Below are 57,671 nucleotides of genomic sequence, written 5' to 3' on the forward strand. Positions count from 1 at the left end.
ACTGCTGAACCCGAAGGGAGGTTCCCTCCGTTGTAGCAAGTGGCGTGGGATTAAGGGGGGTAAGGATGTACTTCATTTAGATGCAAAATGCTGTAAATAGGGAGTCGGGGTACAGGTATCGGCTACGCCCTGACTCCCTATTTATCTACTGTTTTATTCCTCAATCAACTCAAAATTAACCCGTTCATAAATATCACGCAAGGTAATTTGAAAATCGATAGAATCTAAGACTAAAACTGCCTCTTCACCTTCATATTCCTTAAAAATCCATTGTCCTTCTGCTTGCTTGGCAAATTGTTCCACAGCAAAACTATACTGATCAATCATAATATATTCCTGAAAACCAGGAATTGAACGATAATATTTAAACTTATCTGTTTTGTCATAATTTTTAGTTGAATTTGATAAGACTTCAACAATTAACAAGGGATTAATAATAGTTGTTGTACCTGTTCCCTCATAAATAGGCTTACCTTTGATGACTATAACATCAGGATAAGTATAAAGGCGATAACGAGGTATTGATAATTTAACATCGCCTATATATATGTCATAAGCTTGATCTTGCACTGTCAGGGGAAATTTTCTACAAAAATTAAGTGCAATTTTATTGTGGTTAGTTGTTCCTCCTGTCACAGGTATAATTTCTCCGTCTCTGTATTCATTTTTATATTCAGCCTTCTCTTCTAATTCCAAATATTCTTCTGGGGTGTAGTAGCGCTTTTCTGTTTGTAAAACCATATTAATTAACCTCACAAAATGGGGAAATCAGTATGTTAAGTTAGTTGGCATTTTAATTGCAACATAGTCTCTATTTCCCTTTTTTTTGATTTTCTTATGCCACTTAATGACTAATTCATCCTGATTCAATGGCTTATCTAGTAAATACTTCAACTCATCTACTGATTGAAATAGAGAATGAGCAATGTATTCCTTACATAAATACCAGACTAATTCGATGATGTTGTAATCAGGACTATATGCAGGTACAAATTCTAATACAAAATTAGGAATGCTTCTGTTAATACCTGCTGCTGAGAAACCACTACTGGCAATTACTGTTCTAGTTTTTAATTTTACCAATATTACGTTTTAGAATGCGGATTGGTATCACTCTATAAGTTCGCCCATATTAAAGTCTATTCTTATCCAACCTTTGAGTCTTCGTAAATTGTCGAGAATCAGTAATGGAATCTGCCAATGATGTACTATCAGGAAGGGTAAGGGATCACTCACCTCAAAAATTGCTTCTTTCCCCCGCCTGATGTTTCTTACCCAGGTTTGCAGTTGCTTAAACGATCTAATCTCATTCAGCCGCCAAACTTCGTGGTACAGCCAATAGGTTGGCTTACTATCACCAAGAGGCTGCAAAGATTCAGCTAGAGGCTCTTTACCAAGATAGGCATCCGCTACTCCTGAATGATTGTAAAACATAGTAATGGCGGAGTGAGTGCGGGGGTTACACTCAATCGCGTAAACAGTTCCGTCTTCTGCTTGGATGAAGTCAAAGGAAAGTTGCCCAGTTTTTCCCAGTTCTTTGGTAAAATGACTCGCCCATTGCATAATTTCTAGCTGATCAACGTTTTCGTAGTTGACTTGAAAGGCGGATGACTCACAGCAGCAATACATTCTTGATTCTCCATCTCGCGCGGTAGTGTGAGTGCAGTATTCCTTTCCAGGAATGAATTCCTGCATAATCCAGGGATTCTCCTCACTGATGGGCAGACTATTGACAAATGCTGCTGTTTGTGCATGTGTATCGCAAGGTAGCTTGGTGAGATTTAAGCGACGTATTTGATCGTAGGGGATGCTTTTAAGAATGTATTTGCACTTCTCCTGAGAAAAGTCAAAGTTGATGACTTGTTCGGGATTGGTAATTTTGAAGGATTTGGGGACAGATAAACCGAACGATCGCGCTGTTTCGGCAAAGGCAAACTTGTCATCTAGGAGCTTCGTGACATCAGCATCAAAGTGGAAAAACTCACAAAACTCTGGTAATGGTGGCTTGCCTTGATCGTAGTGGATGACAGAAAAAATGGCTACCGGGATAAAAAAGTCGATCTTTTCTTTTTTGGCGATCGCATGTAGGGTTTTAACGTAACCTTCTAAATCTTTGCTGGGATCGGGAACGGTATAAAAGCCTGCAACAGAGTTGGAATATTTATTACCACTTGACCAGAATTTCTCAATGTCAATTATAATAACTCGATGCCCTGCTGCATGAAACGAACGCGCTAGTTGAAGGGTTTTAGTCATTCTAGCGCCAGCAATCAAGATATTTTTGGAATTGGGGTTAACAACAGTTGACTTACTGAATGGTTGCTTAAGAAAGCTCCACAGTAGCGATGTTAAGACGACGATGCAGTTTAAGGGAAATGCGATCGCTAGTAATACAAGAGTGCCCAAGTTTTGGAACACTACAAAAATATGCTTTCTCATAATTATAATTGTTACATAATAGTGGAATCATTCGCTGGTGGATCAAAAAAGATTAAGGAGACAAGCAGATACGAGCCTGCCCTTGCTTCCATGCTTTCCTCCACTCGCATATATGATGATCGTCAACCCGTCTCGAATTGACACCGAACACTTACACGGGACTGTGAATCATCATTTTTCGATTTTTGGATCGCTCCTGTGAGCGAAAGTCAACTTGCCCTTGAAGCAATGTGTTGTCCACACAGATGAATCCAATAAAAGCTAACCAATTGTCGTTGGCAAGTGTCACCAGATGAATTGGCATAGTCAAAACCAATAAGTAGGCTGACTATTACTTAGGGGTTGTAAAGGTTTTATATTTTACGTCTTCTCCAAACTGGATGAGTTTCCCGATGCAAAAATCAATCCTCACCCAAGTTCTTAAGGAGCGCAAACTATCGAGTAGCAGCAAAGGAATGTACCAATGATGTACCATTAAGAACGGTAGTGGATCGTTAACTTCAAAGATTGCATCTTTTCCTCGTAAAATATTTTTAAACCACTTTTGTAACTGCTTTAACGATCTAATTTCATTAAGTCTCCAAAGTTCGTGATAAAGCCAATAAGTAGGCTTACTATCACTTAGAGGTTGCAGAGGTTCAGCCAGAGGCTCTTGATTAAGATAGGCATCCGCTAAACCGGGATGGTTGTAATACATTGTAATTGCAGAGTGAGCGCGAGCGTTGCACTCAATCGCATAAATTGTTCCATCTTCTGCCTGAATGAAGTCAAAAGAAATTTGTCCAGTTAGTTGTAATTCTTTAACAAAATGACTCACCCACTCTTGAATTTCTGGGTGATCAACGTTTTCGTAATTGACTTGAAAAGCAGATGATTTGCAGCAACAGTGTACCGTTAATTTCCCATTTCTCACTGTACTGTGAGTACAATATTCTGTTCCAGGAATAAACTCTTGCAATATCCAAGGGTTATCTTTACTAATTGGCTTACTTTTAAGATGAAGCGCCATTTTTTCGTAAGACTCCATTGGTAGCTTGGTTAGATCCAAGCGTAAAACAGAGTCATAAACAATACTTTTGAGAATATATTTGTGCTTTTCGTTGGCAAAGTCAAATTTAAGAACTTGTTCCGAATCTGTAATTAGGAAAGTTTTCGGGACAGATAGCGAGAGTGAGGCTGCTTTTTCTGCAAAGGTAAACTTGTTATCGAGCATCTTCATTGTATCAGCATCGAAGTGGAAATTCTCGCAATAGCCTGATAACACTGGCTTGCGCTCAGAGTCAAAGTAGCTGGCTGCAAAAATGCCTACCGGCACAAAAAAGTCTATGTTTTCTTTTTTGGCGATCGCCCGCACGGCTTGAGTATAACCTTCTAAGTCTTCTTGCGAGTCAGGAACTGTGTAAAAGCCAGCCACAGCGTTGGAAAATCGATAACCACTGAACCAGTATTGGCTAAGATCAAATAAAATGACTCGATGCCCAGCAGCGTGAAATGATCGCGCTAGCTGAAGGGTTTTGGTCATTCTACCACCACCGATCAAGATATTTTTCGGATTCTCGTTCAAAACCACTTGCTTGCTGAACAGTCGGCTGAAAAAATTCCACAGCAACGATGCGAGTACGAGGGTGCAGTTAAAGGGAAATGCGATCGCCAGTAATGCAAGAGTGCCCAAGTTTTGGAATATTGCAAAAATCTGCTCTCTCATAGTTGTAATTGTAACAAGTTAGTGATTAAGTGGCGTCGCTAGATAAAAATAAAGGAAATAAGCAATATGTTGCATTAAATGCTTATTAGCTTCTTCCAAGTTAGAAGAAAGCTAATAAGGTGATTTTTTGCACATCAGTTGATGTTCAACGCTTGATTTATCATCGTCATAAATAGCTCATTTAAAGGAATTCCCGCTCTATTCGCCGTACAGGAAATCACCGCTTTGTGGTCAAAAATACAAAACAATCCGGCTTCTAAGAACCAAGGTTGTCCCTGTGGGTCGATCCGGAAGTCAAATAAACTATAATGGCGACAGCCCAAAGCCAAATGACACTTCTTAACTTCCTGCTGAACCTTTTGCGTGATCGGGTCATTAATATCTACAATCCAACCTGGGACATAATTTTTAGCAGTTGAAGCCAAGTCCCCCTCGATGGGTATTTTGAATTTGTCAGTATAGCTGCGGATGGGTCTGTTTTGGGGGTCTATTTGATACTCTTCAAGGGGTAAACCGATTAGCTCTCCATCTTTGACAATGGCACCGCATCTGACTTCTCGACCGGCTTCAATGAATGTTTCTACGATTACCTCATCTGCAAATTCAAATGCTTTCTTCAAGGCAGCCTCATACTCACTCTTTTCTTTAACTAAGGACACCCCTAAAGAGTTGTCGGCATTTGCGGGTTTGATGACTGCTGGAGGTGTAATTGTTGGAACGTCTCCTTGGCGGAGCAGTTCTCCAGAAGGCACTTTCACCCCTGCTGCTGCGACAATTGCTTTGGTTCTGGCTTTATGAGCCGTTAATGCCATAACATCGGCAGTATTGCCTATGTAAGGGATTTTAAGCAGGTCGAATAGTGCCCGGTACTCAGTCATTCCAGGGAGACAAAACATTTGTGGCAACATAACGTCAATGTTTTGCGCTGTTATAAACTGTATGGCATCTAACAGAGAAACCGGTTTGGCGACAGCAATATCTTCAAGACTCAGAGAGGAAGGAAATCGCCACTGACCATCAGGTGTGATGTATGCAATCAGAAATTCATAGAGCGATGAATTTGCTGTAGCAATTATACAGCTTTGGGCGTAATTACGTGACAATTCACAGTAAAAATCATTGGATGGAGACCCAGCTAAATGAAGGATACGAAGTATTGGCATGATTCGTCTTCTAGTTACTGTTATATTTTATATAACAACTGCGATTGTAAAAAATAACTTGATCTGAGAAAATTTTGAAAATAGAATCGGAAACTCTAAAAACAAGAGTAATAGGTAAATCGCATCGCTATTTTACTATATAAATGTACTTTTAAACTGAATAATTATCAGTTTTTACTGGAGTTTGGACTAATCAGGAGTGCGAAACTGCTAAACAAATCAGATATAAAACTTTGTTAATAATCAATAGTTAGCACATACAACTATTGATTATTAATAAAGTTCAGGGAGTATGGAATTTAGTCAAAGAATTTGCGTAGGCGTTCCTTGCGCGTCTCGAAGAGTTGCCCGTCGTAGACATCGCCTTTCCATTGGTGGGAAATTTTAGACTGGTTTCAACGATACAGCAGATTGTAAGTTGGTGAGGTATAAAAATACCCCACCCTAACCCTCCCCGATATATTGGGGAGGGAACTAGATTTATTTTTCCCCCCAATAAACAGGGAGATTAAGGGGGGTAATTCACCGCAGCCACAAGCAAGAGAAGGGTGTACTTCATTTACTTGCAAAGTGCTGTAAAGAAAATCTTTTGCATTGTTGGTGGTTCCGTCAAACGGCTCTAAAAAGCCGAAACCCTATTGTGCCAAGGGTAAGCAAAGACAGCCCAGGCTTTGTTTACCGATTTTTGGGTAAGCAGGCGAAGAATTTCTGTACTTATCTTGAGCGACACCGCCTGAGAATTGCCAACTACTGTTACAGTACGATCTGACTAAAGATAGCGAAAATAAATATTTTTGTTGTAAAAAGACGATTGCAGACAATGTAACAATAGCGATCGCAAATACTTTTAGCCATACCCACCAGTGAACGCCCCTACCAATATCTCTGCACAAACTCAGAATCGCAAAGCCGATCACATTCGGATCTGTATAGAGGAGGATGTTCAGTGTGATCAAATTACCAATGGACTAGAACGCTATCGCTTCACCCATTCTTGCTTACCCGAACTAAACCCCGACGATATTGATATCAGTACAAGTTTTCTGGGGAAACACCTTGGCGCACCCTTGTTAATTTCTTCTATGACTGGCGGAACAGAACAAGCCGCAATCATTAACCAACGTTTGGCCGAAGTCGCGCAATACTACAAAATTGCAATGGGTGTTGGTTCCCAACGGGTAGCGGTGGAAAAACCCCAGGTGGCTGATACTTTTGCTGTCCGCAAGTATGCCCCCGATGTTCTGCTATTTGCGAACTTGGGCGCTGTGCAACTTAACTATAAGTATGGCTTAGATGAATGTTTGCGGGTAGTTGATATCCTAGAGGCTGATGCCCTGATTTTACACATTAACCCTCTACAAGAGTGCATTCAACCCAAAGGTGATACTAATTTTCGGGGTTTGCTTGACAAAATATCTAAATTGTGTGGCAAAATGCCAGTGCCAGTAATTGCGAAGGAAGTTGGTAACGGCATTTCAGCAGCGATCGCCGAGAAACTGATCGCCGCTGGGGTAGCAGCAATTGATGTGGCGGGTGCGGGGGGTACTTCTTGGGCAAAAGTAGAAAGTGAACGGGCAGAAAATCCCTTGCAACGTCGTTTAGGGAGAACTTTTGCCGATTGGGGTTTACCGACGGCAGAGTGCATTACAACTATTAGAGCGATCGCTCCAAATGTGCCCTTAATTGCTTCGGGAGGTTTGCGTCATGGATTGGATGTTGCAGCAGCGATCGCCTTGGGAGCAGATATAGCTGGTTTAGCAATGCCTTTTTTGCAAGCAGCAGCAACATCAGAGGCAGCAGTAGCGGAACTAGCTGAAGTATTAATCGCTGAAATCACCACAGTCTTATTTTGCACTGGCAATGCCACCTTGTATCAGTTAAAGCACTCTAACAGTTTACAGCGCATAGAATAAATTAAGTAGGTCCCCAATGCTCAATGCCCAATAACTAATAACTAATAACTAATGCGTAATTTTATCAAACAAACTTTTGCTAGTTTAATTGGCACCTTACTAGGACTAATTATTTTCGGTGGTCTAGGAACCACTGGACTGTTCTTGCTAATAATGGCTGCTACCTCCTCTAAAGATACTGGGCCAAACGTGAAAAATAAGTCAGTGCTAGTTTTTGACTTGTCAATGAAAATTACTGATAGCGAACCTAGTTCAGGTGAACTGTTTCAAAACACAATATCAGGTGTGGACGACGAAAGGATATCACTCCGCAAAGTTGTAGAAACTTTGGAAAAAGCGCGGCGCGATCCGCGAATTGTCGGAATCTACCTGGATGCAACTAGCACAAGCCAAGTTAATAGTGTCGGCTATGCCTCCCTTAAAGAAATTCGGAAAGCGTTGGAGGAGTTTCGCGCTGCTGGGAAAAAGATTGTGGCCTATGGCAGTGATTGGAGTAAAAAGGAATATTACGTCAGTTCAGTGGCAGATTCCATTGTACTTAATCCTCTGGGAATGATGGAAGTCAACGGTTTGAGTTCACAATCGATGTTTTTAGCAGGAGGATTGCAGAAATATGGCATTGGTGTTCAAGTTGTGCGGGTGGGGAAATTTAAAGGAGCTGTTGAACCGTTTATCCTCACAAAATTGAGTCCAGAAAACCGGGAACAAACTCAGAAATTATTGGATGATGTTTGGGGAGAGTGGCGCACTGCTGTGGGCGCAAGTCGGAAAATTGAACCTAATCAGTTGCAAGCGATCGCAGATAATCAGGCGCTACTGGAAGCCACACAAGCCAAAACTAGCGGTTTAGTTGATCGAGTAGCATACCCCGATGAAGTTGTGACTGATCTCAAAAAGTTGACAGATAGCGATAAAGACGACAAAACATTCCGACAAATTAGCTTGAATAGCTACGCAGAAGTTTCCGGCAAATCTTTCGGTGTAGAACGGAACTCAAAAAATCAAATTGCCGTTGTTTATGCTGAGGGCGAGATTGTCGATGGTAAAGGTGATGATGGGCAAATAGGAGGCGATCGCTTTGCCAAAATCTTCAACAAACTCCGACAAGATAAGGATGTGAAGGCTGTTGTATTACGGATTAATAGTCCTGGTGGTAGTGCTACCGCAGCTGAAGTGATGCAGCGAGAAATCAAATTAACTCGTGAGGCTAAACCAGTTGTAGTCTCAATGGGTGATGTGGCCGCCTCTGGTGGTTATTGGATTGCTAGCGACTCTAACCGCATTTTTGCCGAACCAAATACCATTACAGGCTCAATAGGTGTATTTGGGTTGCTATTCAATGGGCAAAAGCTGGCGAATGATAATGGCATCACTTGGGATTCAGTGAAAACTGCACGCTATGCTGATAGTCAAACAGTTTCGCGTCCGAAATCGCCTCAAGAGTTGGCACTTTATCAGCGCAGTGTTAACCGCATTTATGATATGTTTCTGAATAAAGTTTCTCAAGGTCGCAAACTCCCAGAACAAAAAGTAGCAGAAATTGCCCAAGGAAGAGTTTGGTCAGGTGTGGCAGCTAAGGAAATTGGTTTGGTGGATGAAATTGGCGGTTTGAACACTGCGATCGCATATGCTGCCAAGCAGGCGAAACTAGGAGAAGACTGGGAAGTGCAAGAGTTTCCTCGCACTAACAACTTCGGAGAACGGTTTTTTGGGCGCGCAACTGAAGAGGCGCGGACTGCTTTAGGAATTGAGGGGGCGCAACTCAAATCAGCCAATCCCCTTACTGCTGAATTCCAAAAACTGCAACAGGAAGTAGAGATTCTGCAAAAGATGAACGATCCACAGGGGGTTTACGCCCGCTTGCCTTTCAACTTGAAAATTGAGTAGATGCTTTTTTGAGCATCAGTAAAAAGCAACTCACCGACTACGGTGAGGCGCATGGGTTGCCCTCGTCAACGTCATAATCAGACTTCTCTTTGTGTCTGACAATTCAGGTTATGTGGAAAAGTCCACCAAAAACCTAACCCCCTAACCCCCTTCCCGACGCGGGAAGGGGGAAAATTCAAAGTCTCTCTCCTTTTAGGAGAGAGATTTAGAGAGAGGTTTTCCAGATGCCGTGAAAAGTCAGATAGTTGCTATTGTCCTATTGAGGGTGACGATTTCAAATTTTTTGATTAATACTGCACTAATGACTTGATTAGCAAAGCGAATTTTTGCTTTTTCTAGGCTACCAATGGCACTTAATATAAACCTTGCTTTGATGTATTCCTGTTTGACAAAATTTTTTAAGCTTTATTTTAAATAGTCATGGGGTTTTATTTAATCTGATCGCAAAACTTTTCATTAGTCAATAGTCTTTAATTAATCATTTAGGTAATATCAAGCAACTAAACAGCATTAATTTTCTCAGAAATTTTACTGAGCCATACCCTAATAAATATTATTAATATATACATAAATATTATCAGGATGCTGAATATGTCAGATTTACCGCTTCAGTGCCAAAACTTGAAAGAGCAGGTTAAATCTATATTACAACTTTTACAGCAAGAACCCACGTTACGTTCCCAAGATATTACACCTATACAAACTTCCCTAAGTAAGGCTATTTCTCCAAAGTTTGAGATTGTGTTTGCGGGTGCATTTAGTGCTGGTAAATCAATGCTAATCAATGCACTATTGGAGAGAGAATTACTGTACAGTGCAGAGGGACACGCTACAGGTACAGAATGCAAAATAGAGTATGCAGAAGTAGATCAAGAACGTGTTGTTTTGACGTTTTTAAGTGAAGTAGAGATTCGGGAACAAGCAGTTTATTTGTGTCAACAGCTAGGATTTAAGACAGTAACTAATATTAACCAAGCTGAGGTAATTAAGTTGCTATGTCAAGATTGCGAAGTTATTATTCAGCAGGAAGGTGGTGAGAGTAAATCAGAACGGGCAAAACAGGCGAAGGCGTTAATATTATTGCTAGAGGGATATATAAGCAACCGCGATCGCATCAACACGGTTAATAATGCTACATATTCAATGGAGCAATTTCACTTTGACAACCTCAAACAAGCTGCTGGATATGCGCGTCGTGGTAGTAATAGTGCCGTATTGAAACGGATAGAATATTACTGTAATCATCCTCTACTAGAAGATGGTAATGTAATTATCGACACGCCGGGTATAGATGCACCAGTGGAGAAAGATGCACAATTAACTTATGCTAAAATTCAAGATCCTGATACTTCAGCGGTGGTGTGTGTGCTAAAACCTGCTTCGGCGGGTGATATGACAAAAGAAGAAACAGAACTTTTGGAATTAATGCGGAAGAATGGGGGAGTACGCGATCGCGTTTTCTATATCTTCAACCGCATCGATGAAACTTGGTATAATACCCAACTACGGCAGCGATTAGACGATTTAATTAGTGGACAATTTGGTAATTCAAGCAAGGTTTATAAAACGAGTGGATTATTAGGATTTTACGGCAGTCAGATTAAACAGACAAGCCAACGAGATAGATTTGGTTTAGATTCTGTTTTTGCAGAAAGTATTAAAGGTTTAAATGGTAAAGAAGAAACACCACAATTTGTCTATGCGTTTAACAACTACTGTGTAAATTCAGGAAAGCTGTCTTCCAGTAAATTCCGTGTCTCTGTTAACGGCTTTGAAACCCCAAATCAAAATTATGTGCGGATTCTGGGAGATTGGGGAAATGAGCTGATAGAAAAGCTGATTCAAGATAGTGGAACTGAGGAATTTCGCACAGCTATAACTCGCTATCTTACAGAAGAAAAGCGTCCACAATTATTTAAAAATCTTGCTGATGATTTGGAAGATGTTTGTATTAAGCTGAATAAACATTATCAAAGTGTGCAACGTGATTTAGATAGTCAGCCCCAAGAAATTGAGATGATGAAGGCGCAAGAGTTGCAACGTCTAAATCAGCAATTACAGCAAGTTGGTAGAGAATTTATTGAGCATATCACACAAGAAATCAACCAAATAATTAATAATTCCTGCGATGCTTTTGAAGCAGATTTTAAGCAATTGCAATCACGAATGATTCGCCGTTTGGATGAATTGCTAGATACTTTTTCTGTAGCTTCTGCTTATCGACGTGCAACCATCAGCCATCCTCGCAACGCTACTGCACCTTTAATTGCTATTTTAGTAGAGGCATTTTATTACTTAGCAAATCAATTAGAAGATATTTTGGTTGAATCTTCTCAGCAATTAGCCGCCAATTTTTTCCAACGGTTGATTGAAAAGGTTCGCAAGTCAGAATATTATCGCCAGTTATATCGTTTGTTAGATAATGATGGTGGAATTGAACAAGAGATCAGAATTTTAGAAAAATTAGTTACTCAAGCACTGCTGAGTGCAGCTAGCGTAGAGTGCGATCGCTTCGTGCGCGAAAGTCCGAGGTTTTATGATGAAGGCACTTTTTCTATATATCAATTTCGCCAGACTTTATTACAAACTTCTCAAGGTTACGACGCTGAAAGTATCGTAGAAGCAGAACCAGCAATTAGGCAATTATTGAAGTTAGATTTTGAACCAAAAGTTTCTCAAACTATTCGGAAATCTTTCCGTCAAACCATCAACCAAACGCTCAAAACTCAGTTGTTACCAATGGCAGATCAGCAAGCAGATACAATTTTGCAGCAATACCCCCAGGCGCGTGCTTATTTAGAGAAAACACTGCAACAAGAAGCTGAAGAAAAAATTGCGAATAATCGGCAATTATTGAGTGTTCTTGAAAAAAATATTGCAGGATATAATTCAGCCGCTTCTAGCATCAATAGTTGTTTAAATGCAATGCAATTGTATGATCATATTTTGCCTGTAATTGGTGATTTATTTGATACTGATGGTAAGTTTGCTAACAATGGATTTATGATTTCCAATGTGGTACAAAAGATTTAATTTTAGATATTGTAATCCTATTTGATTTGTGAAAATTCGCGGTATTCAGATCCCCAACTTCTTTTAGAAGTCGGGGATCTAACTTTTTGATGAATGATTTAGGCTTGCTATAAGCCTCTTGCAAGAAACCGAATTTACTCTTGATTAGGTTTGAGTCTCCAGCAAAATTTGTCACTGTTCCTAATCCCCAGTCTCCAACTCAATGGTTATCCTTATCAAACGTCGGCAATTTCTCACAACCTGTGGAATGGCTACCCTAGCCACCCAAATATCACCACTTACCGCCCAAAGTAAGCTACCCCCAAACACCATTCGCAAGCCGCCGTGCCTGCAAGTGGGCGATACCGTAGGATTAATCGCCCCTGCGGGTATCGTTGATGTCAAAGACATCGAAGCAGTGCAGCAATCAATTTCACAGTTAGGGTTAAAAGTCAAGCAGGGGAAACATATTTTAGATCGTTACGGCTATTTAGCGGGGAAAGATGCCGATCGCGCCGATGATGTAAACTTGATGTTTAGCGATCGCTCCATAAAAGCAATTATCCCCATGCGTGGTGGCTGGGGTTGTAATCGCATTTTACCCCTACTAAACTACTCGCTGATCCGCTCCCATCCGAAAATTATCATCGGTTACAGCGATATTACGACGCTGTTGTTAGCAATTAATGCCCGTAGTCAAATGATTACTTTTCATGGGCCAGTTGCTACCTCTACCTGGAATCAATTTACAGTCGATTACTTCAAGCGCATCCTATTTAATGCTGAAGCAGTGACTATGCAAAATCTCAACCCTAGCGAAGTGCGGATGGAGATAATAGCACCGGGAAAGGCGAGGGGTAAACTTGTGGGTGGAAACTTGTCAGTTTTATCAGCAATGGTAGGTTCACCTTACCTACCTTCTTGGAACAAAAGCATTTTGTTTGTGGAAGAAATTGGCGAGGATGTTTATCGTATAGATAGGATGCTGACGCAGTTAAAAATTGCTGGGATCCTGAACCAAATTGCTGGCTTTATCTTTGGGCAATGCACTAAATGTAGTCTTGGGGATGAACCATCATTTACCTTAATGCAAGTATTGCAACAACACATACTTCCTTTAGGTATTCCTGCTTGGTATGGTTCAATGATTGGTCATATTAAAGATAAATTTACCTTGCCAATCGGTGTAGAAGTGGAAATAAATGCTGAACTTGGGACAATACGAATGTTAGAGGCGGCTGTCAGTCTTATTTAACGTGAGTTCGACGGGTTATATCTAGGACTTACGCACACTCTACGATTCTTGGCGTTCTTGGCACGGCAGTTGCTTCAAGTCGGCAGAGCCGCCCAACGCACTGCCTCGTCTTGGCGGTTCGATAAATTAAGCGAAGTTGGCAATTTTTGCGTAAGTCCTAATATCTTATCTATCTAATTAGCCATTATAAAAAGACCTCTAAGAAATTTTACTACCCAAAACCGTCCCTCTCTGAATCGGAACTAGAGTGTACACAAATCTCTTAACCTGCAATGCCAATGTATCGACTGACAATGCCAATGCATCGACTGACAATGCCAATGCATCGACTAACAATGCCAATGCATCGACTGACAATGCCATTGCATCGACTAACAATGCCAATGCATCAACTGACAATGCCAACGCATCGACTAACAATGCCAACGCATCAACTAACAATGCTTTGCATGAGAATAAGGAAAGCCTTGTCAAGCTAAATTTTTAGGACTTGTGTGTACACCGTAGCCGAATCGCAGAGGGACAGACTTGAACTAAAGTTAAAAGCAGAGAGAGGTTTATCGAACTCACGTTTAAGCCCCGAAGGAAATCAGCGATGCCTACAGTCAGCTACGCTAACGCGTCACAGTGATTTTGATTAAGATTTTAATAGACAGTATGAATTTCTCCTCGCTATGTTACGACTAACAGAAGTAAAGCTCCCGCTTGATCATCCTGAAGATGAGATCAAGTCTGCCATCCTCAAAAAGCTGCAAATCACAGCCCAAGAATTGATCAGCTATTCCATCTTTAAGCGTAGCTACGATGCCCGTAAGAAAGGAGAGATCAACCTTGTTTATATTCTGGATGTAGAAACGACTCAGGAAACTCATTTACTCAAGCGCCTGAAAAAAGATCCTCATGTGATTGCCACGCCAGACATGAGTTATCGCCCAGTGGCACAAGCACCGAGCAATTTAGCGATTCGCCCCATCGTGATTGGTACAGGGCCTTGTGGCTTGTTTGCGGGTTTGATGCTCGCGCAAATGGGCTTTTGTCCAATCATTTTAGAACGTGGCAAACAAGTTCGCGATCGCACCGTTGATACCTTTAACTTTTGGAAGAAAAAATCAGACTTCAACCCAGAATCCAATGTCCAGTTTGGCGAAGGTGGTGCGGGTACATTCTCCGATGGCAAACTCTACAGTCAAGTCAAAGATCCTCAACATTATGGGCGCAAGGTACTAACCGAACTCGTGAATGCGGGAGCCTCACCGGAAATTTTATATATCAACAAACCGCACATCGGCACTTTCAAACTGGTGGGAATCGTCCAAAGTATGCGTGCCAAAATCGAATCCCTCGGTGGTGAAATTCGCTTTCAAAGTCGGGTGGAAGATATCAACATCGAAAATGGACAAGTGCGAGGAGTCACCCTCGCCAGTGGGGAATATATCGCTAGCGATCATGTAGTTCTCGCAGTTGGTCATAGCGCCCGCGATACCTTCAAAATGCTATTTGAACGTGGAGTTTACATAGAGCCGAAACCTTTTTCCATCGGCTTTCGGGTGGAACATCCCCAGTCTTTGATCGACCAATGTCGTTTCGGCGCTCAGGCTGGTCATAAGATTTTAGGTGCTGCCGATTATAAACTGGTTCACCACTGTGAAAATGGTCGCTCCGTCTATAGTTTCTGTATGTGTCCAGGGGGCTTAGTGGTTGCAGCCGCATCAGAACCGGGGCGACTTGTCACCAATGGGATGAGCCAATACTCTCGCAATGAGCGCAATGCTAATAGTGCGATCGTTGTGGGCATCACCCCCGCAGATTATCCGGGAAATGCCTTAGCGGGAATTGACTTCCAACGACGCTTGGAAGAACGGGCTTTTGAATTAGGCGGTGGGACTTATGAAGCTCCAGGGCAGTTGGTGGGAGACTTTCTCAACCATCGCCCCTCTACAGCATTGGGCGCAGTTAAACCGTCTTATACACCTGGGGTACATTTGGGTGATTTGAGCCAGAGTTTACCAGATTATGCGATCGCCGCCATCCGTGAAGCACTTCTCGCTTTTGACAAACAAATTAAAGGATTTGCGATGGATGATGCCGTGTTAACTGGGGTGGAAACTCGCACCTCATCACCGATTCGGATTAAACGCCAAGAAGATTATCAAAGTTTAAATACAGTCGGTCTTTATCCGGCTGGTGAAGGCGCGGGATACGCAGGGGGGATTCTCTCGGCGGGTATCGATGGTATCAAGGTTGCAGAGGCGGTGGCTTTAAGTCTTTTGAAAAATTGCGATCGCAAAATCTGAAATAGTGAATGCGATGCCTACGGTGGTAAACTACACAGTCTCAGCATCCGATTTTATGTTGAGAGCGATCGGCTTAAACATACTACAAACCGGAAATCACAAAATCTGATCGATTCTGTATCAATTATAATATCAAGCTCCACTAGATGCTTTCGAGGTAGGGCTTTTGTTTTTATTAGGACTTACGCAAAAAACCTCTCAAACTCTTATTCCTCCGTGTTCTCTGCGTCCTCTGTAGTTCGTTCCATTACCTGTGCGTAAGTCCTGTTTATGTCTTGAGTCGATATGCAATCATGTATCAACATTGCAGTGGAGAATTTATCCGATTGTTAAAGCTGGTTCTTTACAGAAGTTAAATAGGGCTGACTCAGTTTCTGATTCATCTTCAAATACAGCAGAAATGTACCATTCGCAGGGCGAACCATTGGTATATTCAGCCCAAGCAATTGTTGCTGTTTGACCTGATGGAATCCCAGACTCACCCAAGCTAAATGAAGCCCACTCCTGATCATCGACAGATACCCATAACTCTGTAATTGTCAGTTCGGTTTTATTGGTAACGGTAAAGGTAAATAGGTCTGACATAAATAGCCTTTTGGCAATAAATAAATTGCAGATTGTCAGTCACAGATCATACTGGCACTTTTTTAAAGCATTTGTGATCTTAACTGTTAGAATCTATGCTCAGAGAAGGGTTGAAGTTTTTTTAGCTCAACTTAAATTTATGAAACAGGATTGAAAATCTCACTGACTCTATATAAGTTTATTGAGATAGCCAATGCTACACAAGAGCGGATTTAGGTTGCAGTTCTCACAAACCCTGACAATACAGTACATCCCCAATGTCACTAAATTTTGAGGCAATGTATTTTTTACTGAGCAGAAATAGTTGAGAGCGATCGCCTTAAACATACTACAAACTAGAAATCGCAAAATCTGATCGATTCTGTCTTAGTACAGTTTTGCATAAAAGCGTAGCGTTTTTAACGCAGGGGGATGCATTAACAATGCGGCCGACGCATTAACATTGTATTGGGATGCATTAACATTGCGGCCAACGCATTAACATTGTATCAGGATGCATTAACATTGCGGCCGACGCATTAACATTGTATCGGGATACATTGGCATTGCAGAGGAACGCATTAAGATTGTATCGGGATGCATTGGCATTGTAGAGGAACGCATTAAGATTGTATCGGGATGCATTGGCATTGCAAGGTATTACCAAATTTAATTCGCTACGAATTAATCAAATAGGACTTACGCAATAACTCTCTGAAACCTTATTCCTTTGTGTCCTTTGTGTCCTTCTCTACGAGACGCTGCGCGAATGCGGTTCGTTTCTTCATGATTTTGCATAAGTCCTGTCAAATATGAACTGTACTTAATACAACTCATATTTCATTAACTGACAAGGCAGCGTTCCGTTGTACACTGCAATCCGTTGGGATGATTTTAGTCCAATCGATTGAGACAGTTCCTTGTTGCCACTCAGGACAAACGCAGTCCAGCCTTTGAAGCGTTGTTTCAAGACATCGCCCAAAAGTTTGTAAAATGCTCCCAAGTCGCTATCTCGCCCCAGCCGTTCGCCATAGGGTGGATTGCAGAATAAAACCCCACTCTCTGCGGGGGCAACAACATCGGCAAGCTCCATTTGAGAAAACCATACATGGTTATCAACGCCGCAGTTTTGAGCATTGTTAATCGCTTGCTCAATCACGTTCTCATCGCGATCGCTTCCCCAAATAGGCGCAGTCAGGCTATCAAGTTGGCTATCCTTGGCTTCTTGCAGCAGTTTCTCTAAAAGGGACAGATCAAAATCGAGCCAAGTTTCAAATCCAAAGGATTCACGAAACAGCCCTGGTGCTATGTTCAGTGCCTTTAAACTAGCTTCGAGAGGTAAAGTGCCAGACCCACAGAGAGGATCGTAGAACATCTGGTCTGGCTGCCAGCCCGAAAGTTGAATCAGGGCAGCAGCCAGAGATTCCTTGAGAGGGGCTGATCCAACCGCAGGGCGGTAGCCTCGGCGGTGCAAACTATTCCCAGAACTGTCAAGTTTGACGGTACAAAAGTCGCGTTCAATATGAACATTAATCCGTACATCTGGTTCATGAAGCTCTACATTTGAACGCTCACCCAAATTTGACTGCTGCTGGTCAACGATCGCATTTTTGATTTGGAGAGATGTGAAGTGGGAGTGGTTGAGGCGATCGTTTTTACCGGTAGTATTCACCGCCAGCGTCATGTCTGGCGTGAGATAGTTTTGCCAATCGATGCTCTGGACACCGCGATAGAGATCCTTGGCATCAAGGCATGGAAACTCATGGATGTTTACCAAGATTCGGAACGGCAGCCTAGCCCAGAGGTTGACGCGATAAAGTAGGGTGCGATCGCCCTCAAAGGCTACACCGCAAAACCCTGGCTCCACGGAATGGGCACCCAGTTGCTCTAACTCTTGGGCTGCAAGGCTTTCTAATCCGCGAGCAACCGTTGCAAAATACTGATTCATCCTCTAATCCAAAGCATTGTCTTCATTGCTGACCGATTGACGCACTTTAGCTTAACTCATATCTTGTGACATTCTCTGTGAAGTCTGCGACTATAACGTTAAGTCGGGTACAACGAATTAAGTAACTCAGCATCACTTGCCCCAGACATACGGAATCAAGGCTGAGTAGGGACACAACAAATATTTTTTGAAAGAGATTATATTTCTTCAGTTTAAGTACTATCTTAAATCAATCAATCCTGCTAGTATCAGGCTGAAATAGTGTTTTTACACTTTACAATACAACCCATTAATTAAATATAGTCAGAGGAATAAACTATGACTTTAATATCTGATATTGTTCTGCTACAAGACTTAACAGCGTCAGATGATCACGAATTGGTCGAGTTAAAAGCTGAACTTCCGGCAATGGTAAATCAGTTAACCAACCCGCTTTTAGCAAGTATCTTTGGTCGTGACCTGAAATTTGGTATTGCCTCGTTCAAGGATAAGCCAATTCCGCCTTTTGGCGGTTACGCTGACTATGTATATCAAGCAGAAGTCCCTTTGACAAATAATGTAACAACAGTTAAAGACAAAATTTTTGGCTTTGAAGCTTTTGGTGGCAATGATGAACCCGAATCACAATTAGACGCACTCTTGTACGCAGCTTTAGATAGCGGTGGTAGCCTTGGTTACAGAGTAGGTTCATTTCGTATTGTTTTCCTAGCCACTGATAGTGTTTATCACGTTGCCGGCGATCGGGCAGCAGTTAGTCCAAGTAATACTATTGCCAATAATGGAGATGGTGTAATTGATCCTTATGAAGATTATCCAGAGATTGGACAAGTAAAAACTGCGCTAGAAGCAAATAACATTATTCCAATTTTTTTAACTACAAGTAATGTTGCAGCCGATTACGAGAAACTAGTTACTAAGCTTGGTCGAGGTGATGTACTGACTCTTGGTTCTAAAAATCAGAATGTTGCTGATGCCATAAAAGAGGCAATTGCTCGATCCAGAAATGTGATAAGTACTGATGTTGTTACGACAAATGGAGACGATACCCTTAATAAAAGGGATTTTTTGCCTGGTAATAAGGTTATTTTTGCTGAGGGCGGTAATGACAGTATTTCACTTTCTGGTGTTGCTGGAAACCATTACATTGATGGGGGGGCGGGTTCTGACACCCTTTTTGGTGGATCTGGTGCAGACAGAATAGATGGGGGTAGTGATGACGATAAGCTCGTGGGGGGCAACGGTGATGATATTCTCTTTGGCAGTAGTGGAAAAGATACTCTGCTCGGTGGCAAGGGCAACGATTACCTCCAGGGAGATAGTGGGGACGACATCTTAATAGGAGGCGCAGGTTCAGATAAGTTTGCATTTGCAACAGGATCAAAGTTTGATATTAGGGAACTCGGAGTTGATATTATTAATGACTTCACTCCTAATCAAGACAAGATCCTACTATCGAAATATACGTTTACCGCTCTGAGTAACTCGGTTTTGCCAACTGCATTAGATTCCGCAGACTTTGCCACAGTGACGAACGATAGTTTAGCAGCAGTTAGTAGTGCTAAAATTGTTTACAATAGCCTTAATGGTAGTCTCTTTTATAACCCCAATGGTTCAGCGGATGGTTTTGCTGATATTAATTCGGGGGGTAAATTTGCACAATTGGGTACTACCTCGTTTCCGGCTCTAACTACTAATAGTTTTGAGGTAGTTTTGTAATTGATTTAGGTTAATTTTCAAATTCATACAAAGGACTTCCAAGGAATAAAGTACTTAGTCATTGATAATAACATTGGAGAGTGTGATCAGTCAGTGCTGCACCACACGCTCCACACACCCCCGCTATAAGCCAATACGCTTCGGTTAAGGCTATGTAGTCCTAATAACAAAGAAAACAGGAGACTGTGCAAACTAAACGGTGTAGTTTCAATGTGCCTCAAGTCCTTACTCATCACTCTACTTACCTCAATAGCTTACTGTCTGCTTGAGCCACCTTAAAAAGTGAGATCCTCTCAGATAAACTAATTGAACTGAAATTAATCTATATTTTTCTAAAATCAATCATTGTCTGACGATAGGCATCTGGCAATCCTATATCAAAACACTTGCCGTTAACAACATATCCTGTCATTCCTTCTTCCTGACGTAATTTTTCCAGACAGGATGTTAACTGAAATTCACCTCGTTCTCGAAAATTTTGGTTAATGTGTTCTGCTAGAAAGTCAAAAATCTTCGGCGTTAGTAAATATAAGCCAAATATACATAAAAACTCATTTTCTGACATTCCCTTTACACGCAAATGCTGTTTTGCATACTCAATAGTAGGCTTTTCATAGAGTTGTGTAACTTCAAGAATCGAGTTTATATCTTGCCAAACTCCTGTTACACATCCAGCTTTATGAATAATTTCTGCTGGCATTGTAGTTAAGCCAATAATGTTTTGATTAACTTGTTTGTAAACATCTAAAACTTGACTAGTACAAGATTTTTCAGTGTCAGATGCGTAAATGTGGTCGCCCAGCATGAGCAAAAACGGCTCATCTTGCACCCAATCTTTAGCACAAAATACCGCATGTCCATAGCCTAATTGCTCCTCTTGCAATAAGATAGTAATTCTGCTACCTAAATCCTCGATATATCGGCTATATTCTTGATTCTGCGGTGAAAGTTTATCTAAAAGTTCTTTTTTAGGTGGGTTTTTCAATAAATCTTCAAATATTTCTTTGTCATCTGGCTGCACCACGATCGCCACTTCTGCAATTCCAGCACTAATTGCCTCTTCAATAATTGCAATAATCACAGGTTTTGCCCTGCCATCTTGATCAATAATCGGGAAAAGTTCTTTTTTCACAACTTTAGTCGCTGGAAACAACCGAGTGCCAAAACCAGCTACCGGAATCACAGCTTTTCTAACTTGATTTTTCTGCATAAACAGTTCGTCACCCCAACTTATCAAACAAGTGTGCCAACACCACATTAGAAAACAAAAATCCTTGGGGATCAATCAAACGCAACCTTCCGTCTGCAACTTCCACCCAACCTTTCTCAAAATACGATCGCAAACACTTGCAAATCTCTTCTACCTTCTCTTCCCCAAAGGCCTGTGCCAACGCCACCAAACTCAAACCCTCCGCCAAACGCAACCCCAACATTAACGTCTCTAACAATACTTCCTTTGGGGGAGTCAGATCACAATCAATCACACCGCCAGCTTGCACCCACTGGTAATACTCCTTAGTCTTGCGCGGACGAGTGAAGCGCTTCCCCTGAACATAACTCGCCGCACCCATCCCAAAGCCGTAGTAAGGGCGGTTTTCCCAATAGACTCGATTATGCCGACACTGATGACCAGGTTGGGCATAATTGGAAATTTCATAATGCTCATAACCTGAACTAGTCAAAACCTGCTGCCCCATCTGATACATTTTGACCGTGGCTTCATCCGTAGGCATTGGAGTATCACCAGGTTTGTAATAACGACCAAAGGCTGTACCTGGTTCAATGGTAAGATCATAGATGGAAATGTGAGTGGGTACAAGCCCGATCGCTTTTGTTAGAGAATCCTGCCATTGATCCAAAGACTGATGCGGCAACCCGGAAATTAAATCTAAACTAAATTCGGGAATCTCGACTTGGTGGATTAATTCCACAGCTGCAAAAATATCTTCAACTGAGTGCGATCGCCCCGCCCTTTGCAATAATTCTTCTTGAAAGGCTTGTACACCTAGACTTACTCGGTTCACGCCCACATTGCGATAGCCTGCTATATGTGCTAAATCAAAGGTAGCTGGGTCTATTTCCATAGAAATTTCTGCCCCAGATGCAATACCAAAACGCTTCTCTAGCTCTGTCACTATCCGTTGTAACTGCTCTATTGATAGCAGCGAAGGAGTACCACCACCGAAGAAAATTGTCTTTAGGGGTTGACCCAATGGTGGTGTAATGGCAATTTCTTGACATAGCACCTCAACATATTGGGAGATAGTACCAGATGTTTCGCCTCGCAAGCGATCGCCCACAACAGATACCGGGAAATCACAATAAAAACACCGCCGTCTGCAAAAGGGAATATGCACATAAGCAGAACTCGCAATTTCAGAAACACTAAATTTTTGACTCATTTTGAGAAAAGTTTTAAGTTAATCCAACTGCGAATTAGAGACAATGAAAATAAGTGATTTTTTACAAGTTTTTGTCGTTTTACAACGAAACAATGAAAAATATTAAGATAAAAGCCTTTCGTTATAATAATTGCAGATATTGTCCTACTAAACCTTTAGTGTAAGTCAATATTGATTAGTTTACCTTACCGATGAAATAAAAAATACTTAAGTTTGTCGGTTAACACAGTTGCAGAAAAACGACACAACCATGCTTGACGCAATTATTGTTTTCTCATTTATCCTGGCAGCGTCGGGAATAGGGTTCTACAGCATTGAACTACTACCCAATGGCACACTAGATCAGGTAACAAATCTTGAAGCTTTACGCTTAATTGTTGCCGTCTTTGCCGCTATTATTGGTGGTGCGATCGGGCTGAGTTTCCAGACGACATATCGTCGCCTAGAATCACAAGTCAAAGAAATGCCACTGGAAGTGATTTTAACTCGTGCGATCGGCTTAGTGATTGGGCTATTACTAGCTAACCTGATGCTAGCCCCACTATTTTTACTACCTATACCGGCGGATTTTGGATTTATTAAGCCACTGGTGGCAGTTGTCGGCAGTATTATCCTCTCTGTCACTGGCATGAATTTGGCAGATACCCACGGGCGAGGCTTATTGCGGTTCATTAATCCCAACACTGTCGAATCGATGGTTGTGGAAGGAACGCTAAAACCAGCCAATACCAAAGTTTTAGACACCAGTTGCATTATCGATGGTCGCATTGAAGCGTTACTAGAAACAGGGTTTCTGGAAGGACAAATTCTCGTGCCACAGTTTGTCTTGCAAGAACTCCAACAAGTAGCGGATGCTAGCAAAGACCAAAAACGGGTGCGCGGAAGGCGAGGACTAGAAATTCTCAACCGCATTAAGGAAGATTACCCCGATCGCATCCTGATTAATGCAGTTGACTATGAAGATATTCCCACAGTGGATGCGAAGTTAGTCCGCTTCGCCCAAGAAATCAGCGGTACATTGCTAACCAACGACTACAACTTGTCTAAAGTTGCCAGCGTCCAGAAAGTACCTGTTTTGAATGTGAATGATTTAGTCAATGCCGTCCGTCCCAGTTATTTACCAGGTGACAACCTTGATTTGAAAATTCTCAAAGAAGGCAAAGAACCCAGTCAAGGCATTGGCTACCTAGATGACGGCACAATGGTTGTTGTTGAAGAAGGCAGTAGTTATGTGGGTGGTGAACTGCGGGTGGTAGTCACCAGTGCTTTACAAACTACAGCAGGAAGAATGATTTTTGCCAAACCCCAAGCTTCCGCATTAGCGTGAGGGAAATGTCCGGTGCAATTAAATATAAATTGTGCAATCGGTGCAGGTTGACTGCACCGATTATTTATTTGGACTCACCAGACTCAGTTACCTGCAAATACTGTAACTGCTCAATTGATAACCCTGTCAATCTTGCTATCTGTTCTAATGGCATACCAGTATTAAAAAGATTGCTTGCCACTTCAAGTAAAGCTTCAGCTTTCCCTTCAGCTTTCCCTTCAGCTTTCCCTTCAGCTTTCCCTTCAGCTTTCCCTTCAGCTTTCCCTTCAGCTTTCCCTTCAGCTTTCCCTTCAGCTTTCCCTTCGGCTTTCCCTTCGGCTTTCCCTTGAGCTCTACCTTCAGCTTTCCCTTCTTGTAAAATATCTTGATAAATTGCTGACTCGCGCATAATATCTGACCTCAAAACTCGTCTAATAACCTCTTTGTCTAATACTAAACCAGCTAAAATCGCCGTGGAAGCAGCAATATTACTTTGAGTTCTTGATTCTGTAATACTGTTAATTTCCCGTGCCACTTCGTTAAGTATGACTTCTGGATCGATTGTACTACTCAGTACCGCTAACGGTAAAAGTCCAGGTGTTCGCAGAAATACTTCGGTTGGTTGTTCCCAAAGTCTGATAACTGCAAATTCATGGCGTGTTCTAGAAATTGTAAATGTATTTTGTTGCACCAAATTTGAATTTGTCTGCTTTAAGTAAATTACAACTTGATGCATTACTTTGTCTGGAAAACGGCGATATACTCGCAACCGATAGTCAATCATCCGAAAGGGAATTTCCGCATCCACTTGGGTTTGGAATTCCAAATGTAATATGCTTTGCTCCGACTGTAGCAGAATTAGGGCATCAGCGCGAATGGGTTCGAGAGATAATTCTTTTGGACTTAGTTCTGTGAAAGTAATGGGTTCGCCTAATAGCCAAGTGGCGAAGTCGCTGGAGAAATTTTCAGCTAAAAATTTGCAGATATTGTCGAACATTTAAGGATTTTACCAAATAATTCGCTCATCTGCTATTTATCTGCAATCATTTAATTCAAACATTTATATATATGCTAATTTTCATAAATCTCTAACGGCAAATTATCTGGGTCTTTAAAGAAAGTAAATTTTTTACCTGTTATCTCATCAAGTCTGATATTTTCTGTTTCGACACCTTGTGATTTTAAGTAAAAAACAGTTTGCTCAACATCATCAACTTTAAAAGCAAGATGTCTTAAACCACAAGCTTCTGGACTACTAAATCGTTGCGGAGGATTTGGGAAAGAAAATAACTCTATTTGAGCATTTTCTCCAACTCGTAAATCTAATTTATAAGAATTTCTTTCGGCACGAAAAGTCTCTTGAATAATCGGAAAGCCTAAAACTTCTACATAAAATTTTTTTGAGCATTGATAGTCAGAACAAATAATGGCTACATGATGAATGCCAGTGGTTTTCATGTGTACTTCTCAAGCTACCAATCATTTACTTCAGCAGTTTTAGCATTTTGCTAGTTTTTGCAAGACAAAGGCCTTTTGATACCAGCAGCTTGAATATTAATTGCAACTGCTCGAACATATTCTCGATTTTAACTTGCAAAAGACAATGCAACATGGTATTTTTTTTACCATAATTAATAATTTGCAGTACAACATAAAAAAACGTATTTTTTTATGTTATACAAAAATGACACTGCTATACTAAGATTATGCAGTTAAATTTACAGTGTGACTTCACCTCACCTCAATTTAGTATTAGAATTCCGCCAGAGCTTGAACAGAGGCAATGGGTTATGCCAAGCAGAATGGCATGACAAACACAAAAGTGATGATTGATGCCTAAGCTCATTACTTTAGTTGTGCTGAGGATGTGCATTGAAGCTGCAAACGCTTATTTGTTAAGATTTTCAGTGCAACAACATTGAAACAGGGCAACTTCTGATCACCATGCGAACATCTACAATCGACAGTAAAGACGCAGCAGCTATCCAAGCCGCCAGAGTTGGGGTTGCTATATGCGATCGCTCTGGCTGGGGACGCATCAAAGTGTCTGGCGACGATCGCCTCAACTTTTTACACAACCAAAGTACTAATAATTTCCAAATACTTAAGCCAGGACAAGGTTGTGATACGGTTTTTGTCACTTCCACAGCCAGGACAATTGATTTAGCAACCGCCTACGTTAGAGAAGATGCAGTAATCCTGCTGGTTTCACCCAATCGCCGCCAGTTTCTCATGGAATGGCTGGATAAATATATTTTCTTTGCCGATAAGGTGGAATTATCTGATATCACACAATACACCAACACCTTCAGCCTGATTGGCCCAGGAAGCGACGCTGTTTTAGAAAAGTTGGGTATTGGTGAACTCATTGGGCAACCTTACGGTAATCACAAAGTATACACTATTGCTCCTGCCGAGGGAGTGCGGATTGCTGTGGGTAGTGGGTTAGCGGCTCCCGGATACACCTTAACTTTCCCCTATACTGATAAATCTTCGGTGTGGAACAAATTGTTAGAAGCTGGGGCGGTAGAGATGAGCGATCGCGCTTGGGATGCCTTGCGAATTTTACAAGGCCGCCCCGCCCCAGATGCTGAACTCACAGATGATTACAATCCTCTGGAGGTTGGTTTGTGGCAAACAATTTCTTTTAATAAAGGTTGCTATATTGGGCAAGAAACCATCGCTCGGTTAAACACATACAAAGGTGTAAAACAACACCTTTTAGGTATCCGCCTCAGTGCCCCGGCGTCAGTTGGAAGTGCGATCGCAGTTGGAGATGAAAAGGTTGGCAAACTTACCAGTTACACAGAAACTGCTGATGGTTATTTTGGACTAGGTTACATTCGCACTAAAGCTGGTGGCGTAGGCTTGAAAGTCAAAGTGGGAGAAACTGAAGGTGAAGTAGTAGAAATCCCGTTTGTTTCTCAGGAATACCCATAAGCAATTCAAATCAAAATATCTTTCTCTTTATCCCGAGCGCCGTAACAGAATTCATCTACCCAAGAAGCTAGACTACGGGCATTACTGGTTGGTATTAAATTCACTTGGCTTTTAACGTGTTGTGGTTGGATATTCGGATGTTTGCCGTTGCTCTTAACCTCGGTAGTAATTGCTAGCGATGCTCCTGAAGGGAGCCGCCCCTTGGGCGATGTCTGACGACAAGCTGCTTTGCTGCTACGCACTGGTTTGCGGTTACTACAAATCTCAATGGTAGTTGCCAGCAATGCGCCTACAGGGAGCCACCCCTTGGGCGATGTCTGACGACAAGCTGCTTTGCTGCTACGCACTGTTTTGTTGTTGCTCTTAACCTCGGTAGCTAATGCCACAGATGGCATAGTTTTGGCTTTGCTATTAACCTCACTAATCATTGTCAGCGATGCTTCTGAAGATAATTTATTAGAGTGCGATCGCGCTGGTTGATATTCGTTTATGAAACTAGAGGATGGCGTTTTTACTGGAATATCAGGAGCAATTTTAGTAGTAAATGCAGCTATCAACTCAGGTTTGTGTGTGTGAACTATTTCAGTGGTAGCTGTAAATGATGGCACAAGTTGATCGGCACGTGGCAAGTTGAAGTCTAGAGTCTTGGCAGGAGAATGAGGCGCAATCTGGCTGGCAGTTACAACCGATGACACATGTTGATCCTCAGAATGCTTTTCATGTGGCAACTCGCTTTCAAGGCTGCTAGCCATAGAATGTTCTGATTTTATTAAACGTAACTCTTGATCAGGATTGAAGTTAAGACCTAAAGCGGCGACTATTTTATCTGGATCGTTATTCAGCTCCAGCATAAAAGAAAGTATTTCATCAAACTGGGGTTCCAAAACAGACAATGTTGCCAAAATAAAACCGGACAAAGGACGCCGCAGACCATCGTAAGTCCCCCAAATTCCGATTTTGACCAGCCAGGGAATATTTTGCTCGTAGTAAATCAGCCACTTTTGTTTTAAGGATTGACGCAGCTGCTGGATATTCATTGGATGCCTCACTTCAGTCAACAAGATTACAGACCTTGATATTGTTAATTAATTTTATTTCCGGGGATGAAACCGATAATAGAGCATCTGTTCAACTCTTTGACCACCTAGTAAATGCTCTTCTATCAGTAAAGATACTTCATCGGGTCGAACTCCGCTATACCAGACCATATCGGGTAATATCAGCACCATCGGCCCATTGCCACATTGTCCCAAACAGCTGCTAGCCGTTACCGTTACATCAGGGATTGGCAAAGCCATAAAAGCTGCAAAAACTTTAAGGGCACCTTGCTTTTTGCAGGTGCGATTTTGACAAACCTGCACACATTTAGCAGAAGAGGGTTGGTCTATGATCGGGAAGTTTGATGGTTGATTTATATTTGACATTTTGTAACGAACTGCTCCAGTCGCAGAGGATACAGAGGAGGAGAAAGGGGTAGAAAAGAAGCAGGGGAGCAGGGGAGCAGAGGGACAGAGGGGCACAGGAGAATAATTAATAACCAATACAATTCTTGGAGAGGCTGCGCCCTAAGTGTAGCCTCTCCAAGAGAAGCAAGTCGAGATACTCAGTACAAGTGCCCAATGCCCCATAACTAATCTATTGAAAGTCCTTTTGAGGCTAGCCATTCCGGGTTGAATATCCGCGACTGATACCGGGAACCACTATCACATAAGATGGTGACAATGGTATGTCCTGGCCCCAACTGCTTCGCTAGAGCAACAGCTGCACCAACATTAATACCTGTTGAACCGCCCATTAACAGCCCATCTTTCCTCAGCAGTTGGTAAACTACCCGCAAAGCTTCTTTGTCATCGATTTGGATAGCATCATCAGCAGGTGCGCCTTCCATATTGGCTGTGACACGACCATTACCAATGCCTTCGGTGATGGAATTTCCTTCTATGTTAATTTCGCCGATTTTAATATAGCTATAAAGTCCACTACCCAGCGGATCGGCAACAACGCATTTAATCACTGGATTTTGTTCTTTCAAGTACAATGCCACACCAGCAAAAGTACCACCAGTACCAGTTGCAGCCGTCCATGCATCAATTTTACCATCTGTCTGCGTCCAAATTTCTGGCCCAGTGGTTTCGTAGTGGGCGCGGCGGTTGGCTAAGTTATCAAACTGATTCGCCCAAATGGCATTTTCTAACTCAGCAGCAACCCTGCCAGATAGCTTGACATAGTTGTTTGGGTCTTTGTAAGGTACAGCGGGGATGGGACGGACTTCTGCTCCTAGTGCTATTAGTGCGTCTATTTTTTCTTGTGACTGAGTATCGGGAATAATAATTAGGCATTTGTAGCCTTTGGCGTTGCAAATATGTGCTAGTCCAATGCCAGTATTACCAGCAGTTCCTTCTACAACGGTACCACCGGGTTTGAGTAAACCTCTCTCTTCGGCATCTTTGATGATGTAAAGTGCGGCGCGGTCTTTGACGGAACCGCCAGGATTGAGGAATTCTGCTTTACCAAGGATTTCACATCCTGTTTCTTCGCTGAAGCTGTTTAAGCGAATCAGAGGTGTATTGCCAACAGCGCCGACGAAGCCATTTTTAATATCCATTTTGACTGTACCTGTGTGAGTATCTATAAAAATTTTGGCTTATAGCGGTGGCATGATTTACAGCTTCTTTACCTAAATGTAATGCATACACCTTTAGCGTACCCCTACAATACAAGCAAGCTACGCCTAGCGTCTCGTTAGAGAAGGCTCTGTCTGCAACACGTTACGCGAATACAGACAAGGCATCGCCTATTTCTATTTTCAAAGCAAGTACGTAGCAGTGTAGCGGTTTGTTGTCCAAAATTGCTACTGCATCTTACTCAAATTTAGGACGAATCTTGATGAGCGATCGCCTCTGTGTGTAATAGCTATTCACATTCACAAATATTATTTTGACACTACCAAGCTTTACTCATTTTCAAAAAAAACCCAGGTAATACTAACTTTTGGTGATCTGGTAATATTCGTTTTCGCCACAACTTTCTGGAAAGCAAGTGCATTTTGGGGTATCTAACTCTAGCTTAAGTTTACTAGGCAATGAAAATTAGAGTGGTAATTTTACCGAGAATTTAAAACCTCTAAGTAATTTACTATACAGCATGATTGATGAGTAAATGCTGATATCATTTCATTGTCTTAGATGGGGTGGATACCGATGACATCTGAAAGCGATGGCCAAAAAGAACTTGAACACCGGCAACGTATACAACGAGAAGTTGATTTGCGGCTCCAGGAAATGGAAGCTAAAATGTATGCTCCCGATGCCGCTTTGCATGAAACTGTGAAGCATCAGCCAGAAAATTCCCAGGAACCCTGGATGAAAAAAGTGATTTTTGGTGGGAAGCTGTTTGCTCTTGGTGTGGTAGGGCTGGTTGCAGTGAAAATAGCCTCACTGGTGGCTGAATTTATTGTTGTTGCAGCGCTGGGGTGGATGTCTTACAAATTATTTTTTGAATATAAAAAAAGCAATCTTTAATAAAGGTATAACTATTATGATTGAGCAGGTAACAACTGACAGATTTATCCAAGATTTAGAGCGTGTTGCTCAAGTGCGATCTGATATTTCTGTGTGTTTGAGTAAACTGGCTGAAACAATTAATAAAGCTGAGTTAGCTGGAGAATCTTCATCAGGAAAACTCAGTTTAGAGCGAGATATTGAAGATATTACAGTAGCTAGTAAAAACCTCCGTCAAGGTGTATTTCGCCTTTTAGTTTTGGGTGATATGAAACGGGGAAAAAGCACCTTTCTTAACGCCTTAATTGGAGAAAACTTACTACCAAGCGATGTTAACCCTTGTACCGCACTGTTAACTGTTTTACGCTATGGGCCAGAAAAGAAAGTTACAATTCATTTTAATGATGGAAAAAGTCCGCAACAGCTAGACTTTCAAAATTTTAAATATAAATATACCATTGATCCAACTGAAGCTAAAAAACTAGATCAGGAGAAAAAACAAGCATTTCCAGATGTTGATTATGCAGTAGTTGAGTATCCCTTAACGCTACTAGAAAAGGGAATTGAAATTGTCGATAGTCCAGGATTGAATGATACAGAAGCGCGAAACGAATTATCTTTGGGTTATGTAAATAACTGCCATGCAATTCTATTTGTAATGAGAGCTTCTCAACCTTGTACTTTGGGTGAGCGTCGCTACCTAGAAAATTATATCAAAGGTCGAGGATTGACGGTTTTCTTTTTAGTTAATGCTTGGGATCAGGTGCGAGAATCATTGATTGATCCTGATGATGTAGAGGAGTTAAAAGGATCTGAGGAGAGATTGCGGCAAGTATTTAACGCGAATTTAGCAGAATATTGTACTGTAGAAGGTCAGAATATTTATGACGAACGCGTATTTGAGCTTTCATCGATTCAAGCACTCAGACGACGCTTGAAAAATCCCCAAGCTGATTTAGAGGGGACTGGCTTTCCGAAGTTTATGGATTCGCTTAATACTTTTCTTACCAGAGAACGGGCGATCGCAGAACTCCGTCAAGTCAGAACCTTAGCAAGACTTGCCTGCAATCATACCCGCGAAGCAGTTGCTAGACGTATACCATTACTTGACCAAGATGTAAATGAATTAAAAAAACGGATTGATTCAGTAGAACCTGAGTTTAACAAACTCACAGGTATCCGAGATGAATTCCAAAAAGAAATTATCAATACAAGAGACACTCAAGCAAGAACAATTTCGGAATCTTTTCGTAGCTACGTTTTAAACTTAGGTAATACCTTTGAAACCGATTTCTTACGCTATCAGCCAGAATTAAACTTGTTTGATTTTCTCAGTAGTGGTAAACGGGAAGCATTTAACACCGCACTGCAAAAAGCCTTTGAGCAATATATCACTGATAAATCTGCTGCTTGGACATTAACTGCTGAAAAAGATATCAATGCAGCTTTTAGAGAACTTTCTCGCAGCGCTGCACAATATGGCGCATCTTACAGTCAAGTCACAAATCAAATTACAGAAAAGCTCACCGGACAAGACGTTAAAGTAAATACCACTACTGCTGAAGATGATAACTCTCCTGGCTGGGCAAAATGGGCAATGGGATTGTTATCACTGTCTAAGGGAAATCTTGCTGGTTTCGCACTAGCTGGGGCTGGATTTGATTGGAAAAATATCTTGTTAAACTACTTCACTGTAATTGGCGTTGGCGGGATAATTACCGCAGTGACAGGTATTTTTCTTGGCCCCATCGGGTTTGCGCTGCTAGGTTTGGGGGTAGGATTTTTGCAAGCAGATCAAGCGCGTAAAGAGTTAGTTAAAACTGCTAAAAAAGAGTTAGTTAAACACCTACCCCAAGTGGCACATGAGCAATCTCAAGTTGTATACAATGCCGTAAAAGAGTGTTTTGACTCTTACCAAAGAGAAGTGAGTAAGCGGATTAACGATGATATTGGATCTCGCAAATCTGAATTAGATAATCTAGTCAAGCAGAAAGAAACCCGCGAGATAAATCGTGAGAGTGAGTTCAAACGTTTAAAAGATTTACAGGAAAATGTAATAGCTCAGTTGCAAAAAATTGAGGCGGCGTATAGCAACTTATTAGCTTTCTATAGCTAATATATCTCATTACTCTCGTTCCCAGCTTCTAGCTGGGAATGCCTGCTGGGAGGCGGAGCCTCCCATAACCATAAATAGCTAAACGTAAATAAATTAAAGTTTGTAGTAAGGGTTTTAGTCCTGATAAACTTTGCTATAAGCGATGATTCGCTCACTACGAAATAGGATTTTATTGTATGTTTAATTATGCCTATAGCAGTCCTAAATCATTTGTAAAAATAAGTTAACCGCAGAGGCGCAGAGGAGGGCAGTTGCATGGGTGGGTTTCCCGACTTGAGCAAACTACCCGTAGCGCAGAGAGAGGAATCGGAGATTTTCACGACTCATTTAAAATTGCTATAGCATAAACTTAATAATGTGAGGCGGAGCCTCAACTATATGCATTTCCAGCTAGAAGCTCGGAACAAGGAACTAACGAGAAACTATGCAACAACAGTGTGAAGGTTATAAGGATTTAGCAAATTCTCTCAAATCTGCATCGGCATTACTGAATTTAGAACGCAAATCGCAACTGCATCAAGATATAAGTACCATTTGCAATCATCTGGTTAATCCTAGCTTTCGCATTGCGGTATTTGGCCCCTTTAATCATGGCAAATCTACCTTACTGAATGCTATGCTGGGAAATCGTACTTTACCAATTGATTTAATTCCCACTACAGGCGCAGCAATTACTGTCAAGTATGGCTCTGATCTGCAAACTCAGATCATGTTGGTAGATGGTACAGAAATCTATCGCAGTGGCACAGAAGTTTTACAAGAATTTGCAATTCTTGATGGCAATAGGCAGATGCGAAAAGATGTAGTATCTGTAGAAATTTTTTGTCCGCATCCCTTCTTAGAAACAGGTATAGAATTACTCGATTTACCAGGAACAAATGATAGAGAAGAACAAGATAATTTAATTAGAGAACAACTCTTAAGTGCAGATTTAGTTATCCAATTATTAGATGCACGGAAGTTAATGACTTTGGGGGAACGGGAAAACTTACGAGATTGGCTATTAGATCGCGGTATTAAAACAGTTATATTTGTTGCTAATTTTATTAACTTACTCGAACCCGACGAGCAAAAACAAGTCCAAAATCGCCTGGTGTTTGTTGCGGAAAGCTTTCGAGCCGAATTACCTCCAGGTTTTAGTAATTTATATCGCGTTGATGCTTTACCTGCCTTAAGAGCGAGATTAAAAGGCGATGTTGCTGCTGCCAATAGTAGCGGTTTAGTAGCTTTTGAAACAGCTTTGCAAAATATTGTGGGGATTTTGCAACCAAATCGTGGTAGTGTGCGTTTGCCAAGAGTGGAGGCGATCGCTTCTCAAATCCAACTCTCATTAAAAGCTAAAATTGACAATATTGCTATTGAAATAAAATCTTTTGATGATAAACAAAATACTAAAATTGAAATTAAACAAAAAGCAGCTAATTTAATTTATAAAGGTTTTGCTATTAGTGTGGGAGAGTTACGAGATTGGTTAGCATTACCCAACCTCCTTACAAAATATCAAGCTGAAGCGGCAGTTGCATTGGCAGAAAATAACTTTAAATATTGGCAAACAAATACTCTTAAAAAAGACCTGACTCAGTTGCAATTGGCTGCGGTGAAATGGCTTGATCAAGCTTATGAATTTTTCCACGAAGAACGGCCGCAAGATTTATTAATTCCCTTTCCTAGTGAACCACAACTAATACTCCCCTCAAAGTCAAGCAATACTGATGATTTGAGTGAACCAGGTTCCATCGCTGTTGGTGGTGGTATTGGTTGGTTGTTAGGCGGCCCGGTAGGTGCTGCTGTCGTCGGGAGTATTTCTTATTTGTTAAACAAGAATATCCAAAACCAAGATGAACAATTAGCAAAGGATTCTTATAATCAGGAAGTTGCTAAACTTTGTATAACTGCGATTGAAAATTATTTATCTGGCTTCAGCGTTCAAGGGTTATCAATTTTGACTGAATATGAGCAGAAAGCCGAAAAAATAATTTGTTTTGAAATTAGTCAAGAACCACTAGAAATTACTAATAAACGTGAAACTTGGCAGCAGTTACAAAACGGTTTTAATCAGTTCCTCCAAGAGTTAAAAAAAGTCAAAATTGTCTCAAATTATCAATATTATAAAGAAATACCAAAATCCACGAATATCAATAGAAAATATTCGCCACAGCCAGAGAGAGTTAAAACTTTCTCACAAAAAGAGCCAGATATTAACCAACAGCATGAAAATACTGCTAAAAATACTGCGACAAGGGTAAAATTTGTTTCTCCACCACCGCCAAAAGCTTCTCCCTCTCCACGCCCAGAAGAGTTGGAGGCGAAATTTCGTGATTGGGAACTCAATGAGGAAATAGCGCGAATGAAAGCAGAGATGCGTAGCCCTAAGGCTTGTCCTCAGACATCGCCTGGTTCTCAAACTGACAAACAGCAAAATACAACTCAAAGCAATAAAACACCCAACCAAGCCCAAACAGATAAGATTACTCACGCCTACGACATTTTAGGATTGCAAGCAAATGCTTCTCAGACTGAGGTAAAGCAGGCTTATCGAACTTTAGTAAAGAAATGGCATCCCGATTTGTTTGTGAATCAGCCGCAATTGCTAAAACAAGCACAAGAGAAAATGCACTTAGTTAATGAAGCTTACACAATTTTGAGTGAGAAATGAACAACCAGATCCCCAACTTCTTTGAAAAGTCGCGGAGCTTTAGATTTCATCCTAATTTGATTACAATTAGGAAATTGTTTAGGTGAGATTTATGCAACTGTTATCTTTGAGGAATGGCTTTTTGGCGTTAACCTTGACTACGATCGCCTCAGCTGGTGGGTTAATCACAGCCTGTAGCAATACGGCTTCCCAGAACCAAAGCCAAGCCCCAAACGCAACCGTTACCAATGTTAGCGACAAGCAGATGAATCACAGTATGGCTATGGATTTAGGCCCAGCCGATGCTAACTTTGATTTACGATTTATCGACGCTATGATACCACACCATCAAGGGGCTGTGGAAATGGCTAAAGAAGCGCAGCAGAAATCAAAACGCCCTGAAATCAAAAAACTAGCAGACAATATCATCAAATCACAAGATCAAGAAATCACTCAGATGAAGCAGTGGCGACAAGCTTGGTATCCCAAGGCGGGAGATAAACCAATGGCTTATGATAGTCAAATGGGTCACATGATGGAGATGTCATCCGATCAAACTAAAGCCATGATGATGAGTCAAGACTTAGGTGCAGCTGATGCTGAATTTGATCTGCGCTTTATCAATGCGATGATTCCTCACCATGAAGGGGCTGTAACAATGGCAAAAGATGTATTGGGTAAGTCTAAGCGCCCCGAAATTAAGCAATTAGGCCAAGAAATTATTAAGGCACAAAATACAGAGATTAAGCAAATGCAGCAGTGGCGAAAAACTTGGTATAACAAGTGAGCCTAAGTACAGTTTTGCATAAAATCGTAGTGTTTTTAAATGTAGAGAGACGCATTGGCATTGTAGAGGGACGCATTGGCATTGTAGAGGGATGCATTGGCATTGTAGAGGGATGCATTGGCATTGCAGAGAGATACATTGGCATTGTAGAGAGATACATTGGCATTGTAGAGAGACGCATTGGCATTGTAGAGGGACGCATTGGCATTGTAGAGGGACGCATTGGCATTGTAGAGGGACGCATTGGCATTGCCAAATTTAATTCGCTACGAATTAATGAAATGCTATATTAAGTATCTGTGTAGATTCGCCAGCACCCCCCTACTGCCTAATCTCTCTTTCCTGATGAACTGCGGCGCATTCTCATCAATTGGCAAATAACAAAATTTGTTTTGGCTGCGTCATAGTTGTCATAGATACTCATTTCCAGGCTATCCCAATCATCTGCAAAGGTTGTTAGATGCGATCGCAAAATCTCAGTCTGCGCTTCGTTAATTCCTTGAGAGGCTAGGTCAATCTCATCCGACCTGATAAAAATTACAATTACTCACGTTCCTTCATGTACATCGGTGGGTTGTTCAGTGAGTTCTACTCGACCATTACGATATGTCCCTTCAACACTAGCTAACATTTTTAACCTTGTTGCTTGTGAATAAGTTAAACTGCTTTATAAAACTTTCTCTACCAAACTTTACTCATATTGAGAATAAACCCAGGCAATACCGACTCGCCGCTTACACTAGCAGGATTATCCAAACATTCCTCTGGCAATCCAGGACGATAAATATAAACTTTACGCTGCTTACGATCAATCAACCAGCCTAACTGTATTCCTGGCTCATTCATATATTCCTCCATTTTTTCCTTCAAAGTTTGGAGGTTGTCGCTAGGAGATTTGAGTTCAACTACAAAATCTGGACAAATAGGTACAAACCTTTCTTGTTGTTTTGGAGATAGAGAATTCCACCGTTCTAGTTGAATCCAGGAAGCATCTGGCGATCTGTTTGCACCTGTTGATAACTTAAATCCGGTACTAGAGTCAAAAGTTATACCTGTACCATCTTGTTCCGACCACACCCATAACTGCCCAAAGATGTTGCCTCCACGGTTGCCTGTTGTCCCTCCTGTAGGTGGCATAATTGATATTTCTCCAAATTTATTCCGCTCAATGCGTAAGTCACGATTCACCTGACAGAACTCAAAAAATTGTTCGTCTGTCATTTGCATTGATGACGGAATTTGTAAAACCAAAGGGGATGAAAACATCAAGATTTCCTCCAGGTTCAGATGCCTAGCCGAGTAACTATATTCTCACGCAAAGAAACAAAGACGCCAAGATAGAACTTTGCGACGGCAGTCGCTCATGGGGGAAACCCCCAAGACCCTTACGGGTTCGGCAGTTGCTTCAAGTCGGGGAACCCGCCCAACGCACTGCCTCACCGCGCTGCCTCGTCTTTGCTTTTTTATCCGAAATCATTTTCAGATTTACTTGTTAGGCTGAGGAGTTACCCGCAGATAGGGTTTGACTTCCTCATAACCTTTGGGGAATTTCTGTTTGAGTACTTCTGGATCTTTGAGTGAGGGGACAATTACAACATCCTCTCCATCTTTCCAGTCGGCTGGTGTGGCCACGCTGTAGTTATCAGTCAATTGCAGAGAATCAATCACCCGCAAAAGTTCATCAAAGTTGCGTCCCGTGCTGGGGGGGTAAGTGAAAGTGAGACGGAGTTTCTTATTGGGGTCAATCACAAAAACCGATCGCACTGTCACAGCCGCATTAGCATTCGGGTGGATCATGTCGTAAAGGTCAGAAACCTTGCGATCCGCATCTGCCAAAATTGGATAGTTAAGGGTGGTGCTTTGAGTTTCTTCAATATCTCCCACCCAGCCTTTGTGTGATTCAACATTATCAACGCTAAGTGCGATCGCTTTGACATTGCGCTTGTCAAATTCTGGTTTGAGCTTGGCAACTGTGCCGAGTTCTGTTGTGCAAACAGGTGTAAAATCAGCAGGGTGAGAGAACAGCACAACCCAGCTGTCACCTGCCCATTGGTAAAAATCGATGTCGCCGTGTGTTGAGGCTTGCGTAAAGTTAGGTACTGTGTCACCTAGACGGAGAGCCATGTGAGATTCCCTGTAGTTAGAAAGGCATATATATTCTAGTATGCCATCATGACATAAACCCCGATTTCCCAATCGGGCTTTAGCAGTTTGAAACAAAATTTTAGGTTGTCACCACTCTCGGATAATAGATGGGGAAGGTAAAGATTTTAGCTGCATTAGGATTAAATCTAGTAACTCAGATTAGAGGCGAAGTTCCTAAGTCTCCCTTCCCGAAAACTTATATGTTAATTGGGATTGGTTTTGTGATTGCGGATATCGTTGTCAAAGCACTTCTAGCGCCTATTTGGCAAAAACTGCTGTTGTCTGCGTTGGGTTAAATTGATTTGTTTACCAGAATTTTCTGATAGGCTTGGATTGTTTGCGCTGCGATCGCATTCCAGCTAAAATTTTCCAATGCATATTTTTGGGCGTTTAATCCCCGTCGTTGGCATTCTGCGGGGTTTTGCAAAGCTTCTTGCAGTAACTCTACCAGTGCTTGGACATCTGTTGCACATACCCAACCCGACTCACTATCACGCACCTGTTGACAAATATGCACTTGGTCAGAAATTATCACAGGTGTTCCTGCTACCATCGCTTCAGCTACAGCAATCCCAAAATTTTCGTAGTAGGAAGGCAAGACAAATAAATCAGCAGCTTGTAGTAAACTAACTTTTAATTCACCAGTGACAAAGCCCGTAATTGTAGTGTGCGATCGCAGTGGTGAATTTTGAATTTGGGATATTATCTTTTGTTCGTAATCTGGATCTTGAGGATTTGTTCCAGCTAAGACAAAATGAAACTTATAATTAACTGCCAACAGCTTTTCTAGCGCTGGAATCAACAAATTTAACCCCTTTTTCGGGTCAATTCGTGACATAAACAGCACTAAAGGCACATCCTTTGGTATTTCTAACTGACTACATACATTTTTAAGAGGAGACTGAGGAGGAATCACACCCAAAGGAATCACTAAATCCGGCGTAGATACTCCAAAACGTTCTGATATTTTAGCTTCTTGATCGCTGGTAAAATGAATTGCTGCGGCACCAGCTAAATTTTGACGTTCTATAAGTGCAACATAAAGCTGTTTTAATTGCTTTTTCTTCCGTAAATCAGCCGGGTCGAGAGTACCTAAAGGACGGAAAATATAAGGTAGCTTTTGCTGACGACACACAATAGCAGCAGCACTACTTATAGGAGAGAATAGAGCATGAATATGTGCTATGTCAAACTCATAAGCATGACGTTTTAGCCAGTTTAATAAATCTAGGGAGAATTTGTAGCGACGAAATGGGGCGCAACGAAAGTAAATTATTTCATAGCCATCTTGTTTAATTGGGCGATTTAAAGGAATATTCAAAGGTGTTTGACCATTATCGCCATTACTATCAGTTGTGAGAATTGTAACTTCCACTCCCTCTTTTACCAAAGCTGGAGCTAATCCTAGTACCATTTGACTGGGGCCGCCGTAAATCAGAGAAATTGAGGGGACAATTTGTAATATTTTCATTTTTTTGTCATTTGTCATTTATTAATAACCCATGACTCTTGACTATTAACCAATTCTTGATAAAACTCTAATTGCTGTTTAGCCAAAGCTTTGTTTGTATATTTAATCATTGCTTTTCGATAACCCATTTCACCCAGAGTGTGAGCAAAATATGGTTTTTCCATTAATTGAAGTAAGCAATTAGCAAGGGCTTGAGCATCACCTTCGGGAAATACTAAACCTGCATCACCAATTACATAAGGAATTTCACCTGAATCAGAACCAATCACAGGTATTTGGCAAGCCATTGCCTCAATTAGCACATGACCAAATTGTTCTTTCCAGCCAACAGAAGTTAAGGTTTTAAACTTGTAAGTTGTTTCTGAAGGCAGTACTAAAGTACTCATTAAATTGATATAGTTTGCAACCTCGTTATGGGGGACACTTTCTATCAAAATTAACCGTTCTTTAATATTATTTTTTGCCGCTATTTTGATTAACTCAGTTTGCAACTCTCCGCGTCCCAACAGCAGTAATTTCCAAGGTTTATTTTTCAAATTAATTAAGGCTTGTAAAAGTGTTAATAAACCCTTTTCTTGCACAAATCGCCCAACAAAACCTACCACAAAATCTCTTTTATCAATGCCCAACTTAGCTGCTAACTCTGGTTGGGCTATAGGAGTAAATAGACTTTCATCTACGCCCAGTTGTGGCATAACTTTAATTAAACCTTTATATCCCCGTTGTCGCAAAACTTCTGCTCCATCTTGATTGCCAGAAATGATCCCGTGGCTGTGATTGAGGTTATATTTTTCTAATAAAGCAACTGGTAATTTTAGTTCATAGGGTAAATTCCACCAGGTAAAAAATACATTTTTTGCTTTAAGTTCTAATAGCTTATTTAAAGCAATCATCTGAGTATAAGCCAGTCCTCTAGACCCTTGTTCTACCTGGATGATTTGGGGACGAAATTGTTTTAATAAAGATATTAAATCAGCACCAAAGGTAAGGAGTCCTTGATGATTTTGACTAAAATTAGAAACTGGAACTATTCTAAATGTGCCTTCATCATGGTATTCAGTTTCAATAACTCTGTTTTGTACGCCACCCGGTTTCCAGCGCTTTGGGACTACAACTGTCACTTCAATGTCGGGTTCTAGTTGAGATAAAGCGCGTAATTTTTCACAGTTGAGGTCTACGATATAAGTGTGACTAGCAACTAAGATTTTCATTGATATTAATTATTATTTATTTTTTGTGAGTTGTCCTTTGTTTTTCACTAACTCCTAATTAAACTTGTTCATCCAATCGACTGTAAATTTGACCATCGTTCCATATTGATTGGATGACGGTACCCAAGGCTTTGAAAAAACCCAAAGTGTAGAAAAAAGCGCGAGTGGCAATTTTGATGGGGGAACCGCTTTTATTACAAGGTGGGCGTCCCAGGACGTGACAGTCAAATAAACGGCCGTATAAGCGTAAAGCTTGGATAGGAGTAAGGTTTTTCAGCCCTAGTAGGAAATGGTTGTGATAAAAGGTGAGTTGATATTTGAGCGATCGCATACTAATATCATGACAACCCCCTGTTTCTTCGCCTAGATGCACCAAATGGGCCTCTGGGTCGTACCAAATCTTATATCCTGTTTGTCGCACCCGCAAACAAAAATCTGACTCTTCGCGCACTGCACTACCGCCAAACCTCTCATCAAACCTCAGCCCGTACTTAGTAAAAATTTCCCGGCGGAATGACATATTGCAACCCCTTGCTGTTAGTACTTGTTGGGGTTTGATAGTATGTACTAAATCAATATGATACCAAGCAATTCCTGGGTCCATTGCTTCGGGAGGCAGATATTCAATCTGTAAATCTCCTCCAGAATCACCCAATTTCATTCTGTCAAATACCCGTCCGGCCACAGCCCCCACTTCTGGATTTTGCAAATAATTTTTTGCATGGGCTGTTAACAATTCTGGGGTTAGCTGAACATCATCATCAATAAATAATATTATTTCACCAGAAGACCGCCGAACAGCGTAATTTCGCGCCCCTGGCAAACTCGCCCAATCTAAGCGCAACCATTTAATTTTACCTGCCCCTACCATCTCTTCTAAGTAGGCTTGAATTTCTGGTTGGTGTTTTGGGGTTTGGTCTACCACTAAAACTTCAAAATTTGGATAGTCTTGTTTCAGAACATCTACAATGCTATCCTGTAGCGCTTCCTCTCGACCATACGTCGGGATAACTACAGTAACTAAAGGATAATTATTCATAATTTTTATTAAGCGATTTTTTTACTTTGATAATAACCTTAGAAAAATTAATATACTCCTGACACTGCTGCATAAAGATTATCAAATAACTCATTTTGCTTTTCGGAGTTATGCACAATTTGCGCTTGAGCTAATGCTCCTGCACTTAAAAATTCGTAATGTTCTCGTTTATCACTTCTATCAAAAAATTGAATGATTTGTTGCAATGCTTGCTCTGCCAAATAGTCATAGGTACTGTTTAGAATTTCCCAATATTCATTAGTTTTGATTTTATCTCCGTGCAACCAATTGCTCCAGTGCCTAAGTTCATTAATTGGTAATTCTAAAATATAGCCATTTTCGCCATGACGAATAAACTCTGGTAAAGCACATACATTTGTTGTAATCGCAGGAGTAGCAACGGAAAAACCTTCGATGATACTGTACCCATAAGTATCATGTAATGTCGCCATTATTTGAAAATGACTTTGCGATAATAACTCAATAACTTTGTCATTATCAATATTGTTATGAAACACAACATTATTTAACTTCAGTAACTTTAAATCCTCTACATATTTCGTGGTATCAGGAAAATCAGTCGGGACTCCTGAACCATGCCCCATATCTGAAATTATATGTACAGTAATAGGTAAATCTAATTTTTCAGCTTTCTTGGCGAGTCTTAAAGCAACAACTCCACCTTTGCGGGCAATGTGGTTTCCGATAAATACAAGCTGGAGATTTTGCTGTTCTTGATATAGTTTTGGTTGGCTAACTCTGACTGGGAAGTTTGGATGAATAACATCTAATTTATTGCTTACTTTTTCTTCTATCTTCCAACCTTCTATCCGCTTAATTAATCTTAACTTGGCATAATCGGAGATAGCGATAAGTTTTTGGCAATTATCTAATGCTAACCGATTATTTAATAATTCATAAATTGCAGATTCGCTTTTATTTTGAGGATTTCTATATAAAACACGATGATCCTCAAAGGTGAAAAACCAAGGTTTATTCGTATATAAAATTCTGTTGAAAGAATGAATTGCTTGGTATCTTCCCCATACAGGTTGCCAAGCCATAAAGCTGCTTAAAGGATACCAAATTTTTTCTATAGGATATCTGCCTGCGGGGAAAGGCTTGGGGCGGATGAGTGTATGCCGAGAATTTCGAGGTAGGTTTGGAATGCTGAGGTGCTTTTGACCTGCTATGATAACTTTTGCCATTTTTATTTCATTTAAATTGTTTTTAGACGTTTTCTCTTGTTTTTTTGCTGAGGGTTGGCATCTTCTTGATCTTGTTTCTCCAGTTCTGGCAATTTAAAAAGAACTCCGGCAAAAAACCAATAATAGACAGCAACCGGATCAACATCCAGAGGATAGTAGTAGGTGTTGTAGCTAATAAACAATATAAACACCCACAAAGCTGCTCCGTAACTGCGGAAATTACGGTTTTTTATAGAGCGATAGGTCTTAAAGCCAATAATTGTTAAACTTGTTACCAAACCCAAAAAAGCTAGTACTCCAACAATTCCAACTTCATAAAGGACTTTGGGATAGTAGGTTTCTACGAGTTTGGTTGAACCCATTACACGAGCAGAGTTAGTTGCTCGACCTAAGCCACTTCCCAAGGGGCCGTCTACGTTTTTCCAATTCTCTTGAAATTGCTGGACGATAAAATCTTGAGGTGGTGAAGCGTCCCAGCGACTAGTAAAACTCTCGGTTCTCTCTTGCACGACAGCAGGGTTAGTCACCATCACAATTCCCAAAACTAGAGCAAGTCCTATCCCTATGGGGATAAATCGTTTAAGGTTGCCAATTTGTCCAGTGAGCAATAGTAAAATCCCGAAGCAGGTTGGTACTAAAGCTAAGGCGATTCTCTGTCCAGAGATTACAGCATTGATAAAGACTGTCACTAAAGAACCTAAACCAACCAGCCGCCATATTGGGGAAGGATCGGTGAAGCCGGTGGCAAAGGTAAAAAAGGTACTGGCAATTAAGAACCATGCCCACTGCCAAGGGGCTACAAATGTCCCTGGTAGGCGAATAACCCCTTCGTCGGGACTATATAAGAGCGCTCCACCAAAATAACACCGGGCTTCTAGTGATGTAACAAATAGGGCATTTCCTTCAAGACCTCTAGTGCCTTGACATACACCAGTTAGTAGTAACAGGTATTGAATAAATCCCAGCACACAGCAAATCAGTGTGAGGACAATCTGGAGGCGCGATAAAAATAGAAAATCCCGCTTATCACGAATTAGATAGTAGGCACAACCAATCAGAGGAACATAGCCTAAAAATACTTTCAGCCCCAAAATTCCCATTCCTAAGGGTATTTCTGTCTCTGCTTTTTCCAATAGTCCCACACTGGGCGGGTTAAACTGCTGTCCACCATTGATAAACAACAGCGTTAGCAGACTGCAACCCAAAACAATATAAAGTGGGATTTTAATGCCTTGGGGAATAATTAGGGGTAGCCCTTGTTTACGGCAAGTCTGCCAAAGTCCAATTAGCGCTGGAACATAAAAAGCATCTTTAGCTAATTGCAATATGGGACTGTTGCCCAAGTAGTAAGTGATAGTACCCCCAATTGGTACGTAAATGATGAAGGCATATAGCGCTTGGCGGGGGTATTTGTAGGAAAGGGAGATGACGAGTATCCCCAAGACACCAGGAACTGCTGCTTTAATTCCACCTACAAAAAAAAGTACAATGCCAAAGAAGACAGCGCCAATAGTGGCGGTGGTGAGTACGCTAATGAATTCTTTACGTGCTAGGGCTACTTTGCGCTTTTGGGCTAACTGTTCTTTGAGGCTAAGGGTAGAAGTTTCCTTTTTAGCCTGCTTTTTCGACTTTTTAGATGGTCGGGATTTTGACTTTATTTTCGGCATAGTAATGCTGTAGCCTATCAGCCTCAGAGAATCTATTATAGTTGACAAATTTCTTTAGATTGCTGTAAGTCGTACAATCCGAATTCATCTCTAACTGATGGATTTAAGAATTTGCGATTAAAAATGCTAAATCTTAATCTTTTTGAATTATCAAAAAGATTTTCTCCTGTTTCCAAAATATAAACTGCACCTGGAAATGGTAATGATTTAATGGCTTTTGCTTTGTTATTTAAAATATCTCTGACTTGGGCATGATCTATATAGTATCTATAGTATCCGTAGCCACGATTGTATTCTGCGGTTTCTGGCAAATCATTCAAATCATATCGAATAATGTTACAACTGCCGCACATTTTATAAAAGTTGCTTCTTTTAATATATATGTAATTACTGCCTTCCTGATATTTATAACCTTTATTTATAAACCATCCATTAGAATCGGGATGTTGTTGAATAAATTTGGCTAATTCTTTACTGACACAATCGTCAGCATCAACTGTCATAGTGTGAGTGGGAGAAAATTGACGAGCATAAATCAATCCTTTTAATATTTTACGCCCTTTATCTGTGTCTCCTTTAGCTACAGGGTTAGTCTCGTTTGGAGGGGAAAAATCAACTATAATGTATGTGATATGAGGATGAGTGAATTCTATTTTTGGCTTTTCGTGACAAACTACAATAACGCGAAAGTTAGGTGAGGTTTGATTGCAAACTGATTTAATGCATCTTTCAAATAATTGTGTAACACGCTCCCAAGAATTGGAAACTTTTGCACTTTTGAGTGGAATAACAAAAACAAGCATTATATTATCTTAGAGCAGATAGCTAAAAATCTCGAAGAAAATAATAACACGTTCCGACTGATGCCAGGACTAATTATGGTGATGTGGTGAGTTCTTTTGACAAGTAGTTAGTCGGACATGATCTAACAATACAAATACAAATGTCACAGCTTCTACAGATAACCAAGGCTGGTTAATTTGCAGAAGCTGTGACGGAAAATTGGCGCTTGTTAAAAGCTGAGATATTAGCTAATTTAGTCCATCAAATGTTGCTGGACTTTTGAAACTAATTCATTTGTCCAGTACTTGGTAAGTTCGGCATCAGCTGCTTCCACCATAACCCTGATCACTGGTTCTGTGCCAGAGGCGCGAACCAAAATTCTGCCGGAATCACCCATTGCAGCTTCAGCAAGAGCGATCGCTTGTTGTACAGGTTGGCAATCTTGCCATCCTAAACGGCGATCGCGATCTACGACTCGCACGTTCCGCAACAGTTGCGGATAGGTCTGGAAGCTTTGATCTACTAATTCTGCTAGGGAAATATCCGCCTGTTTCACCAAAGCTGCTACATGCAAGGCTGTTAACAAGCCATCTCCAGTCACGGCATAATGACGGCAAAGAATATGACCTGATTGTTCGCCGCCTAACATTCCCCCAGTCCGCAGCATTTCTGCTTGCACATATTGGTCACCGACTGCGGTGCGAATCAAGTTACCACCAATTTGTTGCCAAGCTTTCTCAAAACCTAAATTAGCCATGACTGTAGATACAATCAGGTTATCTGGCAGTTGTTGGTTTTGTTGTAATTGGCTTCCCCATAAATAGAGAATGTAATCGCCATTAACTTGCCTTCCGGTATTGTCTACTGCTAAGACGCGATCGGCGTCGCCATCAAAAGCAAAGCCGATGTCAGCATTGTGTTCTTGTACTGTTGCTGCAAGAATATCTAGGTGAGTAGAACCGCAGTTAACATTAATGCGATCGCCATCTGCTTCGTTATGCAAGCAGATCACCTCTGCCCCCATTTCTGTAAATACTGATGGTGCTAATCCTACTGCTGCTCCCCACGCCAAGTCTAAGACAATCTTCATTCCCTGAAGATTTAGGGCACTGTTTAAGGGTTTTTTCAACGCCTCGCTATAATGCCCCACTAACTCCAAACGTGAGTAATGCCGTCCGCAATTACTGATAGCAATAGGTGATATCTTGCCACGCAGTCCCGCTTCAATTTCTGCCTGCAATATTTGGGGTAACTTCCCACCATCCGCACCAAAAACCTTAATGCCATTGTCCTCTGGGGGATTGTGACTGGCAGAAATCATCACTCCGCCAATGGCATCACTGATGCTGGTAAGATAGGCAACGCAAGGAGTGGGACATAATCCCAAATACCAAACCTCTAACCCCGCTGCTGTTAAACCTGCACTCAAAGCCATTGCCAGCATATCGCTGGAGTTTCTAGAGTCCTGTCCGAGAATGACTGGCCCTATTTGAGTAGCATTGTTACGTAAAACAATACCTGTCCAAAAACCAACTTGTAATGCTAGGGGCGCACTTAGTAATTCTCCGACTCGTCCGCGAATACCATCTGTGCCAAATAAGGGATTTGCTGGTAATGGGATTAAATTCAATGCAAAACTGCTCTCAATCCCTTTGTCTAATTCGTCAGCTTCGGAAGTAGAATCCCCAGGAATGCCTGGTGTCCGAGTTATAGATGAAACCATATGTTTAAATACTCCACACAATCACACTGAAAAATAGCACTTAAGACTTTATTCAGCAATTTTGACATGCTTTTTATTTTTAGAAATTCATTTTAAATTAAAATTATATTACGTAATAATACTTAAATGACTTCAATTGTAAATCTTTCATAAAGTCAGTATGAGTTTTTCCGTTATTAGTAAACTTTCCACATTTTAACTAATTATTCCTTTCATGTCCTCAATTTTTATCTGTATTAATTCACACTTTGCAATTTTACCTTTTCAGAACTATTGTAATAAATACTACCATAAGTTTCTCAGAAGTGTTTTTTGGAAAGCTGAGAATGAAAGCGAAATTTAGCTAATAACAACAAAAAATTGTAAAGTTATATCCCCTTCTTTGTGAAACTGCACAAAATCAAGCTTGGTCAGACTTGGGGCAAAATTCTCCAGTTCTGGAGCAACCTCACAGGTAATTGGTATTAGCGTTGTTGCTGTGTAAAAAACTACAAAACAATGGGGGCTTAAAAAATTTTAATATAAATTCTCATCAAATAGTTTTAAGGTAACGTTTTAATGGCTTTTTTAGCCGTTAGTGAATTAAAACTCCGGCAGTTAACTTTTAAAGTAGAGAAATTTAGCATGAGCAGCAACTTAGCAACCAAATTACGTGTAGGCACTAAGAAAGCCCACACGATGGCAGAAAATGTAGGTTTTGTAAAGTGCTTTTTAAGAGGAGTAGTCGAGAAAAACTCTTACCGGAAACTAGTTGCTAACTTCTACTTCGTCTACTCAGCGATGGAAGAGGAAATGGAAAAGCATAGCCAGCACCCAATTCTTTCTAAAATTAACTTTCCCCAGCTAAACCGCAAGTATACCCTAGAGCAAGACCTGGGTTATTACTTTGGTGGTAACTGGAGAGAGGAAATCAAACTATCTCCAGCAGGTGAAGCTTATGTAAAGCGCATCCGAGAAATATCTGCCACAGAACCGGAACTATTAATTGCTCATTCATATACTCGTTACTTGGGTGACTTATCTGGGGGACAAATTCTCAAAAATATTGCTGTAACGGCAATGAATTTGTCTGATGGGCAAGGAACAGCCTTTTATGAGTTTCCAGAGATTTCTGATGAGAAGGCATTCAAAGCGAAATATCGTCAAACTTTGGATGAATTACCCCTTGATGATGCTATAAGCGATCGCATCGTTGATGAAGCTAACGCCGCCTTTGGCACAAACATGAAGATGTTCCAAGAATTGGAAGGCAATTTGATCAAGGCGATCGGTGTGATGTTGTACAACAGCCTCACACGGCGTCGTACACGCGGCAGTACTGAACTCGTCACTGCTGAGTAATGAGTGCAAAGTGTGAAGTCATAAGTCCAGATAGTCTGATAAAAGATAATTCATAGGTGTTTCTGGGCAAACAACGATGCCTGCGGCAAGCCGCTTCTCTACCAGAGGCTGACGTTCCTAACGTCGCTACTGCTGACGCTCGATGACTCGCTAACGCTAACACCAACGCCAAGGCATCTACGCCAAAAACGCATCAAAATACTTAGGGGCAATAGCCCTGTGACTGCTTTTTATTCGTGAAAGCAAGCATGGGGAGATTGCCCCTCAATTATGATTGAAGGAGTTATCCCTCTTCTGTCACTCTCCGAAAAGATTTGCCATTTCTGAATTCTAGAGCTTTTATCTACCAAGGGTTCACACGATTTTTTTCTAATAACAAATACAACACCTATTATTTTCTAATAAGATAGCTTGTATTGATTGCCTGATGAGGCTTCTAGCGATTATCCTCCCGGAGAGTGACAAAAGAGGGATACTTAGCAAAATTGGCAGTATTCCATTTTGGAATATGGAAATGGAATTTACAGCTATTTTCAGGTAAATAGACCACGCGGTAGGGGCACAGCATTGCTGTGCCCCTACGATAGATGTAGGTTCAAATACATGAAAACTGCTGTAAGTATATTGAGTCACGACATCGGAGAAATTATCGTGATCCAGTCTGATCCATTAAAACTACAGTACTTCGGTCGGGTTATGGTATATTACGACCATCAGAACCTGAAATTGTCTAGTTGTAAACTCAGAGTAGTTTCCAGCCGCTCTCAAGCTTTAAACTTTGACTAAAATTTTGTCAGCTCAAATTTTAGCTGATTTGTTAGCGATCGCAAATTAGGCTTTGTTGAATCATAAGCAAACTTAGACAAATAACCAAGCAGTTTCAATTACAAACGCACAATTATGGTAGATATTAAGTTCGCATACTGGATTCCCAACGTCAGCGGGGGGTTAGTTGTTAGTAAAATTCCTCAAAGGACAGATTGGACTTATGAATATAATGCTCAACTAGCTCAGACGGCTGAAGAAGTTGGATTTGAATATGCTCTAGCACAAGCTAGATTTATCGCCAGCTATGGTGCTGAGTACCAACTAGAGGCACTTACAACTGTGTCGGCTCTAGCTCCAGTCACCAAGAAATTGAAGTTAATTGCAGCAGTTCACCCTGGATTATGGCATCCGGGAGTAGTTGCCAAAATGGGTTCTAGTATTGATTTTCTCTCTAACGGACGGTTCGCTCTGAATGTAGTTAGCGGCTGGTTCAAAGATGAATTTACTATATATGGTGAACATTGGTTAGACCATGACGAACGCTATCGTCGTTCAGAGGAATTTATCCGCGTTCTCAAAGGTTTGTGGACTGAGGATGAGTTTCACTTTAAAGGCGACTTTTACCGGATTAACGGCGGTTGGGTAAAGCCTAAACCAATTAATCAAAATCCCCACCCGGAAATATTCCAAGGTGGTAACTCCAAGGCAGCCAGACGTATGGCTGGCCGCGTCTCTGATTGGTATTTCATGAATGGCAACACCATAGAAGGGGTGCGAGAGCAAATTGAAGAAGTGTCTGCATTAGCAAGTCTTGAAGGACGCAAAATTAAGTTTGGTCTGAATTCCTTTATCATCGTGCGAGATACAGAAGCAGAAGCCCATGAAGTATTGCGCGATATTATTGCCCAAGCCGATGTAGAAGCGGTGAAAGGATTTGGCGAAGCCGTGAAACAGGCGGGATCTTCTACTCGTGAGCGTCAGGGAATGTGGGCAAATTCCAATTTTGAAGATTTGGTGCAGTATAACGATGGCTTCCGATCAGGCTTGATTGGTACGGCTGATCAGGTGGCTGACAAGATTCGCCAGTTTTATGAAGCGGGCGTTGATTTAATTCTTGGCGGCTTCTTACACTACACAGATGATCTGCCAGCATTTGGTAAGACAGTAATACCAATCGTACGCCAACTGGAAGCTAATCGTCGGACAGCTGATGAGTTGGTTGTGGTGTAGCTGATTCTTGAAAGTTAACGACTTCTGCAAGTAGTTGTGTAATTTATCCGGGCTTTAACTGGTAAATCGTTCAATGGTTAAGGCTCTGCCGACAAAAATTCAGATTCAATCTGTTAGAAGTTACGCAATATAACTTTCAAACTCTAATTCCTCCGTGTCACGGAGACTTTGCTTAAGCCGCAAGTGTCCTGCTTTGTGGTGGGAATGGTTCGTTTTTCCGTTGTCAGTTATTTATAGGACTTACGCAAAAATCGCCCAAAAGCTTAATCTGTCGAACCGCCAAGACGAGGCAGTGCGTTGGGCGGCTCTGCCGACTTGAAGCAACTGCCGTGCCAAGAACGCCAAGAGTTCGTAGAGTGTGCCTAAGTCCTAATTTAATCACAATCAACAAGGAATTATATCATGACATCAATAATTAATAGAGAACAGAAGGCGCATATTATTCGGGATGACCAAGAAGCGATCGCGATCGCTCACGAACTAGCAGCTGAGTTTGCCAAGGGAGACTCAGAGCGCGACCAAAATCGGCGTCTTCCTGCTGAAGAAGTAGAAAAGTTCTCCCAGAGTGGATTGTGGGGGATTACAGTCCCGAAAGAGTATGGCGGTGCTTTTGTATCGAGTGCCACCCTGGCAGAAGTAATTAAAATCATCTCCGAAGCCGACTCTAGCCTCGGTCAAATTCCTCAAAACCACCTCTATATGGTGGAAGCAGTTCGCTTAGATGGCACAGATGAGCAGAAGAAGTTCTTCTTTGATTTGGCTCTACAAGGCAAGCGGTTCGGTAACGCCTTCTCGGAAATTGGCACTAAGTCTGTTACTGATGTCCAGACAAAATTAGAACCAGATGGTTCTGACTTCGTACTCAATGGACGCAAATACTACTCTGCTGGGGCACTACTGGCACATTGGGTTCCCGTGATTGCCAGTAATCCAGATGGTAAAACAGTGGTGGCATTTGTTGAACGGGATGCCCCAGGATTGACCCTACTCGATGACTGGACGAGCTTGGGACAGCGTACCACCGCCAGCGGCACTAGCATTATTGAAAATGTGAAAGTTAAGGCAGAACACGTGATTCCGCACTACTTAGCCTTTGAGAGGGCAACACCAATGGGTGCGATCGCCCAAATCATCCAAGCCGCCGTAGACGTGGGGATTGCCAAAGCCGCAGTCCGTGACACCATCTACTTTGTCCGCAACCATACCCGCCCTTGGGTTGACAGCAATTTAGAAAAAGGATATGAAGACCCGCTAACGCTCTATAACTTAGGCAATGTCCAAATTCAGGTTCACGCTGCTGAAGCATTGCTGCGACGTGCGGGTAAATTTATCGACATCGCCAACGAGTCAGGTTTAGAAGAACTCAAAGTAGTTGAAGCATCGATCGCAGTTGCTGAAGCCAAAGCCTTAGCCACCGAAGCATCACTACTGGCTACCAACAAGTTATTTGAATTAGCAGGTACTAAGTCCACATTGGAGCAATTCAACTACAATCGCCACTGGCGAAATGCCCGCGCTCACACACTCCACGATCCCGTGCGTTGGAAATACTACGCTGTTGGCAACTACTTCCTCAATGGTGTTTACCCCCCACGCCATCCTTGGCTGTAATTGCCGCCTTCTCTATTGGAGTGACTCAATTTTGGATTTTAGACTTTCCTGCGGAACGCTACGCGTAGCTTGCTTCCACGTTCGCGGAGCGTCTCGTAGAGAAGTGGTACGGCGCGATCGCTCAGTCGAACGATTTTGGATTTGTCTCGGCTCTCTCTGTCCTCTTAGCAGTGGGAGAGTTTTTTAGCTTTCATATCTGCATTGCTGATTAGGAGGATAAAAAACTCGCCGACTTTAACGCTCAACTAAAGACTGGAGTGCGCCAAATGCCCAATCAGTTGGCTGCACATCTGAAAACGGAGATACAGATGTTACCTGAGACATCCTGTTTGTGTTTTGGACGCTTGCATCACTATTGATTGCAGGAATTTTAAGCGTTTGGGCGATGGTTGTTTCCGAAATAATTGCCCCTGAAACGTTGATGGTTGGGGCTTAAGGGTAGCTCGGCGATGCCTGCGGTGGTTTGCGCGATCGCAGCCCAGGGGCAAACAGATGATAATCTAGAACATGAAACATTTTTGCAAGAACTGTTTGAAGACCAACTTGCTTGTGCCGATTTGGTGGTATTGAATAAAATTGACTTGGTAGATACCCAAACAAAAGCCAGAGTTGAGGAATTGATTAAACAAGAATTGCCTAGAGTAGTGAAGATTGTGGAGAGCTACGCCTACGTTCTCAACTTGACGCATCTATATTATGAGGATTTCAAGCCGTAGTCGAAGACAACATTCTTAATTCCTTAGGACTTACGCACACTCTACGAATTCTCGGCGCTCTTGGCACGGCAGTTGCTTCAAGTCGGCAGAGCCGCCCAACGCACTGCCTCGTCTTGGCGGTTCGATAAATTAAGCGAAGTTGGCAATTTTTGCGTAAATCCTATTCCTAACTGATAATTTTTAATTTCTTACCTTACAACAATATGACAATCTCTCAACTATTTAACGTCGCCAATCTTTTTGTATTGCCTTTTTGGACATTGATGATTTTATTGCCAAATTGGAAGGTGACACGGCAGATAATGTCATCATATCTACCTTTTGTGCTGTTAGCTGGGGCGTATTTATATTTGTTTATCAACAGCATTACGCCAGAAAATGCCCAAGCTTTATCGAATCCCCAATTAGCTGATATTGCACGATTTTTTGCAGATGAAACAGCTGCTGCAACGGGTTGGATTCATTTTTTAGTGATGGATTTATTCGTCGGTCGCTGGATTTATTGGGAAGGGCAAAAAACAGGTATTTGGACAATTCACTCCCTTGCACTGTGTTTCTTTGCTGGCCCTTTGGGATTACTGTCTCACATCTTAACTAGCTGGATTACTAAGACATTTTTTCCGAAGTTTCAGGAGAAGGAAGCGGTGACGGTAGAAGAAAAAGCTGCGTCATCATCTGGCACATAATTATATATAGCAGATCCCCGACTTCTTTGAGAAGTCGGGGATCTATGGCTTGATAATTAGGGAATCAGTTTACTCCTATTACCAATTATCTGATTTTAAAATTATTAAGCGTTGTCATGTCTATAGTCAGCATCTAACCAACAGCGTGGTAAAACTTCACCTGAAGGAAATACGAGATTTTCTTTCTTAAAAGTTTCAGGTTGCTGTTCTTCTTGACCTTCTTGGTCTTTTGCCTGAACAACATCAGTATTCGGGTCAAGTAATTCCTGAATTTCAACAATTTTTACCAATTCGCCACTATCTTTGACTTGTAAAAGCATAGAAATTGCCTCAATAAGTTTGTATGAAAGTTTAAAGCAAGTCTCAATATCAACTCGCTCACATCTTAACCCATTTAGAACGTCGAGATTCCTTAATGGTTAAAGGAATTTTTATCAGACATACATAGATTAGACATCATTTATGTGCATCTGTAGTTTTTATTTTTATAAAATTGATGCGGTAGAAAAATCTTTAATTCAGCACCTTCAATCTCAAATTGCATTAGGAAATGCTCACCGAACAAATTATCTAATTTAAATAATCTTAGTTTGAACGATTATATTTCGCGTTGATATTTTTCTAAAATATCTACTAAAGTGACCTGGGATTGCAGTGGTAGTAAATCGATTAAAGGAAGTTCGCTTTTACCTCCACCAATTTTTACTGGAATTGATTTCAAGACTTTTATAACTTGGTCTTCATTTACATTGTTGGAAGTAATTAAGGGATATAACTGTTCAGCAACAAGGGTATGCAGCTTGGCATTAGATAAATAAAGATGCCATTTGGCAATGTCTATGTAGACATTTTCGCCAATTTCAGCTGCTAGGGCTTCCAGTAGTTCTGTGGTGTTAGTCTTAGCCATAAAAATAACCCTACATTGAGAAAGAGCGCGAAATCTCAGGCTTTTTTACATTATCACTCAATTAACAAGCTAATCTACTACCACAGGTTACAATCGCCCCAGCATCAGGAGTCCGTCTTCAGATGGATTTAGATGGATCACTGTAGTTGGCGATCGCAGCAATATAAATTAGATGTACTAACAATATTCCTGTCCAAGTTAAAGTCACCCCAGGCAGCCACTCCCAGGTAGTGCCTTTCAAGATGTGGAAAAACCACAAGCCAGAATTAATACTAGCAGCGATCGCCACATGGATGGCAAAATTCATCCGGTCATCTATCTTGCGGTAATCAGGGTCTTTGCGATCGGGTTCGCGAGGCCAACGAGGAGGCATAAATATTTGTTACAGATTTTAATACACCCTACTCATTCTAAGGTTTTTAGGGCATTTATGTCGCGCATATAGGCTCAATGCCTATTCTTCCTGTTTTTAACCGGTGTAGCACTAGTGACTTCCAACTCATCATACTTATTGACTTTGTAGATGATGGTCGAAAGTAACCAACTGAATACAAAGATGGCAATAATTAAGTAACCAATTGTGCCAAAGTTATCACCTAATTGACTAATGAAATCCCAAAACGGACTTTTCAGTTGTAACTGATCACCAATAATGTTCAGCGCCTCAATTCCGCCAATGACCACAGCAACTAGTACAGAAACAAGGGTGATGGTCATGTTGTAGTAAAGCTTGCGGATTGGTTTGACGTAAGCCCAGCCATAAGCACCAAGCATTAAAATGCCGTCAGTGGTGTCAATCAGGGACATACCTGCGGTGAACAAAGCTGGAAACAATAGGATTGACCAGATCGGCAAACCTTTAGCTGCTTGATTGGCAGAAATCCCTAGCAGTGCTACCTCTGTCGCCGTGTCGAAGCCTAAGCCAAAGAGGAAACCTAAAGGAAACATTTTCCAGCTACTATCTATTAACCGAAATAAAGGACGGAAGATGCGACCGAGTAGCCCACGTTGGTTCAAAAATTCATCTAAAGATTGCTCGTCGTAGATTCCGCCTCGCTTGACAGTTTGGAAGGTCTTATAAACATCCCATAGCACGACCATATTAATTGCTGCAATTGCTAGTAGGAAAAGTGCAGAAACGGTACTGCTAATTAGTCCTCCAACCTTTTCAAAACTGGGAAAGTCGTTATGGATGGTTGTAGTGGTTAAGGCGATCGCAATAGAGGCGGCAATTACAACGGTGGAATGACCTAAAGAGAAGAAAAACCCAACAGCAACAGGTCGTTTGTTCTCCTGCATCAATTTACGGGTAACATTGTCAATCGCGGCGATGTGATCGGCATCTACAGCATGACGTAGACCGAAGCTATAAGCTAATACGGCAGTGCCAAGTAGAAGGGGGTAGCGATGGAATGCAATCAGGGCAACTACCCAGACTAAAATATTCACGCTAATCAGGAACGCATAAATATTGATCACTTTACGTCTAACGTTTCTGGAACTATCGTTGAAAACACGTGAAAATCTGGATAGCATTTGTCACTCCCCATTAAAATATATTTCGCACAATCTAAAAAATGAATGAGACTCAGTATGAGCCGTACCAGCATCCTGAGCCAGCTATTTCGGTTTCATTCATGAAAATTACTTATATTGACATCAGCGTAAGGTTTAGTAAAACCTATCTAAATGACAAAGGTATTGCAAGCCTATGTCAAAAGTGTGGCTAGTCGGTCATACTTGATAACCCTGAGCAGCATTAACAGGCTGAAATCTTTATAAATAGAACTTGTCAGCCCAGTAATTCTTATTTCTTTAGGATTGATGCAAAGAAAAACTGCGATCGCCTTAGCCTGCACATCGCTCTGGCAGGAACCTTTTTTGATGGCAGAGATCGGTACGTGACTGCTTTTGTGAGTAATCCAATTATCTCTAAATCGAATGACTTGCCGATGCTAGTCTCTTTTATCGGCGTGTTCAAAATGGCACAAAAGCCCGGAATACAATTCTTTTGACTTTTGACTTTTGACTTCCGCCTTGCGGTACTAGGTTATTGCTCTGGCAAAGAGTAATCTGCTGATTTACCGCCACTCTTACTTATTAAACGAATCGATTCAATTTGAATCGACTTTTCTAAGGCTTTTGCCATATCATATAAAGTCAGGGCAGCCACAGAAACGGCAGTTAAGGCTTCCATCTCTACACCAGTTTCAGCTTTTGTTTTGACTGTGGCTTGAATTTGATAACCAGGTAGTTGCGGATCGGGTATAATCTCAACCGCGATTTTTTGCAAAGGCAACGGATGACACAGAGGAATTAAAGTGGCTGTTTGCTTGGCTGCCATAATCCCAGCCAATCTTGCAGTTGCTAATACATCTCCTTTTGGCACATTTCCGGCTTGAATGGCAGCGAAGGTTGTAGGCAGCATCCGCACATTAGCAGCGGCTACTGCTTGGCGGACGGTGGGTGCTTTGTCAGACACATCCACCATCTGTGCCTGTCCTTGGCGATCTAAATGGGTTAAGTTGGCAAAATTAGATGAAATATCTTGCATGATTTAGTTAGAACGTGTTAATATAGATTGTCGGTGAGGGCGTGTAGCTCAGTGGACTAGAGCACGTGGCTACGGACCACGGTGTCGGGGGTTCGAATCCCTCCTCGCCCGTTTTTAAAAGTTAGGAGTGAGAAATTAAAGTTCCTCACTCCTAACTTTTAAGTTGTTCAAGGCGTAGGCATCTGGAGCGCGACCTAGTGCAAAGCGCAGCGAGCTAGATAGGTTTTTGCTCGACTGGGTGAGGAAGATCACAAGTGCAACAGAAGTGATCACAGCACCGTAGCCAAACATATTGCGGTAGCCTACTTGATCGGCTATTGTACCCAGAAGAGGAGCTGCGATCGCAATCCCCAGGTCAAGTCCAGCTATGCATATAGCAAAAACTTGCCCCCGTTCTTGCGGCAGGGAGCGGTCTGCCATCATAGTGATCATCATCGAGATGAGTGTACCACCACCACTACCTTCAGCGATCGCAGCCAGTAAGAAAAAGATCGTGCTGTCTGCCTGCCACAGCAGTATTAAGGCTAAAACGTAGCAAAAAATCCCAAAGGTGATAAACAAACCACGACCAAAGCGATCGCTTGCCTTACCAGCAAACACCCTGATACTAAAACTAGAAATTGCCCCAGCTGTAAAAAACAGTCCGCCATTGAAGTCCACCTGAGTGGATTTGAGGAACAACGACACAAAGGTATGTACAGCACCGAGGGATAAACCAACCAACGACATAACTATAGTTGGAACTCTCACCCGTGGACTAGCCAAAATTTGCCAAAAGTTGGGATTATTTGCCTCAGTTTGCTCCTGTGTTTGCATTGGGGGATTAGTGACTTGGACAATCCCCAAAAGGGCAACAAAACCCAATTCAGCGGATAACAAAAATAATATCCCGTAACCACTTGTAGCTTCTAAATACCCTCCCAAGGCAGGGCCAATTGCTAAACCAAGGGGAGTTGTCAGGCTCATGTAACCAATGATTTCACCACGAGTTTCATTAGTAGCTAAATCCGCGATTAAGGCACTGTAGCC

At 41.4% G+C, this 57,671-nt stretch carries 47 protein-coding genes, 1 tRNA gene and 3 pseudogenes (1 of these 51 running past the window's edge); 20 read left to right on the forward strand and 31 right to left on the reverse strand.

Features of this window, described 5'->3' with window-relative positions:
* Nucleotides 1-153 precede the first annotated feature (153 nt).
* The 5 genes and pseudogenes from V7K35_RS18785 to V7K35_RS18805 form a co-directional block, all read right to left on the reverse strand.
* Nucleotides 154-741: a Uma2 family endonuclease gene (locus V7K35_RS18785; RefSeq protein WP_335080706.1), complete on the reverse strand. Its 588-nt coding sequence runs from the start codon at nt 739-741 to the stop codon at nt 154-156.
* Nucleotides 742-768: 27 nt separating this feature from the next.
* Nucleotides 769-1,026: pseudogene (locus V7K35_RS18790) on the reverse strand (transposase); the annotation flags it as partial.
* Nucleotides 1,027-1,110: 84 nt separating this feature from the next.
* Nucleotides 1,111-2,439, reverse strand: coding sequence for an ATP-grasp enzyme (locus tag V7K35_RS18795; RefSeq protein ID WP_335080707.1), 1,329 nt, complete (start codon nt 2,437-2,439; stop codon nt 1,111-1,113).
* A 331-nt stretch (nt 2,440-2,770) separates the two neighbouring features.
* Nucleotides 2,771-4,144 carry an ATP-grasp domain-containing protein gene (locus V7K35_RS18800; protein ID WP_335080708.1) on the reverse strand — a complete coding sequence of 458 codons (1,374 nt, stop codon included), beginning with the start codon at nt 4,142-4,144 and terminating at the stop codon, nt 2,771-2,773.
* A gap of 134 nt (nt 4,145-4,278) precedes the next feature.
* Entirely contained in the window at nt 4,279-5,307 is a 1,029-nt protein-coding gene (locus V7K35_RS18805; protein ID WP_335080709.1) for a D-alanine--D-alanine ligase family protein, read from the reverse strand.
* An 863-nt stretch (nt 5,308-6,170) separates the two neighbouring features.
* On the opposite strand from V7K35_RS18805, the gene fni reads away from it, so the two are divergent.
* Together fni and sppA are read left to right on the forward strand one after the other, a co-directional pair.
* Nucleotides 6,171-7,220 (forward strand): type 2 isopentenyl-diphosphate Delta-isomerase, encoded by a 1,050-nt coding sequence (fni, locus tag V7K35_RS18810; RefSeq protein WP_335080710.1) that lies wholly within the window; start codon nt 6,171-6,173, stop codon nt 7,218-7,220.
* 51 nt (nt 7,221-7,271) lie between these two features.
* On the forward strand, nt 7,272-9,107 hold the full coding sequence (gene sppA / locus V7K35_RS18815; protein ID WP_335080711.1) for a signal peptide peptidase SppA: 1,836 nt from the start codon (nt 7,272-7,274) through the stop codon (nt 9,105-9,107).
* A 237-nt stretch (nt 9,108-9,344) separates the two neighbouring features.
* Here the strand turns inward: sppA and V7K35_RS18820 are convergent.
* Nucleotides 9,345-9,500, reverse strand: a pseudogene (locus V7K35_RS18820) (PCC domain-containing protein); the annotation flags it as partial.
* 198 nt (nt 9,501-9,698) lie between these two features.
* Between V7K35_RS18820 and V7K35_RS18825 the strand changes: the two are divergent.
* Entirely contained in the window at nt 9,699-12,140 is a 2,442-nt protein-coding gene (locus V7K35_RS18825) for a dynamin-like GTPase family protein (protein WP_335080712.1), read from the forward strand.
* A gap of 208 nt (nt 12,141-12,348) precedes the next feature.
* The gene (locus V7K35_RS18830; protein ID WP_335080752.1) at nt 12,349-13,374 is read left to right on the forward strand and encodes a S66 peptidase family protein; all 1,026 of its coding nucleotides are present in this window, start codon (nt 12,349-12,351) and stop codon (nt 13,372-13,374) included.
* A 198-nt stretch (nt 13,375-13,572) separates the two neighbouring features.
* Here V7K35_RS18830 and V7K35_RS18835 read toward each other — a convergent pair whose 3' ends face one another.
* Entirely contained in the window at nt 13,573-13,848 is a 276-nt protein-coding gene (locus V7K35_RS18835) for a hypothetical protein (RefSeq protein WP_335080713.1), read from the reverse strand.
* 200 nt (nt 13,849-14,048) lie between these two features.
* Here V7K35_RS18835 and V7K35_RS18840 point away from each other — a divergent pair, with 200 nt between their 5' ends.
* The gene (locus tag V7K35_RS18840; protein ID WP_335080714.1) at nt 14,049-15,668 is read left to right on the forward strand and encodes an NAD(P)/FAD-dependent oxidoreductase; all 1,620 of its coding nucleotides are present in this window, start codon (nt 14,049-14,051) and stop codon (nt 15,666-15,668) included.
* A gap of 318 nt (nt 15,669-15,986) precedes the next feature.
* Here the strand turns inward: V7K35_RS18840 and V7K35_RS18845 are convergent, their stop codons facing one another.
* Both V7K35_RS18845 and V7K35_RS18850 read right to left on the reverse strand, forming a co-directional pair.
* A complete protein-coding gene (locus V7K35_RS18845) occupies nt 15,987-16,253 on the reverse strand; it encodes a hypothetical protein (protein ID WP_273767019.1) in 267 nt (88 codons plus the stop codon).
* Between the two features lie 802 nt (nt 16,254-17,055).
* Nucleotides 17,056-18,180: a THUMP domain-containing class I SAM-dependent RNA methyltransferase gene (locus tag V7K35_RS18850; RefSeq protein WP_335080715.1), complete on the reverse strand. Its 1,125-nt coding sequence runs from the start codon at nt 18,178-18,180 to the stop codon at nt 17,056-17,058.
* Between the two features lie 318 nt (nt 18,181-18,498).
* On the opposite strand from V7K35_RS18850, the gene V7K35_RS18855 reads away from it, so the two are divergent.
* Entirely contained in the window at nt 18,499-19,896 is a 1,398-nt protein-coding gene (locus tag V7K35_RS18855; protein ID WP_335080716.1) for a hypothetical protein, read from the forward strand.
* A gap of 322 nt (nt 19,897-20,218) precedes the next feature.
* On the opposite strand, the gene V7K35_RS18860 is transcribed toward V7K35_RS18855, so the two are convergent.
* On the reverse strand, nt 20,219-21,106 hold the full coding sequence (locus V7K35_RS18860; RefSeq protein WP_335080717.1) for a sugar phosphate nucleotidyltransferase: 888 nt from the start codon (nt 21,104-21,106) through the stop codon (nt 20,219-20,221).
* A gap of 10 nt (nt 21,107-21,116) precedes the next feature.
* Nucleotides 21,117-22,298 carry a radical SAM family heme chaperone HemW gene (hemW, locus tag V7K35_RS18865; protein ID WP_335080718.1) on the reverse strand — a complete coding sequence of 394 codons (1,182 nt, stop codon included), beginning with the start codon at nt 22,296-22,298 and terminating at the stop codon, nt 21,117-21,119.
* A gap of 250 nt (nt 22,299-22,548) precedes the next feature.
* Between hemW and V7K35_RS18870 the strand changes: the two genes are divergently transcribed.
* Entirely contained in the window at nt 22,549-23,625 is a 1,077-nt protein-coding gene (locus V7K35_RS18870) for a PIN/TRAM domain-containing protein (protein WP_335080719.1), read from the forward strand.
* A gap of 64 nt (nt 23,626-23,689) precedes the next feature.
* Here V7K35_RS18870 and V7K35_RS18875 read toward each other — a convergent pair whose 3' ends face one another.
* Together V7K35_RS18875 and gloA2 are read right to left on the reverse strand one after the other, a co-directional pair.
* On the reverse strand, nt 23,690-24,601 hold the full coding sequence (locus tag V7K35_RS18875; protein ID WP_335080720.1) for an Rpn family recombination-promoting nuclease/putative transposase: 912 nt from the start codon (nt 24,599-24,601) through the stop codon (nt 23,690-23,692).
* 74 nt (nt 24,602-24,675) lie between these two features.
* Nucleotides 24,676-25,062, reverse strand: a complete 387-nt coding sequence (gloA2, locus tag V7K35_RS18880) for an SMU1112c/YaeR family gloxylase I-like metalloprotein (RefSeq protein WP_335080721.1) — start codon at nt 25,060-25,062, stop codon at nt 24,676-24,678.
* A 486-nt stretch (nt 25,063-25,548) separates the two neighbouring features.
* On the opposite strand from gloA2, the gene ygfZ reads away from it, so the two are divergent.
* The gene (gene ygfZ / locus V7K35_RS18885) at nt 25,549-26,544 is read left to right on the forward strand and encodes a CAF17-like 4Fe-4S cluster assembly/insertion protein YgfZ (protein ID WP_335080722.1); all 996 of its coding nucleotides are present in this window, start codon (nt 25,549-25,551) and stop codon (nt 26,542-26,544) included.
* A 5-nt stretch (nt 26,545-26,549) separates the two neighbouring features.
* On the opposite strand, the gene V7K35_RS18890 is transcribed toward ygfZ, so the two are convergent.
* The 3 genes from V7K35_RS18890 to V7K35_RS18900 form a co-directional block, all read right to left on the reverse strand.
* Nucleotides 26,550-27,581 (reverse strand): DUF5331 domain-containing protein, encoded by a 1,032-nt coding sequence (locus tag V7K35_RS18890; protein ID WP_335080723.1) that lies wholly within the window; start codon nt 27,579-27,581, stop codon nt 26,550-26,552.
* 54 nt (nt 27,582-27,635) lie between these two features.
* Complete coding sequence (locus tag V7K35_RS18895; protein WP_335080724.1) at nt 27,636-27,968, reverse strand: (2Fe-2S) ferredoxin domain-containing protein; 333 nt, start codon at nt 27,966-27,968, stop codon at nt 27,636-27,638.
* Nucleotides 27,969-28,174: 206 nt separating this feature from the next.
* Nucleotides 28,175-29,149: a cysteine synthase A gene (locus tag V7K35_RS18900; protein WP_335080725.1), complete on the reverse strand. Its 975-nt coding sequence runs from the start codon at nt 29,147-29,149 to the stop codon at nt 28,175-28,177.
* A gap of 595 nt (nt 29,150-29,744) precedes the next feature.
* On the opposite strand from V7K35_RS18900, the gene V7K35_RS18905 reads away from it, so the two are divergent.
* The 5 genes from V7K35_RS18905 to V7K35_RS18925 all read left to right on the forward strand — a co-directional run bounded on the left by V7K35_RS18905 (nt 29,745) and on the right by V7K35_RS18925 (nt 35,875).
* Complete coding sequence (locus tag V7K35_RS18905; RefSeq protein WP_335080726.1) at nt 29,745-30,065, forward strand: DUF3040 domain-containing protein; 321 nt, start codon at nt 29,745-29,747, stop codon at nt 30,063-30,065.
* 16 nt (nt 30,066-30,081) lie between these two features.
* The gene (locus V7K35_RS18910; RefSeq protein ID WP_335080727.1) at nt 30,082-32,160 is read left to right on the forward strand and encodes a dynamin family protein; all 2,079 of its coding nucleotides are present in this window, start codon (nt 30,082-30,084) and stop codon (nt 32,158-32,160) included.
* A 424-nt stretch (nt 32,161-32,584) separates the two neighbouring features.
* Nucleotides 32,585-34,816, forward strand: a complete 2,232-nt coding sequence (locus V7K35_RS18915; RefSeq protein ID WP_335080728.1) for a dynamin family protein — start codon at nt 32,585-32,587, stop codon at nt 34,814-34,816.
* 91 nt (nt 34,817-34,907) lie between these two features.
* Nucleotides 34,908-35,582, forward strand: coding sequence for a DUF305 domain-containing protein (locus V7K35_RS18920; protein ID WP_335080729.1), 675 nt, complete (start codon nt 34,908-34,910; stop codon nt 35,580-35,582).
* Nucleotides 35,579-35,875, forward strand: a complete 297-nt coding sequence (locus tag V7K35_RS18925; RefSeq protein ID WP_335080730.1) for a hypothetical protein — start codon at nt 35,579-35,581, stop codon at nt 35,873-35,875. Before V7K35_RS18920 ends, V7K35_RS18925 begins: the two co-directional genes overlap by 4 nt.
* 388 nt (nt 35,876-36,263) lie before the next feature.
* Here V7K35_RS18925 and V7K35_RS18930 read toward each other — a convergent pair whose 3' ends face one another.
* Both V7K35_RS18930 and V7K35_RS18935 read right to left on the reverse strand, forming a co-directional pair.
* Nucleotides 36,264-36,848, reverse strand: coding sequence for a Uma2 family endonuclease (locus V7K35_RS18930; RefSeq protein ID WP_335080731.1), 585 nt, complete (start codon nt 36,846-36,848; stop codon nt 36,264-36,266).
* 219 nt (nt 36,849-37,067) lie between these two features.
* Nucleotides 37,068-37,706 (reverse strand): peroxiredoxin, encoded by a 639-nt coding sequence (locus V7K35_RS18935; protein ID WP_334724896.1) that lies wholly within the window; start codon nt 37,704-37,706, stop codon nt 37,068-37,070.
* Nucleotides 37,707-37,834: 128 nt separating this feature from the next.
* Between V7K35_RS18935 and V7K35_RS18940 the strand changes: the two genes are divergently transcribed.
* A complete protein-coding gene (locus tag V7K35_RS18940; RefSeq protein WP_335080732.1) occupies nt 37,835-38,023 on the forward strand; it encodes a hypothetical protein in 189 nt (62 codons plus the stop codon).
* Here V7K35_RS18940 and hpsP read toward each other — a convergent pair.
* The 7 genes from hpsP to glmM all read right to left on the reverse strand — a co-directional run bounded on the left by hpsP (nt 38,020) and on the right by glmM (nt 46,829).
* Nucleotides 38,020-39,198 carry a hormogonium polysaccharide biosynthesis glycosyltransferase HpsP gene (gene hpsP, locus V7K35_RS18945; protein WP_335080753.1) on the reverse strand — a complete coding sequence of 393 codons (1,179 nt, stop codon included), beginning with the start codon at nt 39,196-39,198 and terminating at the stop codon, nt 38,020-38,022. The genes V7K35_RS18940 and hpsP overlap by 4 nt on opposite strands.
* A 14-nt stretch (nt 39,199-39,212) precedes the next feature.
* Entirely contained in the window at nt 39,213-40,409 is a 1,197-nt protein-coding gene (hpsO, locus tag V7K35_RS18950) for a hormogonium polysaccharide biosynthesis glycosyltransferase HpsO (protein WP_335080733.1), read from the reverse strand.
* A gap of 58 nt (nt 40,410-40,467) precedes the next feature.
* Entirely contained in the window at nt 40,468-41,448 is a 981-nt protein-coding gene (hpsN, locus tag V7K35_RS18955) for a hormogonium polysaccharide biosynthesis glycosyltransferase HpsN (RefSeq protein ID WP_335080734.1), read from the reverse strand.
* 47 nt (nt 41,449-41,495) lie between these two features.
* Complete coding sequence (locus tag V7K35_RS18960) at nt 41,496-42,656, reverse strand: glycosyltransferase family 4 protein (RefSeq protein ID WP_335080735.1); 1,161 nt, start codon at nt 42,654-42,656, stop codon at nt 41,496-41,498.
* A gap of 11 nt (nt 42,657-42,667) precedes the next feature.
* On the reverse strand, nt 42,668-44,323 hold the full coding sequence (hpsL, locus tag V7K35_RS18965; RefSeq protein WP_335080736.1) for a hormogonium polysaccharide biosynthesis protein HpsL: 1,656 nt from the start codon (nt 44,321-44,323) through the stop codon (nt 42,668-42,670).
* Nucleotides 44,324-44,358: 35 nt separating this feature from the next.
* Nucleotides 44,359-45,126 (reverse strand): glycosyltransferase family A protein, encoded by a 768-nt coding sequence (locus tag V7K35_RS18970; protein ID WP_335080737.1) that lies wholly within the window; start codon nt 45,124-45,126, stop codon nt 44,359-44,361.
* 233 nt (nt 45,127-45,359) lie between these two features.
* Nucleotides 45,360-46,829 (reverse strand): phosphoglucosamine mutase, encoded by a 1,470-nt coding sequence (gene glmM, locus V7K35_RS18975; protein WP_335080738.1) that lies wholly within the window; start codon nt 46,827-46,829, stop codon nt 45,360-45,362.
* Between the two features lie 624 nt (nt 46,830-47,453).
* Between glmM and V7K35_RS18980 the strand changes: the two genes are divergently transcribed.
* The 5 genes and pseudogenes from V7K35_RS18980 (at nt 47,454) to V7K35_RS19000 (ending at nt 53,181) form a co-directional block, all read left to right on the forward strand.
* On the forward strand, nt 47,454-48,170 hold the full coding sequence (locus tag V7K35_RS18980; protein WP_335080754.1) for a biliverdin-producing heme oxygenase: 717 nt from the start codon (nt 47,454-47,456) through the stop codon (nt 48,168-48,170).
* 900 nt (nt 48,171-49,070) lie between these two features.
* Nucleotides 49,071-50,168, forward strand: a complete 1,098-nt coding sequence (sfnG, locus tag V7K35_RS18985) for a dimethylsulfone monooxygenase SfnG (RefSeq protein WP_335080739.1) — start codon at nt 49,071-49,073, stop codon at nt 50,166-50,168.
* A 402-nt stretch (nt 50,169-50,570) separates the two neighbouring features.
* Entirely contained in the window at nt 50,571-51,779 is a 1,209-nt protein-coding gene (locus tag V7K35_RS18990; protein WP_335080740.1) for an SfnB family sulfur acquisition oxidoreductase, read from the forward strand.
* Between the two features lie 467 nt (nt 51,780-52,246).
* Nucleotides 52,247-52,476 (forward strand): annotated as a pseudogene (locus tag V7K35_RS18995) (GTP-binding protein); the annotation flags it as partial.
* A 222-nt stretch (nt 52,477-52,698) separates the two neighbouring features.
* Nucleotides 52,699-53,181 carry an ABA4-like family protein gene (locus V7K35_RS19000; RefSeq protein ID WP_335080741.1) on the forward strand — a complete coding sequence of 161 codons (483 nt, stop codon included), beginning with the start codon at nt 52,699-52,701 and terminating at the stop codon, nt 53,179-53,181.
* 104 nt (nt 53,182-53,285) lie between these two features.
* On the opposite strand, the gene V7K35_RS19005 is transcribed toward V7K35_RS19000, so the two are convergent.
* The 5 genes from V7K35_RS19005 to moaC form a co-directional block, all read right to left on the reverse strand.
* Nucleotides 53,286-53,501 (reverse strand): acetyltransferase, encoded by a 216-nt coding sequence (locus V7K35_RS19005; protein ID WP_334973618.1) that lies wholly within the window; start codon nt 53,499-53,501, stop codon nt 53,286-53,288.
* Between the two features lie 278 nt (nt 53,502-53,779).
* Nucleotides 53,780-54,088, reverse strand: a complete 309-nt coding sequence (locus V7K35_RS19010; RefSeq protein WP_273767386.1) for a DUF3181 family protein — start codon at nt 54,086-54,088, stop codon at nt 53,780-53,782.
* Between the two features lie 118 nt (nt 54,089-54,206).
* Complete coding sequence (locus V7K35_RS19015; protein WP_335080742.1) at nt 54,207-54,461, reverse strand: hypothetical protein; 255 nt, start codon at nt 54,459-54,461, stop codon at nt 54,207-54,209.
* Nucleotides 54,462-54,535: 74 nt separating this feature from the next.
* On the reverse strand, nt 54,536-55,624 hold the full coding sequence (locus V7K35_RS19020; RefSeq protein ID WP_335080743.1) for a HoxN/HupN/NixA family nickel/cobalt transporter: 1,089 nt from the start codon (nt 55,622-55,624) through the stop codon (nt 54,536-54,538).
* A gap of 514 nt (nt 55,625-56,138) precedes the next feature.
* The gene (gene moaC / locus V7K35_RS19025) at nt 56,139-56,642 is read right to left on the reverse strand and encodes a cyclic pyranopterin monophosphate synthase MoaC (RefSeq protein ID WP_334792970.1); all 504 of its coding nucleotides are present in this window, start codon (nt 56,640-56,642) and stop codon (nt 56,139-56,141) included.
* 37 nt (nt 56,643-56,679) lie between these two features.
* On the opposite strand from moaC, the gene V7K35_RS19030 reads away from it, so the two are divergent.
* A tRNA-Arg gene (locus tag V7K35_RS19030) sits at nt 56,680-56,753 on the forward strand.
* A 24-nt stretch (nt 56,754-56,777) separates the two neighbouring features.
* Here the strand turns inward: V7K35_RS19030 and V7K35_RS19035 are convergent.
* A protein-coding gene (locus tag V7K35_RS19035; protein WP_335080755.1) for an MFS transporter crosses the window boundary here: on the reverse strand, nt 56,778-57,671 show its 3' portion. Its footprint extends 345 nt past the window's final position; only the last 894 of its 1,239 coding nucleotides appear in the window; its start codon lies off the right edge, out of view; it ends in the stop codon at nt 56,778-56,780.

It is taken from the genome of Nostoc sp. (genome assembly GCF_036917275.1).
GTDB lineage: Bacteria > Cyanobacteriota > Cyanobacteriia > Cyanobacteriales > Nostocaceae > Nostoc.

Coding starts and splice junctions, on each gene's coding strand:
- V7K35_RS18785 (WP_335080706.1), bottom strand. CDS start 741: ATGGTTTTACAAACAGAAAAGCGCTACTACACCCCAGAAGAATATTTG.
- V7K35_RS18795 (WP_335080707.1), bottom strand. CDS start 2,439: ATGAGAAAGCATATTTTTGTAGTGTTCCAAAACTTGGGCACTCTTGTA.
- V7K35_RS18800 (WP_335080708.1), bottom strand. CDS start 4,144: ATGAGAGAGCAGATTTTTGCAATATTCCAAAACTTGGGCACTCTTGCA.
- V7K35_RS18805 (WP_335080709.1), bottom strand. CDS start 5,307: ATGCCAATACTTCGTATCCTTCATTTAGCTGGGTCTCCATCCAATGAT.
- sppA (WP_335080711.1), top strand. CDS start 7,272: ATGCGTAATTTTATCAAACAAACTTTTGCTAGTTTAATTGGCACCTTA.
- V7K35_RS18825 (WP_335080712.1), top strand. CDS start 9,699: ATGTCAGATTTACCGCTTCAGTGCCAAAACTTGAAAGAGCAGGTTAAA.
- V7K35_RS18840 (WP_335080714.1), top strand. CDS start 14,049: ATGTTACGACTAACAGAAGTAAAGCTCCCGCTTGATCATCCTGAAGAT.
- V7K35_RS18845 (WP_273767019.1), bottom strand. CDS start 16,253: ATGTCAGACCTATTTACCTTTACCGTTACCAATAAAACCGAACTGACA.
- V7K35_RS18850 (WP_335080715.1), bottom strand. CDS start 18,180: ATGAATCAGTATTTTGCAACGGTTGCTCGCGGATTAGAAAGCCTTGCA.
- V7K35_RS18855 (WP_335080716.1), top strand. CDS start 18,499: ATGACTTTAATATCTGATATTGTTCTGCTACAAGACTTAACAGCGTCA.
- V7K35_RS18860 (WP_335080717.1), bottom strand. CDS start 21,106: ATGCAGAAAAATCAAGTTAGAAAAGCTGTGATTCCGGTAGCTGGTTTT.
- hemW (WP_335080718.1), bottom strand. CDS start 22,298: ATGAGTCAAAAATTTAGTGTTTCTGAAATTGCGAGTTCTGCTTATGTG.
- V7K35_RS18870 (WP_335080719.1), top strand. CDS start 22,549: ATGCTTGACGCAATTATTGTTTTCTCATTTATCCTGGCAGCGTCGGGA.
- V7K35_RS18875 (WP_335080720.1), bottom strand. CDS start 24,601: ATGTTCGACAATATCTGCAAATTTTTAGCTGAAAATTTCTCCAGCGAC.
- gloA2 (WP_335080721.1), bottom strand. CDS start 25,062: ATGAAAACCACTGGCATTCATCATGTAGCCATTATTTGTTCTGACTAT.
- ygfZ (WP_335080722.1), top strand. CDS start 25,549: ATGCGAACATCTACAATCGACAGTAAAGACGCAGCAGCTATCCAAGCC.
- V7K35_RS18890 (WP_335080723.1), bottom strand. CDS start 27,581: ATGAATATCCAGCAGCTGCGTCAATCCTTAAAACAAAAGTGGCTGATT.
- V7K35_RS18895 (WP_335080724.1), bottom strand. CDS start 27,968: ATGTCAAATATAAATCAACCATCAAACTTCCCGATCATAGACCAACCC.
- V7K35_RS18900 (WP_335080725.1), bottom strand. CDS start 29,149: ATGGATATTAAAAATGGCTTCGTCGGCGCTGTTGGCAATACACCTCTG.
- V7K35_RS18905 (WP_335080726.1), top strand. CDS start 29,745: ATGACATCTGAAAGCGATGGCCAAAAAGAACTTGAACACCGGCAACGT.
- V7K35_RS18910 (WP_335080727.1), top strand. CDS start 30,082: ATGATTGAGCAGGTAACAACTGACAGATTTATCCAAGATTTAGAGCGT.
- V7K35_RS18915 (WP_335080728.1), top strand. CDS start 32,585: ATGCAACAACAGTGTGAAGGTTATAAGGATTTAGCAAATTCTCTCAAA.
- V7K35_RS18920 (WP_335080729.1), top strand. CDS start 34,908: ATGCAACTGTTATCTTTGAGGAATGGCTTTTTGGCGTTAACCTTGACT.
- V7K35_RS18930 (WP_335080731.1), bottom strand. CDS start 36,848: ATGTTTTCATCCCCTTTGGTTTTACAAATTCCGTCATCAATGCAAATG.
- V7K35_RS18935 (WP_334724896.1), bottom strand. CDS start 37,706: ATGGCTCTCCGTCTAGGTGACACAGTACCTAACTTTACGCAAGCCTCA.
- V7K35_RS18940 (WP_335080732.1), top strand. CDS start 37,835: ATGGGGAAGGTAAAGATTTTAGCTGCATTAGGATTAAATCTAGTAACT.
- hpsP (WP_335080753.1), bottom strand. CDS start 39,198: ATGAAAATATTACAAATTGTCCCCTCAATTTCTCTGATTTACGGCGGC.
- hpsO (WP_335080733.1), bottom strand. CDS start 40,409: ATGAAAATCTTAGTTGCTAGTCACACTTATATCGTAGACCTCAACTGT.
- hpsN (WP_335080734.1), bottom strand. CDS start 41,448: ATGAATAATTATCCTTTAGTTACTGTAGTTATCCCGACGTATGGTCGA.
- V7K35_RS18960 (WP_335080735.1), bottom strand. CDS start 42,656: ATGGCAAAAGTTATCATAGCAGGTCAAAAGCACCTCAGCATTCCAAAC.
- hpsL (WP_335080736.1), bottom strand. CDS start 44,323: ATGCCGAAAATAAAGTCAAAATCCCGACCATCTAAAAAGTCGAAAAAG.
- V7K35_RS18970 (WP_335080737.1), bottom strand. CDS start 45,126: ATGCTTGTTTTTGTTATTCCACTCAAAAGTGCAAAAGTTTCCAATTCT.
- glmM (WP_335080738.1), bottom strand. CDS start 46,829: ATGGTTTCATCTATAACTCGGACACCAGGCATTCCTGGGGATTCTACT.
- V7K35_RS18980 (WP_335080754.1), top strand. CDS start 47,454: ATGAGCAGCAACTTAGCAACCAAATTACGTGTAGGCACTAAGAAAGCC.
- sfnG (WP_335080739.1), top strand. CDS start 49,071: ATGGTAGATATTAAGTTCGCATACTGGATTCCCAACGTCAGCGGGGGG.
- V7K35_RS18990 (WP_335080740.1), top strand. CDS start 50,571: ATGACATCAATAATTAATAGAGAACAGAAGGCGCATATTATTCGGGAT.
- V7K35_RS19000 (WP_335080741.1), top strand. CDS start 52,699: ATGACAATCTCTCAACTATTTAACGTCGCCAATCTTTTTGTATTGCCT.
- V7K35_RS19005 (WP_334973618.1), bottom strand. CDS start 53,501: ATGCTTTTACAAGTCAAAGATAGTGGCGAATTGGTAAAAATTGTTGAA.
- V7K35_RS19010 (WP_273767386.1), bottom strand. CDS start 54,088: ATGGCTAAGACTAACACCACAGAACTACTGGAAGCCCTAGCAGCTGAA.
- V7K35_RS19015 (WP_335080742.1), bottom strand. CDS start 54,461: ATGCCTCCTCGTTGGCCTCGCGAACCCGATCGCAAAGACCCTGATTAC.
- V7K35_RS19020 (WP_335080743.1), bottom strand. CDS start 55,624: ATGCTATCCAGATTTTCACGTGTTTTCAACGATAGTTCCAGAAACGTT.
- moaC (WP_334792970.1), bottom strand. CDS start 56,642: ATGCAAGATATTTCATCTAATTTTGCCAACTTAACCCATTTAGATCGC.